The sequence below is a fragment of the Amycolatopsis sp. cmx-4-83 genome (genome assembly GCF_046548815.1).
In the GTDB taxonomy this organism is placed as follows: domain Bacteria; phylum Actinomycetota; class Actinomycetes; order Mycobacteriales; family Pseudonocardiaceae; genus Amycolatopsis; species Amycolatopsis pretoriensis_A.
The window spans coordinates 281590-338848 of the sequence record NZ_JAEBEF010000007.1 but is presented as its reverse complement, the minus strand read 5'-3'; the positions used below and the strand labels follow the sequence as shown (position 1 = coordinate 338848).

Here is a 57259-nt window from a genome sequence, read left to right as displayed (position 1 = left end):
CGGCACGCCCGCGTACCTGGCGCCCGAGCTGGCGCGCGGCGCCGACCCGGTGCCCAGCTCCGACGTCTTCGCCCTCGGCGCGACCCTCTACCAGGCGATCGAGGGCACCACGCCGTACGGCAACACCACCAACCAGCTCGCGCTGCTCTACGCGGCCGCGAACGGTCAGATCAACCCGCCGGTGCAGGCGGGCGCGGCCACCGCGCTGCTGATGAGCCTGCTGCGCAGCGAGCCGGGCGAGCGGCCGAGCATGGCCGAGGCCCGCGAGCGGCTCGCCGCGCTGGCCCGGACCGAGCCCGGCGGCATGAGCGCGTCGCCGCCGCTGCTCTCCGGCAACGCGGGCCGCAAGCCCGCCGCCCCGGCCGAGAGCGGCGACCGCCCGCCGTGGCAGCGCACCGACCAGCCCGCGCCGCAGTCGCCGCCGGTCGGCACGCCGGTGCCCGCGAACAAGGCGGCGTCGAACCCGCCGCGCCCGACCGCGGCGTTCATGCCGATGCGGTCGCCGGCCGCGCCGCCGAACACCCCGCCCAGACCGATGCCCGCGGCCTCGCCGACGGCCAGGGCCCCGCAGTACTCGTCGAACACCGCGAAGCCGGACAACAAGCGCAAGTACGCCCTGTTCGCCGGGGCGGGAGCCGCGGTCGTCGTGGCCGCGGTGGTCCTGTTCCTGGTGCTGAACTCCGGCAGCGACGGCGCCGGCGGCGACCAGACCGCCCAGTCGCCGGGCGCCCGGCCGACCACGGGCCAGACCACGCCGAAGAGCGGGCAGAGCAGCGCGACGAACGCCCCCGCGGGCCTCGGCAAGACGGTCCCGGAAGGCAAGATCACCGACTTCCAGGCGGCCGGCCACGCCATCACGGGCTTCTACGACAACCCCGCCGGCGGCTGGTCGAAGCTGACGCCGGCCGCGCAGCAGGTGTACGGCAGCGAGCAGGCGTTCGCCGAGTACTGGGCGAACAACAAGGTCGCCGACTACGCGAGCGCCCGCGCCGACAGCGGCGGCGCGAACTCCGACGGCTCGATCACGATGAACCTGACGGTCAACGGCACGCGCAACGCCTACCGGATCGTCACGGTCGGCGGCACGATGCTCATCGACGCCGACACGCGGCTCGGCCCGCAAGGGGCGCCCGGCTCCGGGTACTGAGACTTAACGCGCCGCTGGTGGGCTGACGGGCGCCGATGGCTTACCGTGGGGGTATGGCCGAGAACGGAGCTTCGCTGCCGGGCCAGAATCCTCGCTTCCACGAGGACCTGGTCGGCCTGGACCCCTACGACCCGGAGGCGCGCGCGTTCGCCGAGCACCTCGACCGGATGGAACGCTCCGGCCCCAACTTCACCATCGAGGCGGCGCTGGACGGCGTGGCCGACTTCGCCGATTCCAGCAACCGCCTCGGCGGGCTGCGCTACTGGGTGTCGGCCCTGATCGTGGTGCTCATCGTCCTCGGCGTGATCGTGACCGCATGGGACATCGTCGTGCACGCCCTCGCGTGGCTCGCGGCGTAACGTGGATCGGGTGAAAGGTATGAAACCCGTTGTCGGCGCGACCCCGCGCGTCGTGAAGTCCGAGCAGGAATGGCGGCAGCAGCTCAACCCCGACGAGTACGCCGTCCTTCGCCAGGCGGGGACCGAACGGCCGTTCACCGGCGAATACACCGACACCAAGACGACCGGCGTCTACGAGTGCCGCGCGTGCGGTGCGGAGCTGTTCCGCAGCGACACGAAGTTCGAGAGCCACTGCGGCTGGCCGTCCTTCTTCGACCCCGCGGATTCCGATGCGGTGCTGCTGCGCGAAGACCGCGCGATGGGCATGAAGCGGATCGAGGTGCTCTGCGGCTCCTGCCACAGCCACCTCGGGCACGTCTTCGAGGGCGAGGGCTACCCGACCCCGACCGACCAGCGCTACTGCATCAACTCGATCTCCCTGAAGCTGGTCCCCGAGCCCGGAAACCCGCCAGCCTAAATCCTCCTTAAGCCGGCAACCCACCGCCCTTCCTCGAACGTAGTCTCCGCACACGGACGAGGGAGGGCGGACTCATGACCGACACCTGGGGCATTCCCGGACCGGTGTTCGCGGGCCTGTACCTGGCTCTGCTGCTCCTGCCGGCGCTGGCCGCCGCGGTGCGCGGCGGGCTCCTGCTGCGCGGGCACGCGGGCGGCACGCCGAAGCGGCCGGAAGAGCTGGCGCTGCTGACCGGCGGCCGGCGGCGCTTCGGCGAGTACGTCGTGGCCGGCCTGCTCGACCAGCAGGTCATCCGGCTGGCCGGCAACGGGCGGCTCAGCCGCGTCAAGGGCACCACGATCGACAGCGCCGGCCGCGAAGCCCTCAGCCGCATCGGCAAGAACGGCTCCGCCGTCGAGCGCGTGTGCGACGCCGCGGCCGAGCACAAGACCGCGCTCGAACTCGAGACCTCGCTGATCGGCCGGGGACTGCTCGCCGACCCGCGGAAACTGCGTTCGACCTGGGTCACCACCGCGGTGGCCTACTGGGTCGTGGTCGCCGTCGGCCTGGTCCGGCTGATCGCCGGGGCGAGCAGCGGGCACCCGGTCGGGATCCTGCTCGGCCTGCTCGCGGTGGGCGTCGTCGTGGCGATCACCGTCACCGTGAAGGCGCGCAAGCCGCGCGAGGTCAAGGCCACGTTCGCCGGCCGGGCGGCGGCCGAAGCGGCTCGCCGCGCCGGGACGCTCGTGGCCGGCCCGGCGGGCGCCGTCGCGGCGGGCGGGCTGAGCGCGCACCCCGACAAGGACGTCCGGCTGGCCGTCACCCGGGCCGCGCAGCACTCGACCGCACGCGCTCACAGCCGCCGTAGCCGTACCCGCTTCGCCGGGGCCGGGGGCGGCGCGGCCGTCGGCTACTACGGCGGCAGCTCCTGCGGCGGGGGCGGCGGGAGTTCCTGTGGCGGCGGGGGCAGCTCGTGCGGTGGTGGCGGCGGGGGCTGCGGCGGTTGAAACGCCGACGCGAGCGCGTGCGTCTCACAGCTACGGTAATCGCGACTCACTGAGGGGAGACGGGCGATGAACGACCCGTGGGGCATTTCCGGACCGGATTTCGTGGTCCTCTACATCGCGTTGCTCGGCGTGGTCCTGCTGGTCAGGCTCATCGTGTCCGGCGTCATGGCCGGCCGCGCGATGCGCGCGGACGACGGCAGGCCGGTCCCGCCGCCGACCGTCTACCAGCTCGCGTTCCTCGCCGGCGGCCCCGACCGGGCCGTCGACGCGGCGGTCGCGGCGCTGGTGGACCGCGGGCAGCTGCGCGTCAACAGCTACAAGCAGGTCAGCCAGGCCGGAGCCCGGCCGTCGGAGCCGCTGGAGCAGGCGGTCTACGACGTGGCGCAGCTGAAGACGACGGCGACGATCCGGGCGTACGTCCGCCGCTCCGCGGTGATGAAGGCGCTGGAAACCGGCCTCGACCAGCAAGGACTGCTGGTGTCGGCGGCGGCGAAGCGGCAGTCGCGGACGATCGGGCTCGTCCTGCAGCTCGCCGTGCTGGCCTTCGGCCTGGTGCGGCTGGTCAACGGCATCTCGCTCGGCCGCCCGGTCGGGGTCCTGGTGTTCCTGGTGCTGATCGCGGCGGTGCTCGCGATCGTGGCGGCGGTCCGCCGGTCGAAGACGGGCGCCCGGCAGCCGTCGGCGGCGGGGCACCGCGTGCTCGGCCAGGCGCGCTCGGCGGCGTCCGGCCCGGTGCCGGCGGGCATGCTCGCGGGCGGCGTGCTGCTCGGCGGCGCCGCGGCGGCGGTCGCGCTGGGCGGCTGGTCGATGTACCCGGACGAGGAGCTCAGCGCGGCGCTGACCCCGCCGGCGTCGTTCGGCGGCGGTGGCTCGTCGGGCGGTTCGTCGTGCAGCAGCGGCTCGTCGTGCTCGAGCTCGTCGTCGTGCAGCAGCGGCTCGTCCTGCGGTTCTTCGTGCGGCGGAGGGGGCTGCGGTGGGTGAGCTCGGCATCGGCATCGGGTGGCGGCACGAACTGGACCTGTCCATCGCGCGGCTGCCCGGTGTCGACTGGGTGGAGGTGGTCGCGGAGAACCTGCACGCCGACCACCTCCCGGAGACGCTGGTGGCCCTGCGGCGCAAGGGCTTGCCGGTGCTGCCGCACGCCGTCTCGCTGTCACTGGGCGGCGCCGAGCCCCTCGACACCGGCCGCGTCCAGCACCTGGCGGAGATCGCGCGGGCCGTGGACGCGCCCCTGGTCAGCGACCACGTGTGCTTCGTGCGCGCGGGCGGGCTCGACTCGGGGCACCTGATGCCGCTCCCCCGCACCCGCGAGGCGCTGGACGTGCTGGTGGCGAACGTCCGGCTGGCCCAGTCCATCGTGGACGTACCGTTCGCGCTGGAGAACATCGCGGCGGTGCTGGACTGGCCGGACAACGAGCTGACCGAGGAACAGTTCCTCACGGAGCTGACCGACCGGACCGGCTGCCGGCTGATCATCGACGTTGCGAACCTGTACGCGAACGCCCGCAACATCGGCACGGACCCGGTGGCGTTCCTGGACGGCATCCCGTGGGAGCGGCTGGCCTACGTGCACATGGCGGGCGGCATCGAGCGCGACGGCGTCTACCACGACACGCACGCGCACCCGGTGCTGCCGGAGGTGCTTTCGTTGTTGACGGAGCTGCGTCGCCGGACGGACCCGCCGGGGGTGTTGCTGGAGCGCGACGACGACTACCCGAGCGACGACGAGCTGGCCGCGGAGCTGGCGGCGCTGCGCGCGGCGGTGACGGGGTGAGCCGGGAGGAGCTGGCCCGCCGTCAGGCCGAGCTGCTGAAGGCGTTGCTGGCTTCCGGTCCCGCCCCCGCGGGCTTCGACGCTTCGCGGCTTCAGGTGGAGGCTTCGGTGCTGCGGCGGAAGCACGGGCGGGTGCTGGCTCATCAGCGGCCCGAGGTGGCCGAGGCGCTGGGTGAGCGGTACGGGCCGCTGTTCGCGGAGTTCACTTCGGGACGGCCGAAGCTGGCCGCGGAACGCTCGGGGGCGTACGCGGACGAGTTCGTGGCTTGGCTGATCGACGGGGGTCACCTGCCGAAGCCCCGGCGCGGGCTTCGGGACCGGCTTCGGCGCCGCTGAGGGGTTCCTTTCACGGCGTCCAGCGCGGTGAACGAGTCGTTCACCGCGCCGATCCACAACGCACGCGGGCCGACCAGCAGGGCTTACCACGACGGCAAACGAGCCGAGGGCAAGAACCACAACGCCACCCTGAACCAGCTCCTGCCCCCGCCGCGGCTTGACAACCACATAGGCCCCCAGGGACGGGCGGGGCCTCCGTCAGGGGGTCCAGGTCGGTTTGTCGACTCCCGGCAGCCGCGTTCCGAAGTCCCAGTGGGGCTCCGCACCCGGCAGCCCGCCCGCCATGCGGACCCGCGTCAGGCGGCCGTAGCCGCTGTCCGCGTCCTCCATCAGGTCGCTGTAATCGACCTCGACGGCCGCGGGATCCTTGCGGCCCAGCGAATCCAGCCACCGGCCCGTGCCCGCCAGCGAAAGCCGGGCGCGCCACGTGCCGCCGTCCGTGAGCTGGCGGTGCACCGCCGTCATGACCGCTGCCGCCGCGAGCCAGCCCGTCGCGTGGTCCAGCGCCTGGACCGGCAGCGGCGAAGGCTCCTCCGGACCCCAGGCCATCCCGTTCGACATCTGGACCAGGCTGTCGAAGCCGCGCCGGCGGGCCCACGGACCCTCCCAGCCGTACGCGCTCAGGTCCGCGATCACCAGGCCCGGCCGCAGCTCAGCCAGCTCCGACGGGCCGAACCCGATCTTCTCCAGCGCGCCCGGGCGGAACGACTGGACCAGTACGTCCGCCCGGCTGATCAGCTTCTTCAGCCGCGCGCGGCCGCCCTCGGTGTCGAGTGCTACGAACGTCGAACGCTTGCCCTGGCCGGTGTCGCGCACCAAAGCTTCGACGCGCGGCAGGTGCGCCGCCCCGACGTGCAGGACGTCGGCGCCGTGCGCGGCCAGGACCCGGCCGGCCACCGGGCCGGCGAGGACGTGCGTCAGCTCCAGGACCCGGACGCCGCCCAGCGGGCGGTCCGAGTAGAACAACGTCCGTTTCGGCGCCGCGTCCAGCGGCTCCAGCGAAACCAGCGGCAGCGAGGCCACTGCCGAACCCTGCGGGTGCGCCGCCCAGTCCTCCGGCGTGTGCAGCTCGGCGGCCGCTCCCCCGGCGCTGACGACCGCGTGCTCGATCTCGCGCGCGGGACGGCCGGCGACCGCCTTCGCGACCGCGCCGCGGGTGCCGGGCACGCCCAATCCCCAGCACACCGCCGCTTCGTGGCGCGGGTAGTTGCAGTGCAGGCGCACCCAGCCGTCGGCCGCGCGGTAGTTGCCGGACAGCGGTGCCCAGACCGACTCCGCGCCCGTGCCGTCCACCCGCAGCAGCTGCTCGCTGTGGAACGCCGCCGCCGCGTGCCGCGTGTCCGCGGTGACGACGCCGGGCTCGATCCCGCGCAGCTTCAGCAGTTCGCCCGCCGCCAGGGTCGCCGCCGCGATGGACGCCGTCGCCGCGGCCGCCACCCGGTACGGGCCGGGCAGCACGTCTTCGGTGCCGGTGAGTGCGAAGGGTCCCGGCCGCGAACCGGTGAGCGCCTCCCAGACGCCCTCGACTGCCTCGCGCACTACGGCAGGGCCGCGACGAGCTCGGCGGGCGGCACGCGCGTGCCGGTGTAGAACGGGATTTCCTCCCGGACGTGCAGCCGCGCTTCGGTACCGCGCAGGTGGCGCATCAGGTCGACGATGCGGTGCAGCTCGTCGGCCTCGAAGGCGAGAATCCACTCGTAGTCGCCCAGCGCGAACGACGCGACGGTGTTCGCGCGCACGTCCGGGTAGTCGCGGGCTTCCTTGCCGTGGTCGGCCAGCATCTTGCGGCGGTCGGCGTCCGGCAGCAGGTACCACTCGTAGGAGCGGACGAACGGGTACACGCAGATGTACTTGCGCGCCTCTTCCCCGGCGAGGAACGCGGGGATGTGGCTCTTGTTGAACTCGGCGGGCCGGTGCAGCGCGGTCTGGCTCCAGACCGGCGTCGACGCGCGCCCGAGCGGCGTCCGGCGGAACCCGGCGTAGGCGGCCTGGACCTGCTCGATCTCCTCGGCGTGCCACCAGATCATGTAGTCGGCGTCGGCGCGCAGCGCGGACAGGTCGTAGACACCCCGGACGACGACGCCCTTCGCCTCCAGGCCGTCGAGGTACTCGGTGGTCTCCCGGCCGGCGGTCCCGCGGTCCTCGCCCAGCCTGCCGGGCTCGATCCGGAACACCGACCAGGTCGTGTAGCGGATGGTGTCGTTGAGCTCGTTGTAGTTGACCCGCGCCATGCGTCCATCCTGTCACCGCGCGGGGGACGTCGCCGCCACGGGTCAGGTGAGAGCACTCACTCGGCGAGCTGCGCCGCGATCCGCTGCGCGGCCGCCTCCGCCGTCGCCACGCACGCCGGCAGCCCGACTCCGTGCAGCGTCGCCCCGGCGACCGCGAGCCCCGGGACCGCCGCGATCGCCTTTTCGATCCGCTCGACCCGCTCGAGGTGCCCGGTGCCGTACTGCGGCAGCCCGCCGCCCCACCGCGTCACCAGCGTCTCGATCGGCGCGGTCGTCACGCCGGTCAGGCGCGCGAGGTCGGCGCGGACCACGCGGACCAGCTCGACGTCGTCGGCCTGCAGCGCGCCCAGCTCGCCGAAGCGCCCGACCGAGCCGCGGACCAGCACCGGGCCGGTGCCGAAGTGGCCCCACTTGCGCGAAGAGAAGGTGAACGCCTTCGACGCGTACGGCCGGCCCGAAGCGTCGCGCTCGCCGTGGCCGATCAGGATCCCCGACGCCTCCGGCAGCCGCGTGCCGGGCGGCAGCGCCATCGCGACCACGGCCATCGACGCCAGCTCGACCTCGCCGAACGCCGCCGAAGCCGCGGGCACCAGGTCGGCCAGCAGCCGCCGGGCCGAGGGTGCGGGGACGGCGAGGACCACGGCGTCGGCCTCGACGGTGTTGTCCGCGGGCGCGTGCGCGGTCGGCGCGGCGCCGATGCGCAGCCGCCAGCCCGCGCCGTGCCGCTCGATGTCGCAGACCGGCAGCCCGGTCCGCAGCTCCGCGCCGGAAGCTTCGGTGAGCCGGTCGATCACCGTGCCGAGCCCGCCCGGGACGGTGCCGAACACCGGCGCGGTGGACGGGTTCGCCGGCAGCTGCGCGGCCGCCGCCGCGGTCAGCGAGCCCGCGCCCGCCGCCAGCGCCGACGCCAGGCCGGGCATGGTCGCGCGCAGGCCGAGGCCGTCCGCCCCGCCCGCGTAGACGCCGCCGAGCAGCGGGTCGACCAGCCGGTCGACCAGTTCGTCGCCGAAGCGCTCGCGCAGCAGCGGCCCCAGCGGCAGGTCACCGCTGGGCAGCCGCAGTTCCGGCAGGGAGACCTCGGCCTCGACGGCCCGCCGTCCGGCTTCGGAAAGCACGCCGGCCACGGACTCCGCGGACGCCGGGACGCCCATCAGCGTGCCGGCCGGCATGCCCGTCACGCTGCCACCGGCGTGGATCTTCGCGCGCGCCTTCGTCGGGTGGACGACGTCGAGGTCCAGTTCGCGGACCAGAGCCAGCATCTCGGGACGGCGGACGAGGAACGCCTCGGCGCCGACGTCGTAGGGGACGCCGGCGAGCTCGGCCGTGCGCAGCTTCCCGCCCGGCGTCTTCGTCTTCTCGAACACGACGATCTCGGCGTCCGGACCGAGCAGCCGCCGCAGCCGGTACGCCGCGGTCAGCCCGGAAACGCCGCCCCCGACGACCGCGACGCGCTTCACAGCTCGTGCACCAGCCCGACCACGCGCGTCAGCACGTCCGGGTCGACACCGGGCAGCACGCCGTGGCCCAGGTTGAAGATGTGGCCGTCGGCCGCCTTGCCCTCCTCGACGATCCGGCGGACCTCGGCTTCGAGGACCGGCCAGGACGTGTGGAGCAGCGCGGGGTCGAGGTTGCCCTGCACGACGGCGTGCCCGCCGAGGCGCCGCACCGCTTCGTCGAGGGGGATGCGCCAGTCGACGCCGACGACGTCCGCGCCCGCGTCGCGCATGGCGGGCAGCAGTTCGCCGGTGCCGACGCCGAAGTGGATCCGCGGCACGCCGTACGCGGCGACGCCGTCGAGGACCTTCGCCGAGTGCGGCAGGACGAACTCGCGGTAGTCCCGCTCGGACAGCGCGCCCGCCCAGGAGTCGAACAGCTGGACCGCGTCGACGCCCGCGTCGAGCTGGGCGCGCAGGAACGTCAGCGCGACGTCGGCCAGGCGGCCGGCCAGCTCGTGCCACAGGGCCGGCTCCGAGTGCATCAGGGCCTTGGTGTGCTCGTGGTTGCGGCTCGGGCCGCCCTCGATGAGGTAGCTGGCCAGCGTGAACGGCGCGCCGGCGAAGCCGATCAGCGGGGTGCCGCCGAGCCGCTCGACGAGCAGCCGGACGCCGTCGGCGACCTTCGAGACGTGGCCGGGCTCCAGCTCCGGCAGTGCTTTCACCGCCGCGAGGTCGCGCACCGGCGCGGCGGCCACCGGGCCGGTGCCGGGCACGATGTCGATGTCGACGCCGGCGGCCTTCAGCGGCACCACGATGTCGCTGAAGAGGATCGCCGCGTCGACGCCGTGGCGGCGCACCGGCTGCAGCGTGATCTCGGCGAGCATTTCGGGGTCGAAGCAGGCGTCGAGCATCGGCACGCCCTCGCGCAGCGCGCGGTATTCGGGCAGCGAACGACCCGCCTGGCGCATGAACCAGACGGGCGTGCGGGCCGGGCGTTCGCCGCGTGCGGCGGCCAGGAACGGGGCTTCGGGCAGCTCGCGGCGGGCGGCCGGGGCGGCCTGCTGCGGCAAGGGCGTGGTCGGAGACATCGCGGTCAATCGTGCCACGTGCCGGCGACGGTGCTTCTATCGGCGCGCCTGCGCCCGCAACGGGGCGTGCCCGCCCTAAAGTCGAAGCGTGACCGCGATGACGCCAGTGCCCGAACTCTTCCGCGAAGCAGTCGCGGCGCTGCAGTCCGTCCGGCCCCGCCGGGAGGTGCTGCTGGAGCCGATGCGGGCCCCGCAGCGGCTCGCGCCGTGGTCGTACGCGGTCAGCTGTGAGGTCGCCGGGCCCGCGGACGTGCTGGCGTCCGGCCGGCTGGTCCTGCTGCACGACCCCGAGGGCCAGGAAGGCTGGGACGGCGTGCTGCGGCTGGTCATGTACGTGCGCGCGGAGCTGGACCGCGAACTGGCGACCGACCCGTTCCTGCCGGCGGTCGGCTGGTCCTGGCTGACGGACGCACTGGAGGTGTCCGGCGCGAGCTGGACGGCACTGGGCGGCACGGTCACCGAGACGTCCTCGGCCCGCTTCGGCGACATCTCGGGCCCGGCCCGCACGGACGACCTGGAGCTGCGGGCGTCGTGGACCCCGGCCGACGCCGGGCTGCTGCCGCACGGGCAGGCGTTCTGCCAGGTGATGGCGAGCGTCGTGGGCCTGCCGCCGGTCGGCGTGACGCTCTTCGGGCAGCGCCAGAGCTCCTGACCCGCCCCGCGGCGAACTCTCTTCCGGGGTGGGACGCCGGGTCTCGGCGCAGCCGGACTGTCGTGAACGACCCTTTTCCCACGCCGGACGCGGTGAACGACCCGTTCATGACAAGTGCCACGCCGCAGAGCTCCCGAGGGCCCGCGGCGATCGGGCGATCATCGGCAACGAATCGGCAACGGTGCACCGGCGCGAGCCGTCCCCGGCGAGCTGCCTTGTACCGATGTGAGCAAATTTCACATCCACTGAACGCCGTTCACGTCTTTCCGGCCCCCTGAAGCGCCCCTGCACGCCCGGAACAGCGTCGAACGATCACGGACACCACCACCCCCGGCCGACTGCCCTGAGGCCGTTTCACGTCTCCTCGTTAGTGACTCCGCGCGGTCACGCACCGCAACAAGATCAACTCGGCGGCACTGGGCCGATCCGACCTCGGTGATCGACACGGACAGTCACGCCCCACGGCCTCGGCGAGCCCCGCCGACCCCGCTCCGCACCGTTGATCATGCCCCGGCCGGAGGCACATTCCGGAGGCGGCCCGCGCCCATCCGGCCCCTCGTCACTAGGCGCACCGGCAGCTGCACACCCCATCTGCACGGCCATTTGGCCGTCGGCAACTTCTTTGCATCGTGTTCGCTGGGCTATCCGTTAACAACCGGCCGTGTACTAGCCCGATCGTGTTACTACGAACCCACTGAGTGACTGTTCGTTTGAGATAGATACCCATTCGATCCCCCCGCAACGGCCTCAGGGCGGCTACAGTGCCTTCGACGACACCACTTTCGGTCTAAAGCTGGCGCGGCTGAACGGCCGAAGGTCCCGGTGCCGGTCGGGGGGCACGACCGACTCCAGGGAGGTAGTGACGTGGCTACCGTCGGCATTTCTCAGGCCGTCCGATCCACGCCAGCCGGCGCGTTGCCGGCGAGCATGGTTCCGCACCCGCGGGAAGAGCTCTTTTCGGTATTGGTGGTCGACGACCACCCGCTGTTGAGGGAGGCAATCGCAGCAAGACTCGCACAGATGGGTGCGGGGACCGTCCACGAAGCCGCCACGGTGGCCGAGGCGAGGGCGCGAGCACAGGCCACAGGGCCTTGTGACCTGGCGATCCTCGATCTCGGACTGCCGGACGGCAGCGGCATCGAGCTGGTTACGGAACTCCGTAGCCACGGCTGGCCACGCGTGGTGGTACTCGCATCCTCGGACGACCCGTACGCGGTCCGCTCGGCCTTCCAGGCCGGGGCCCAGGCGTACCTGCTGAAGTCCGCGTCACCGGTCGTCGTGACCGATGGCGTGCGGCGTGTGCTCGAGGGCGGCGTCTACGCCGACCCGAGCGTGGCTCCGGTGCTGGCCACCGGGACCCGCGTCGCGGGCACCGACAACACCCCGCGCGAGCTGTCCGCTCGTGAGGTGGAGGTGCTCCAGCTGGTCGCCGACGGACAGTCCAACAAGGAGATCGGCGAGGAGCTTTCGCTCTCCGCTCTCACCGTCAAGTCCCACCTGTCCCGGATCGGGCGCAAGCTCGGCACGGGCGACCGGGCTCAGATGGTGGCGCTGGCCATGCGGGCCGGCGTGATCCGCTGACACAGGCGAACCTCCCTGCGGGGCGGGCGGACCAGGCGCGGTACGCCCGTCCCGTAGGGTCGTCAGTTATGGGAAGTGCAGAGGCCGAGGACACCGGGATGGAGATCGAGTCCACGGGCGGCCCTGTGCTGCTACGAGAACCCGCCGAGGGCACGCCCCCGGTGATCACCGAACCGTCCGCGCTGGCCGAGGCCTGCGCGCGACTCGCCGCGGGCACCGGCGCGGTCGCCGTCGACACCGAACGCGCGTCCGGCTACCGGTACTGGCCCAAGGCCTACCTCGTGCAGTTGCGCCGCGAGGGTTCCGGCACGGTGCTGATCGACCCGATCGCACTGGCCGACGACCTCGCCCCGCTGCGCGAAGTCCTCAACGACCTGGAGTGGGTGCTGCACGCGGCCTCCCAGGACCTCCCCTGCCTCGCCGAGCTGGGCCTGCACCCGGCGGAGCTGTTCGACACCGAGCTGGCCGGCCGGCTGGCGGGCTACGAACGCGTCGCGCTCGGGACGCTCGTCGAGCTGCTGCTCGGCTACACCCTCGAAAAGGGGCACAGCGCGGCGGACTGGTCGAAGCGGCCGCTGCCGGTCGACTGGCTCAACTACGCGGCCCTCGACGTCGAGCTGCTCATCCAGCTGCGCGAAAAGCTGGAGGCGGAGCTGGGCGCCCAGGGCAAGCTGGAGTGGGCGCGGCAGGAGTTCGAGAACGTGCGCCTGGCCCCGCCGCCGGCCCCGCGGGCCGAGCCGTGGCGCCGGACGTCCGGCGTCCACAAGATCCGCAACCCCCGCGGCCTGGCGGCGGTCCGCGAGCTGTGGCAGGCCCGCGACGAGCTCGCCCGCAAGCGCGACCGGGCCCCGAGCCGCATCCTCCCGGACAGCGCGATCGTCAACGCGGTGACGGCCGACCCGAAGACGGTCGAAGATCTGCAGGCGCTGCCGGTCTTCAGCGGCCGCGTCCAGCGCAAGTACACGGCGAGCTGGCTCCGCCACCTGCAGGCGGCCCGCGCGCTCCCGGCGTCCGAACTCCCGTCACCGTCCCAGCCGACGGACGGCCCACCCCCGGTGAACCGCTGGGCGGACAAGGACCCGGACGCGGCGGCCCGCCTGTCGGCGGCGCGCGCGGCGCTGACGGCGATCGCGGAGGACCGCCGGTTGCCGGTGGAGAACCTGCTGCTGCCGGACCTGGTGCGCCGCACGTGCTGGCGCCCACCGGCGGAGACGGACGAAGACTCGGTGGCTTCGGTGCTGCGCGCGGGCGGGGCGCGTCCGTGGCAGGTGGAGCTGACGGCTTCGGCGTTGAGCAAGGCGTTGCAGACGACGGCTTCCTGACGCGGGACAGATCCGGGACAGTTCCGGGTCGCTGCCGGGAGCCGATCACCCGCGCGCCTAGCCTTGGCGGAGTCCGCGTTCGGCGAAAGCGTGCTCGATGACCGACTTCATGTCCGACCAGCCGGCCGTCCGGTGCTTCCTCAGCTTCACGCACGAGGACGACGGTTTCCTGAACTTCGTGACTCCGCTGAAGGCGTCCCTCGAGCAGTTCTGCGCCGCCGCGCACGGCCGCAAGATCGAGGTTTTCGTGGACCGCGAGAGCATCGGCTGGGGCGAAGACTGGCGAGCCAGGATCGAGGACGGGCTCAACGCCGCGATGGTCTTCATCCCGGTCGTCACGATGAACTACTTCTACCGGAGCAGCGCCTGCCGGGAGGAACTCACGGCGTTCTACGCCAAAGCCAAGGAACTCGGGCTCACGCAGCTCATCCTGCCCATGATCGTCCTGGGACGGGAACTGATAACCGAGAGCAGCGATGACGCGAACATCCGGATCATCGAGAAGCTGCAGCACATCGACATCGAAGAAGCTGTCCTCGCCGGAGCGGGGACGGCCGAATGGCGGCGAACCATGGCCGCGGTGTCGAAGAAGCTGATCAAGGCCATCCAGTCGGCTGAAAGCAAGCTGGAACAGTTGCCGCCTCCGGCGGACGAGGACGTACCCGGGTTTCAGAAACACAAAGAACGGCTAAACCAGGTCGGACAACTGCTCGATCAGCAACTCCGCATCATCCACGTGTCCCTCCAAGGCATCACCGCTGAGATGCAGGAGGCGGCCGCTGACCTCGACGGTAAGTCCCCGGAGACCGCAAAGGAACGCAACGCCCGGGTGGCCGACACGATCAAGCCGCTCTCCGTGAACATCCAGAAGGCGGGTACCAATTTCGAAGCGACGGTCGCCGAAACCGACACCATCATGCGCTCCTACGCGGCGTTCGTGGCCTCCCACGGCAGCTCCGAGATGGCAGCTCAGGTTCGCAAGGAGCGCCAGGAGTTCTTAGCAGCGCTTGGCGACTTGGAGACCGATTCGATCGCTGAATTTCTCACCGGGATGCGTCAGTTCGAGAAGATCGACGCACCGCTGCGCGCCGCCGTTCGACCGCTCCGCATCGGAGCTCAGTCGCTCCAGCTGGGAATCCGGTTGCTCCGGGAACTCCGGGACCTCTGAACCGGTCAGTCCGCCAGAGTCGCCAGCAGCGTGTGGGCCGCCGCCCTCAGCTCGTCCGACGGCTCACCCACCCCGACCAGCCGCACCACCCCGTCCGCCCCCTCACGGACGTGGGCCTCGACGTCCAACGACGGGTCGTCCCGGCGCACCACGGCGATACTCTCCACCAGCCCGAACACCAGGTCCGTCCGGATCGCCACCGACTCCGCGGCCACCCCCGAAGCCGCCACCAGGCTGCCGTAAGCCGCCTTCAGGTCCGCTCGCTCCGCGCGGAAGCGGGCCAGGTTCGGGGAGGCCACCTCCGGCAGCAAGTACAACGCGCCCAGGTTGTGCCGCGCCCCACCGAGCAAGCCGATGTCCGCGTACGCCAGCGCCCACAGCCGCACCGCCGCCGGGCCCGAAGCACCCACCAGGCGGGCCGCCAAGTCCAACGACGGCCGGACCGTCTCCGCCAGCAACGCCGCGAGGATGTCTTCCTTCGCCGGGAAGTGGTAGTAGAGCGACGCCTGCCTCAGGCCCGCGCGCTCCGCGATCGCGCGGGTCGTCGTCGCCGCGTAGCCGGCTCCGGTGAACAGCTCTCCCGCTGCGTCGAGCACCGCCTGGCGGGCGTCCGGGCGGCTCGCCGCCGCTCCGCTCGCCCTCGGCCTGCCGACTCCCGCCCCTTTGACCACGGGCGTGATCTTGCCAGGTCCGGCTCCGCGGCACCCGCACCGAGGCCGGTTACGCCCGCATGTCGCTGTTGACGCCCGGAAGGCGCGGCCGTTAACGCACCCCTAACGAGCCGGAGATCGAGAAGTCCCGCCGCGGCCCTAATTTCTGTCAAACGATCGAAACAAGGAGACCGCATGCCACCCGACGATCTCGCCGCCTTCGGTTACCGCCAGGAGCTCCGCCGGTCGCTCGGCGGGTTCTCCGCCTTCGCCGCCGGTTTCTCCTTCGTCTCCATCCTCACGACCGTCTTCCAGCTCTTCGGCTTCGGCTACACCTTCGGCGGCCCCCTCTTCTTCTGGACGTGGCCGGTCGTGCTCGGCGGCCAGCTGCTCGTGGCGCTCACCTTCGCCGAACTCGCCGCGCGCTTCCCGCTCGCCGGATCCGTTTACCAGTGGGCGAAACAGCTCTCGAAGGGGTTCCTCGGCTGGCTCGCCGGCTGGATGATGCTGCTCGGCTGCGTCGTCGCCCTCGCCGCCGCGGCGATCGCGCTGCAAGTGGTGCTGCCCTCGGTCTGGGACGGCTTCCAGCTCGTCGGCGGCGACCCGTCGGTGACGTCGCCGTCGGGCGCGGCCAACGCCGTCCTCCTCGGCACGCTCCTGCTCGTCTTCACCACGCTCGTCAACGCCGGCGGCGTCCGGCTGATGGCCCGGATCAACGACGTCGGCGTCGCGGCCGAGCTGCTCGGCGTCGTCGTCCTGATCACCGGGCTGGGGCTGTTCGCCGTCCGCGGTCCGCAGGTGGTGCTGCACGACGCCCCCGGCACGAGCGCGGGGATCAGTGGCGTGCTCGCTTCGGCGCTCATGGCCGCGTACGTGCTCTACGGCTTCGACACCGCCGCGTCGGTCGCCGAAGAAACGAAGGACGCGCGGAAGACGGCGCCCCGCGCGGTCCTGCGCGCCGTGCTCGCGTCCGGGATCGGCGGGCTCGCCGTGGTCGTCACCGCGCTGATGGCCGCGCCCAGCCTCACCGACGGGCAGCTCGCCGGCCACGGCCTGCCGTACGTGATCACCGCCGTCTTCGGCGACACCCTCGGCCGCGTCTTCCTCGCCGACGTCGCCGTCGCCGTCGTGGTCTGCACCCTCACCATCCAGACCGGCACCGTCCGGCTCCTCTACGCGATGGCCCGCGACGGCGCGCTCCCCGCCGCCGCCCGACTTTCGTCGGTGAATCCGCGCACGGGGACGCCGGTCGCGCCCGCCCTCGTCTCCGGCGCGCTCGCCATCGCGCTGCTGCTCCTCAACGTCGGCAACCCGACGCTCTTCAGCACGATCACCGGGACGTCGGTGGTCGTCGTCTACCTGGCGTACCTGCTGGTCACCGGGCCGCTGCTGGTCGCCAGGCTGCGCGGGCGCTTCCCCGCGGAACCCGGCCGGTTTTCCCTGGGCCGCTGGGGTGTTCCGCTGAACGGCGCAGCCGTGCTCTACGGCGTCGCCATGATCGTGAACATCGCCTGGCCGCGTGCGGAGATCTACGACGTCGCCGGTTCGGGCGCCCCCTGGATGCTCTTGTTCCCGATAGAGTTCGTCGGCGGCGCACTGGTGATCGGCTGGCTCTGCTGGCTGCGGCTGCGCCCCGCTCCCGCCCTCGAACCCGCGATCTGAGAGGACGTCCATGAGCACCACCGCCACCACCTACGGCGCCCGGGACCACGCCCGGGCCCAGGCCGGCACCGTGGTCGAAACGATGCCGTCGATCCCGGCGAGTACCTGGCCGGGCACCGTGCCCGGGGTAGCTCCCGAGGCGCTGACCTGGGCCGAGACCGTCGCCGGCGGCGGGTACACGCACAAGGTGCTGGCCCGGGGCACCCGGCTGCGGCTGACCGACGTCGAGGGCGACGCCTGCGCGCACGTGCTGCTGTTCAACGCCGATCAGCCGTGGGAACGGCTGAACGTCGCCGACACGGTGAAGGTGCAGTGGAACGCCTACCTCGGCGAGAAGGTGGCGCTGCTGTCCGACCAGGCCCGTGTGCTCGCCACGATCGTCGAGGACGGCAGCGGCCGCCACGACGCGCTCTGCGGGACGTCCACTGTGGACGGCAACACCGAGCGCTACGGCGACGGCGCCCCGCAGGGCCCCTCCCCCGCCGGTCTGCCGCTGTTCACCCTGGCCGCGGCGAAGAACGGGCTCGGGCCGCGTGATCTGCCGCCGAGCCTGTCGTTCTTCCAGGGCGTGCGCGTCCGGCCCGAAGGCGCACTGGAGTTCACCGGCTCCGCGGGCGCCGGGAAATCCCTCGACCTGCGGATCGAAATCCCGTCGATCGTGCTGATCGCCAACGTGCCGCACCCGGTGGACCCGCGCCCGGGCTACACCGCGACGAACCTCGAAGTCCTCGCCTGGCGCGACCGCCCCTCCACTCCGGACAGTCCGGAGTGGACGCACTCACCCGAAGCCCGGCGCGCGTTCGAGAACACCGCCGACTACCTGACCGCACGGGGGATCGCATGAGCACCGCCTACCGTTCGCAGCTGGAGCTGACCTTCGACGTGCCCGCGCGAGCGCCGTTCTCCACGGTGCTCAAGCGGGGCCAGGAGCTGACGATCGTCGACCTCGGCGGCAACCAGGCCGTCGACTTCCTCTGCTACGACGCGAACGACACGGCGAAGCGCTACAGCGCGGCCGCGACGATCGCCGCGCAGGGCAGCATCTTCCTCACCACCGGCAGCGTGCTGCGCACCCAGGAAAGCGCGCCGCTGCTCACCGTCGTCGCCGACACCTGCGGCCGCCACGACACGCTCGGCGGCGCGTGCAGCAAGGAGTCCAACAGCCTCCGCTACGGCCAGCACACCCGGTACCAGCACGCCTGCGTCGAGAACTTCCTCAGTGAAGGTGCGAAGTGGGGGCTGGGCAAGCGCGACCTGGTCAGCAACGTCAACTGGTACATGAACGTGCCGGTCGAAGAAGACGGCACGCTCGGCATCGTCGACGGCATTTCCGCGCCGGGAATGGAAGTCCGGCTGCGCGCGGAGACCGACGTGCTCGTCCTGGTCTCGAACTGCCCGCAGATCAACAACCCCTGCAACGGGTTCGACCCGACGCCGGTGCGCATGATCGTCACCTCGGCCGGGGGCGGCGAGTGAGGCTGCTCGTCGCCAACCGCGGCGAGATCGCGGTCCGGATCTTCCGCAGCGCCCGGGAACTGGGGCTCGAAACGGTCGCCGTGTACTCCGACGCCGACCGCCTGTCCCCGCACGTGCGGCTCGCCGACCGGGCCGTGCGGCTCGGTCCGGCCCCCGCGGCGGAGAGCTACCTGCGGGCCGGCGCGATCGTCCAGGCCGCCCTCGACACCAGCTGCGACGCGATCCACCCCGGCTACGGCTTCCTCTCGGAGGACGCGGCGTTCGCGCGAGCCTGCGAAGACGCCGGGATCGCGTTCGCCGGTCCGTCGCCGGAGCACCTGGAAGTGTTCGGCAGCAAGCACACCGCGCGCGAGGCGGCGATCGCGGCGGGCGTGCCGCTGCTGGCCGGCACCGGCCTGCTGTCCGATGTGGACGAGGCACTGGCGCGCGCGGACGACATCGGCTACCCGGTGATGCTCAAGGCGACCGGCGGCGGGGGCGGCATCGGCATGCGTGCCTGCGCCTCCCCCGAAGAACTGCGCGCCGCCTGGGACACCGTCCGCAGCGTCGCGGCCAAGAGCTTCGCGAGTTCCGGCGTCTTCCTGGAACGGCTGGTGACCCGAGCGCGGCACGTCGAGGTCCAGGTGTTCGGCGACGGCTTCGGCGAAGTCATGGCGCTGGGCACGCGGGACTGCTCGCTGCAGCGGCGCAACCAGAAGGTCGTCGAGGAGTGCCCGGCACCGGACCTGCCCGAAACCGTCCGCAAGCAGCTCGTCGAATCGGCCGTCGCGCTGTGCTCGTCGGTCCGGTACCGCTCGGCGGGCACGGTCGAGTACGTCTACGACCCCGGCCGCGGCGAGGCGGCGTTCCTCGAGGTCAACACCCGGCTGCAGGTCGAGCACCCGGTCACCGAGGCGGTGTACGGCGTCGACCTGGTCGCCTGGATGCTGCGGCTCGCCCAGGGCGACCGCGCGATGTTCCGCGCGACGCCGGTCGCGCGCGGCCACGCCGTCGAAGCCCGCGTGTACGCCGAGGACCCGAACGCCGGGCACCGGCCCAGCTCCGGGCTCGTGACGCGGGCGGAGTTCCCGGCCGGCGCCCGGGTGGACACCTGGGTCGAGCCGGGCACCACCGTGACCACGCACTACGACCCGTTGCTGGCCAAGGTGATCTGCACCGGTACCGACCGCGCGGCCGCGCTGGCGAACCTCCGCGACGCGCTCGCCGCGACCCGCGTCGACGGCGTCCGGACCAACCTCGGGCAGCTGCGCGCGGCGGCCGCCGACGCGGCGTTCGGCTCGGCCGCCCACGACACGTCCACTTTGGACGACATCGCGGACGACGAGCCCCAGATCGACGTCGTGCGCGGCGGAACGATGACCACCGTGCAGGACTGGCCGGGCCGCATCGGGTTCTGGCCCGTCGGGGTGCCGCCGAGCGGCCCGATGGACGACCTTTCGCTGCGGCTGGGCAACCTCGCCCTCGGCAACCCCGAGGGCGCGCCCGGCCTGGAGTGCACTGTGGACGGTGTCACGCTGCGGTTCTCGCACGCCACGCAGGTGTGCGTCACCGGCGCGCCGACGACCGTCCTCGTCGACGGCACCGAAGCACCGTTGTGGGCACCGGTCGAAGTACCCGCCGGAGCCACCCTGGACGTCCGCGCGTGCACGGCCGGGTTGCGCAGCTACGTGCTCGTCCGCGGCGGCATCGACGTCCCGGCGTTCCTCGGCAGCGCGGCGACGTTCACCCTCGGGAAGTTCGGCGGCCACGGCGGCCGCGCGCTGGCCGCGGGCGACGTCCTGCGGCCCGGCCCGGCGCCCGCGGATCCCGTGGTGGGCCCGGTCGCCGACCGGCCGGACTTCGCCGGCCACTGGACGATCGGCGCGCTCGAAGGACCGCACGCGGCACCGGAGTTCTTCACCACCGGCGACGTCGACACCTTCTACGCCACCGACTGGCAGGTGCACTTCAACTCGGCTCGCACCGGCGTCCGCCTCGTCGGGCCACGGCCGAAGTGGGCGCGGCCGGACGGCGGTGAGGCGGGCCTGCACCCGTCGAACATCCACGACACGCCGTACGCGATCGGCACCGTCGACTACACCGGCGACCTGCCGATCCTGCTCGGCCCGGACGGGCCCAGCCTGGGCGGGTTCGTCTGCCCGGCGACGGTCGCCACCGGCGAGCGGTGGAAGCTCGGGCAGCTGCGCCCGGGCGACACCGTGCGGTTCGTGCCGATCGGCACCGACCACGCGGCGGCGCTGCGGACCCGGCCCGCGACGGCGGTCGAGCCGAGCCGGCCCGCGCGCGACGACGGCGGCGTCCTCGCGCGACTGTCCGCTTCGGACGGAGAGCCACCGGTCACCTACCGCCGCAGCGGGGACGACAACCTGCTCGTCGAGTACGGCGAAATGAAGCTCGACCTGGCGCTGCGGATGCGGGTGCACGCGCTCGCGGAGCGGCTCGCGGCCGAAGGTGTGCCGGGGATCGTCGACCTGACGCCGGGCATCCGGTCGCTGCAGGTGCACGTCGACCCGGACGCGCTGCCGGTCGGCAAGGCGCTCGGGCTGGTGCGAGAGCTGGAACGGGACCTGCCGCCCACGCACGACCTCGTGGTGCCCAGCCGCCGCGTCCGGCTGCCGCTGTCGTGGGACGACCCGGCCACGCGCGAGGCGATCGAGCGGTACATGACGGGCGTCCGCGACGACGCGCCGTGGTGCCCGTGGAACATCGAGTTCATCCGGCGCGTCAACGGTCTGTCCAGTGTGGACGACGTCTACCGGACGGTGTTCGACGCCGAATACCTGGTGCTGGGCCTCGGCGACGTCTACCTCGGCGCGCCGGTCGCGACGCCGCTCGACCCGCGCCACCGCCTGGTCACGACGAAGTACAACCCGGCGCGGACGTGGACGGCGGAGAACTCCGTCGGCATCGGCGGCGCCTACCTCTGCATCTACGGCATGGAAGGCCCGGGCGGCTACCAGTTCGTCGGGCGGACCACGCAGGTGTGGAACAGCTGGCACGGCGGCGACCAGCCGTGGTGCCTGCGGTTCTTCGACCGGATCTCCTGGTACCCGGTGTCCGCCGAGGAACTCCTGGACCTGCGCGCGCAAAGCGCTTCCGGCCAGCTGGCGCTCGACACGACCGAAGGCACCTTCGCGCTGGCCGACTACGAGGAGTTCCTGGCGGCCAACGCCGACAGCATCTCGGCGTTCCGGGCGACGCAGGCGGCCGCGTTCGAGGCGGAGCGGAAGGCGTGGGCCGCGGCGGGCGAGTTCGACCCGAAACCGGAGCCGGTCACCCGGCCCCCGGCGCGCGTCGAGGCACCGCCGGGCGGGCACGTCGTCGAGGCGCCCTTCGCGGCGACCGTGTGGCGGGTCGACGTCACCGCGGGCGAGCGCGTCGAGGACGCGCAGTCGCTGGTGACACTGGAAGCGATGAAGACGGAGGCGCGGATCCCCGCGCCGGCGAGCGGTGAGGTGGTCGAAGTGCTCGTGTCCCCCGGCGACCAGGTGGCGCCCGGAACGCCGTTGGTGGTGCTCGGATGAGCCTCGTCGAGCGGGTGCGCGCGGCGTACCGCCGGATCGAGCAGGTGGACCGGCCGGAGATCTGGATCGACCTGCGGCCCGAAGCCGAGGTCCTGGCCGAGGCCGCCGCGCCGGAAGCACGCGGGCGGCCGCTGTACGGCAAGCTCGTCGCGGTCAAGGGCAACATCGACGTCGCCGGGCTGCCGACCACGGCGGGCTGCCCGGCGTACGCGTACAAGCCGGAAGCCGACGCCCCGGTCGTCGCGCGGCTGCGGGAGGCCGGCGCGCTGGTGCTCGGCACGACCAACCTGGACCAGTTCGCGACCGGCCTGGTCGGGACGCGCAGCCCGTACGGCGCGGTGCGCAACGCCGTCGACCCGGCGTACGTCTCCGGCGGGTCGAGTTCGGGGTCCGCGGTGGCGGTGGCGCTGGGGATCGTCGACCTGGCACTGGGCACCGACACCGCGGGATCGGGCCGGGTGCCGGCGGCGTTCAACGGGATCGTCGGGCTCAAGCCGACGCCCGGGCTGCTGCCGGCCGAGGGCGTGGTGCCCGCGTGCGCGAGCATCGACTGCGTGTCGCTGTTCGCGCGGACGGTCGAGGAGGCGTCGTTCGCGCTGACCTGCCTGGCCGAGCCCGCGCAGGTCCACACGGGACGGTTCCGGCTGGGTGTGCCCGACCACCTGGGTCCCCTCGCCGACGGCTGGGCGGACGCCTTCGCGGCCTCCGTCGAAGCCTACGCCGCGGCGGGCGCCGAAGTGACCACTGTGGACACATCGGCCTTCCTGGAAGCCGCGCAGTTGTTGTACGGCGGTGCTTTCGTGGCCGAGCGCTACACGGCGGTCGGCGAATTCCTGGACGCGCACCCGGAGTCCGTCGACCCGGTGGTGCACGGCATCATCACCGGCGCCCGCGACATCCCCGCGCACCGGCTGTTCGCGGACCAGGCGAAGCTGGCCGCGTTGCGCGCCGAAGCACTGGCCGCGCTGGCCGGCGTCGACGCGCTGCTGTTCCCGACGACGACCGAGCACCCCACGATCGCCGAGGTGGCCGCGGACCCGGTCGCGGTCAACGCCCGCCTGGGCCGGTTCACCAACTCCACCAACCTGTTCGGCCTGTCCGCACTGGCGATCCCGGCCGGCACCGTGGCCGGGCGGCCGTTCGGCGTGATGCTGGTCGGCGCCCCGCACGACGACCTGAAGCTGGCCGCGCTGGCCGGGCTGCGCGACGAGCGGGTGCCGATCGTCGTGGTCGGCGCACACCTGCGCGGCCAGCCTCTGAACCACGAGCTGACTTCGCGCGGCGGGCGGTTCGTCTCGCCGGTTTCCACGTCGGCGTCGTACCGGTTGTTCGCGCTGGACACCGTGCCACCGAAGCCGGGCCTGGTGCGGGTCGCTGACGGCGGCGTCGCGATCGCGGCGGAGGTGTGGGAGCTGCCGGTGCGGGGCTTCGGCGAGTTCGTTTCCCGGATTCCCGCGCCGCTGGTGATCGGGAAGGTGGAGCTGGCGGACGGCACACGGGTGCCCGGCTTCCTGTGCGAACCGGCGGCGACGGAAGGGGCGGCGGACATTTCGGCGAAGGGCGGCTGGCTGGCACACCTCGGCGTGCGTTCGCCCGGGTGATCCGGTCCGCCCGCCTCAACCGCGGGTTCCGGTGGAGCGTGTCCGCTGCGCAAGAAGCGGTTCGCTCGACCGGAGGGAAGGGAAATGCGCACCATCGCTCGGATCGGCGCGGCACTGGGGATCACGGCGGTGGTCGCCACGGCGACCGCAGGGGTGGCCTCGGCCGCGCCGGCCGGCTACCAGGTGGACGTCGACCACAGCACCGGGGGCTTGGCCACCTCGACCTGGGGAGACCTCAGCTGGTCGACGTCCTTGCGGACAGTCACCTGGACATCGCCGGCTACCAGGGCTCGACCAAGATGACGCCGTCGTTCACCGACAGCGGCTGCGCGGACAGCGGCGTGAACGAAACCTGGACGTACCCCAACCCGCTGTCGCTGTCCACGACCGTGCCCGGCGGGATCGACCACGTGATCGTCCGGCTGACCGACACCGGGCACAAGATCATGCACCACGCCAACTGCTACCAGTCCGCGTCGGTCTGCCAGAAGAACCACTGACGCCCGGCCGGATAACGATCAGCCGCGATCCGGGCGTCCTCGCGGTAACGGGCCTCAAACCCCGCCTCGAAAACGCCGATGAACCGGGTAGCGACCCCCGGAGGCGGCGATGACCACGGCGACCCAGACCCCGCTCGTCCACTCGTACCTGTTCCTGCGGCGCGCCATCGGGCTCATCGGCCTGGCCCTCCCGTTCGTCCTCATCTTCGGCAAGCAGCTCGTCCAGGGCGGCGACCTGATCGGCTCCCTCAGCGGCTACTACTACACCGACGTCCGCGACGTCTTCGTCGGCTCGATGTGCGCGGCCGGGGTGTTCCTGCTCGCCTACTACGGTCACGACTTCGTCGACAACGTCGCCAGCAGCGTCGCCGGTCTCGGGGCGATCGGGCTCGCGTTGTTCCCGACCACCCCGGACCACGACGTGACGGCCTGGGACCGGACGTCGGGTGTGCTGCACCTCGTGTTCGCCGCGGTGTTCTTCCTCGCGCTGGCCTACTTCTGCCTGCGCCTGTTCCCCCACGACGGCGAGCAGCCCCCGGGCACCGGGATCGTCTACCGCGTTTGCGGCGCGGTGATCCTGGCCGCGCTGGCGCTGATCGCGCTGACCAGCTGGCTGCGGCTGCTGCCCGGCTGGCACCCGGCGCTGTGGCTGGAGAGCGCCGCGGTGTGGGCCTTCGGCGTCGCCTGGCTCGTGAAGGGGCGGACGATGACGCCCCGATGATGTCGGGACGAGTGGGCCGATCTCGACAGGGGTGAGACAGCCGGAGGTCACTCGTGGACGTCGCACTCGCGATCAGCGCCTCAAGTCTGTTGATCGCTGCGAGCCGATTCCGCTGGAGTCAGTCCATTTGACCAAGCGCGCACAGCCCAGCGAGGACGGCGAACTGGAACGAACTCCCGGCCGGCAGAATTCCCTCTACAACGGCCGGATGTACCGGCTCCTCAGGGTCCACTGCGAAGCAAGGCGTCTCGACCTCTGTTTCACGACGGGACGCTACTTCGACCATCTGGACACCTCGCTGGTCCCGACCTCGGCGGCGGCTTCGACTTCGACCGGTGGAAGAACATCATGCGGGAGTGCGGAGAGGAGTTCTCGGACGTCGAAGAAGCTCGTGGTCGCGGCGGACGACCGATCGGCTACTCGCGGGACGAGCCGTTCCTCCTCGACGGGAAACCGAGCCTGTACACCGTGTGCGTGCTCGATTCACCGACGTTCGACGAGATCTTCGCGGGGATGGTCTCGAGTGGACCGGAGGGGACCATCCTCGTGGGCCCGGATCGGCGGGGCTCGGCGTCATCGTGACGCGCTCGGAGTCGCCCCACCTCCCTGAAACGCGGCAGCTCGGCCTCGAAGGACGCCCAAGAGTGTGCCGTAGCCCACTCGACCGGGCCACTCCACTGGTTACCGACGGGTAACAAGGGCTATCGTGCGGTCAAAGACCTCTACTTCATGGAGCACCAGTGGCCGCACCAGCAACGCCGCTCGCGCCGAACGCGCGGGGCGTGCGAAACGTCGCCTTCGTCGAGGGGGTACGGACCCCCTTCGGCAAGGCCGGCGACAAGGGCATCTACGCCGGGACGCGGGCGGACGACCTCGTCGTCAACGCCATCCGCGAGCTGCTGCGGCGGCACCCCGAACTGCCGCCCGAGCGCGTCGACGAGGTGGCCATCGCCGCCACCACGCAGATCGGCGACCAGGGCCTGACCATCGGCCGCACCGCCGCGCTCCTCGCCGGCCTGCCGAAGTCCGTCCCCGGCTTCGCCATCGACCGCATGTGCGCCGGCGCGATGACCGCCGTCACCACCGCCGCGTCCGGCATCGGCTTCGGTGCCTACGACATCGCCATCGCCGGCGGTGTCGAGCACATGGGCCGCCACCCGATGGGTGAAGGCGTCGACCCGAACCCGCGGATCATCGCCGACAAGCTCGTCGACCCGACCGCGCTCGTCATGGGCCAGACCGCCGAGAACCTGCACGACCGGTTCCCCGCGATCACCAAGCAGCGCACCGACGCCTACGCCGCGCGCAGCCAGGAGCGCTACGCCGAAGCCGTCAAGACCGGCAAGATCGGCCCCGAGCTGGTCCCGGTCGCGACCCGCTCGAAGGAGCTGGGCTGGGGCCTGGCCACCGAGGACGAGCCGCCGCGGCCCGGCACCACGCTGGAAACCCTCGCCGGGCTGAAGACGCCGTTCCGCCCGCACGGCCGGATCACCGCGGGCAACGCGGCCGGCCTCAACGACGGTGCCACCGCCTCGCTCCTCGCCGACGAGGACACCGCCCGCGAGCTGGGCCTGCCGGTCGCCATGCGGCTGGTCGGCTACTCCTTCGCCGGTGTCGAGCCGGAGGTCATGGGCATCGGCCCGGTGCCGGCCACCGAGAAGCTGTTCAAGCGCACCGGTCTCTCCATCGACGACATCGGCCTGTTCGAGATCAACGAGGCCTTCGCCGTGCAGGTGCTGGCCTTCCTCGACCACTTCGGCATCGACGACGAAGACCCGCGCGTGAACCAGTGGGGCGGGGCCATCGCGTGCGGCCACCCGCTGGCTTCCTCCGGCGTCCGGCTCATGACGCAGCTGGCGCGCCAGTTCGCGGAGCGGCCCGACGTGCAGTACGGCATGACCACGATGTGCATCGGCATCGGCATGGGCGGCACCGTGATCTGGGAGAACCCGGCCTTCGAGGGGGCGAAGTAATGACTTTCACCGCTGAAGAAGCGAAGGCCGCGTTCCCGGACGAGGTCGTCACGAACGCCGTCACGCGGCTGGTCAAGGTGCCCGGGCTCGCCAAGCCCGTCGCGCTGATCACCCTCGACAACGGCCACGACCACACCCGGCCGAACACGTTCGGCCCGCAGGGGCTCGTGTCGCTGAACTCCGCGCTGGACAAGGCGTTCGAGGCCGAGCCGGCCGCGATCGCCGTCACCGGCAAGCCGTTCATCTTCGCCGTCGGCGCCGACCTCTCGGGCGTCGAGTCCGTCAGCGACCCGAAGCTGGCGCGCGAGATCGCCCAGACCGGGCACGACGTGTTCCGCCGCCTCACCGAAACGAAGATCCCGACGTTCGGGTTCATCAACGGCGCGGTCATGGGCGGCGGCCTCGAGCTGGCGCTGTCCTGCCACTACCGGACACTGTCGGAGAACACCGCCGCGATCGCGTTCCCCGAGGTCTTCCTCGGCCTGTTCCCGGGCTGGGGCGGCACGCAGCTGCTGCCGAACCTCATCGGCGCGGACGCCGCCGTCACGGTGATCATCGAGAACGCCCTGGCGCAGAACAAGATGCTGAACGTCAAGCAGACGGCCGAGCTCGGCATCGTCGACGCGGTCTTCGGCTCGGCCGACTACCTCGAGCAGTCGCTGCTGTGGCTGGCCAAGGTCGTCAACGGCGAGATCACCCCGGCCCGCCGGGAGATCGACCGCGGTTCCGGCTGGGACGCCGCGATCGCCCGCGCCAAGTCCATTGTGGACGGCCGGACGCACGGTGCCTCGCCGGGCGCGGCCAAGGCCGTCGAGCTGCTGGAGCTGGCCCGCGAGAACGATCTCGACCGCGGGTACGCGGCCGAGACCGACGGCCTCGCCGAGCTGCTCATGTCCGACGTCCTGCGCGCCGGGCTGTACTCGTTCAACCTGGTCAACAAGCGCGCCAAGCGCCCGGCCGGCGCGCCGGACAAGAACCTGGCCCGCAAGGTGAACAAGGTCGGCATCGTCGGCGCCGGCCTGATGGCCAGCCAGCTCGCGCTGCTGTTCGTGCGCCGCCTGAAGGTGCCGGTCGTGCTGACCGACGTCGACCAGGAGCGCGTCGACAAGGGTGTCGGCTACGTCCACGCCGAGATCGACAAGCTCCTGGGCAAGAAGCGCGTGTCCCCGGACGGCGCGAACCGGCTCAAGGCGCTGGTCTCCGGCTCGCTCGACAAGGCCGCCTTCGCCGACGCCGACTTCGTCATCGAAGCCGTCTTCGAGGAGCTGGGCGTCAAGCAGCAGGTGTTCGCCGAGCTGGAGCAGCACGTCAAGCCCGAGGCGATCCTGGCGACGAACACCTCGTCGCTGTCGATCACCGCGATGGCGTCGAAGCTGCAGCACCCCGAGCGCGTGGTCGGCTTCCACTTCTTCAACCCGGTGGCCGTGCTGCCGCTGCTGGAGATCGTCCGCGGCGAGCAGACCGACGACGCGTCGCTGGCGACCGCGTTCTCGGTCGGCAAGCAGCTCAAGAAGTCCAGCGTGCTGGTGAAGGACGCGTCGGCGTTCGTCGTCAACCGGCTCCTGCTGCGCTTCCTCGGCGAGGTGCTGGTCACCGTCGACGAGGGCACGCCGTTCGAGGTCGCCGACTCCGCGCTCGAGCCGCTGGGCCTGCCGATGACGCCGCTGACGCTGATGCAGCTCGTCGGCCCGGCCATCGCGCTGCACGTCGGCGAGACGCTGCACGAGGCGTTCCCGGACCGGTTCACCGTGTCCGACAACCTCGCGAAGTTCGTCAAGGCGGGCAAGAAGGGCGTGTGGGTCTGGGATTCCCAGGGCAACCAGTCCGCCGACCCCGAGGTCGTCGAGCTGTGGACGCAGGGCGACAAGCCGTCCACTTCGGAGCAGGTGCGTGACCGGGCGCTGTCCGCGATCGCCGAGGAGATCCGGATCATGCTCGACGAGGGCGTGGTCGCCGAGGCGCAGGACATCGACCTGTGCCTGATCCTCGGCGCGGGCTGGCCGTTCTGGAACGGCGGCATCACGCCGTACCTGGACCGCTCCGGCGTGTCCGAGCGCGTGAACGGCAAGCCGTTCCTCGCCCCGGGCGTGGCCTCGGTTCCGGCCGGCTAGTACTCGCCCTCCCGAGGGCACTTCGGCGGCGGCGCGGTGAGTTTCAGCTGCGCCGCCGTCGCGTCGGAGTCGATGACCGTCACCCGCTCGGCCTTCCGGAAGCGGGCGTGCAGCTCCTGCGCCCACGCCTTCAGGTCGGTTCCCGGGACGGCGAGCAGCGACACCGACGGCGGGTCGACGAACACCCGCCGCGCCTTCGGGTCGTCGCGCACGGCCGGCATCGCCGCCCGCAGCTCGGCGTCGGCGGGGAAGACCACCACCACCGCCGCGCACAGCGTGTGGCCGGCCAGCGGCGCCGGGTTCGTGTCCACCGGCAGGTCCGGCGGGCGCTTCAGGGCCGCGACGCCGAAGGCCAGCCCCACCCCGACGGCGGCGGCCAGCGCGATCACCGGGACCAGCACCCGGACCAGCGGCTTCTCCTCCACGTCCAAGATCACAGCACACGTTGGCCGCCGGGACACCGCCCGTTCACCCCGGCGGCTTAGCGTCCGCGCGTGACCACCGACAGACGCCGGTTCCTCAAGGGTGCCGGGCTCGCGGCCGCCGCCGCGAGCATCCCCCTCCCCGATCTCGACGTCGACCTGAGCCGGCTGTGCGGCCGCTACCAGTGGCTGGTGGGCGACCACCACACGCACAGCCAGTACTCCTACGACGCGATGTACCGGATCGACCAGATCGCGCGCGGCGGGCGCGCGCACGGCGCCGACTGGATCGTCTTCACCGACCACGGCCACGCCGAGCACGAGAAGGTGTCGGTCGAGCCGACCGAGGCGGACTTCCTCGCCGCCCGGCGGAAGTACCCGGACCTGCTGCTGTGGCACGGCATGGAGTGGAACGTCCCGGGCGCCGAGCACGCGACGGTGTTCTTCCAGGCCGGCGACCGGCAAGCCGCGAAACTGCGCGAGTTCGAGCGGACCTTCGACTGGCGGCTGACGAACTCCGAGGCGTCGGGCCCGGCGAACGAGGCACTCGCATTGCGCGCGTTGCGCTGGCTCGCCGACGAAGAGCGCGCAAAACGGATCCACGCGCCGGTCGTGCTGATCAACCACCCGCTGCGCAACGGGCGCGTCGCCCCGCACGAGCTGCGGGCCTACCGCGACGCCGCTCCGCACATCGTGATCGGCATGGAGGGCGCACCCGGCGCGCAGGCCGACGGCTTCCCGAAGCCGCTCGGCAACGGCGGCGCGCGCGGCGGCTACGCCAACGGCGCGGGCGCGAACTCGTGGCCGGGCTTCCCGCCGGAGGCGTACCGGACGTACGGCGGCTGGGACTGGTCGACGGCGAAGGTCGGCGGGCTCTGGGACTCGCTGCTCGCCGAGGGCAAGCCGTGGTGGATCACCACCAACTCCGACTCGCACTACAACCGCGGCGACACGCTGGTCCGCCCGCCGGTGGCGGACGACTGGTACGACACGCACGGCAAGTACCCCGACCCGGTCGACAGCGGCGTCCCGCAGCTGGTCCCGCCGTACGCGGACTTCCACCCGGGCGAGTTCAGCCGCACGCACGTCGGCGTCACGCGGCGCAGCCTCGAAGGCGTGCTGGAGGGCCTGCGCGCGGGCCGGATCTGGCTCTCGCACGGCGGCCTGGTCCAGTCCCTCGAGGTCGGCGCGTACGGCGGCGGCTCCGCGGCGACGCTGGGCGGCCGCCTGCGGGTCCGGCGCGGTTCGGACGTGACGGTCGTGGTCTCCGCGCGGCTCGCGTCCCGCCCGAACGGCGGTGGCTCGATCCCGCGCCTGGCCCGGTTGGACGTCGTCGCGGGCCCGGTCACCGGCCCGGTGCGCGACCCGGACACGATGACGGCGCCGGGCACGCGGGTGGTGGAGTCGTTCGAGCCGCGCTGGGCGCCCGGCCGGCAGGTCGTCTTCCGCCACACCTTCCGCAACGTGCGGGCGCCGTTCTACGCGCGGGTCCGCGGCTCGAACGGCGACGCCGAGCCCACGCCGGACGTCCTCGGGCAGGCGAACCCGTTCGACGACCTGTGGCTGTACGCGAACCCGATCTTCGTGGACGTGCGTTAGCGCACCGGCAGGTGGACGGTCACCCCGAGGCCGCCGCCCACGATGGGTTCCGCCGTCACGCTTCCGCCGTGGGCCTGGACCGCCGCCCGCACGATGGACAGGCCCAGGCCGGCGCCGTTGCGGGCGGTGCGGGCGACGCCCGCGCGGCGGAACGGCTCGAACAGCTCCGCCACCGTCGCCGGGTCCACCAGGCCGCCCGAGGAACGGACCCGCAGCATCGACCACTGCGGGCCCGGCTGGGTCACGACCTCCAGCCAGCCGCCTTCGACGTTGTGGCGGACCGCGTTCTCCAGCAGGTTGCCCGCGATCCGCTCCAGCAGCGCCGGGTCGCCGAACGCCGGGGCCGACGGGGTGGTGAACGCGGCCTGGATGCCGCGGTGCTCGGCCTCCCGGTGCACCGCGCGCCAGGCCCGGTCGACCACGACGGCCAGGTCGACCGGTTCCCGCACCCCGAGCCCGGCGCCGTCCGTGCGGGCCAGCAGCAGCAACGAGTTCACGAGCTGCCCGGCGCGCTCGGTCGCGTCGCGGACCACCCCGCCCATCCGGCGCAGCTCGGCCACGTCGGCGTCGTCGTCGGCGAGGGTGACGTCGAGTTCCGTGCGGATCACCGACAACGGCGTCCGCAGCTCGTGGCTCGCGTTCGCGACGAAGTGGCGTTGCGCGTCGAACGCGGCCTGGAGCCGGTCGAGCATGTCGTCGAACGTCTCGGCCAGCACGGCCAGCTCGTCGCGCGGGCGCACCCCGCCGATCCGCTCCCCCAGCGACTCGACCGACAGCCGCCGCGCGGTGCCGGTGATCTCGCGCAGCGGGAGCAGGACGCGGGAGGTGAACGTCCAGGCGAGGATCGCCGCGGCCGCGACCACGAGCAGGAACGCGATCGAGCCGAACAGCAGCATCCGGTTGCGGGCGTGCACCCGCAGGTGGTCGGCGAGCGTCGAGGCGTCGACCGTGACGCCGTCGACGACCACTGTGCTGCCCGGCGGCATCTGCGGCACGGTGTCGAGCGAATCCCGGACGAGCGTCCAGGCCAGCCAGAGCAGCAGCAGGCTGACGGCGGCGACGAGCACGGTCGCCAGCAGGGTGATCCGGACGCGGAGGCTGCGGGTGCCCGGCAGGTTCACGCGCGTTGCGGCGTGCCGGGTTCCGGCACCCGGTACCCGGAACCGACGACGGTCTCGATGATCCCCGGCTCGCCGAGCTTCTTGCGCAGCGTCATGACGGTGACCCGGACGGTCGTGGTGAACGGGTCGGCGTTCTCGTCCCACACGCGTTCGAGCAGCTCTTCGCTGCTGACCACCGACCCGGCGGCCGACAGCAGGACCTCGAGGACGCCGAACTCCTTGCGCGTCAGCTCGACCGGCCCACTGGCCCGGCGGACGGTCCGCTTGGCCGGGTCCAGCTCGACGTCCCCGGCGGTGAGCAGCGGCGGCGCGGCCGGGGTGGCCCGGCGCCCGAGCGCCCGGACGCGGGCGACCAGCTCGGGGAAGGCGAACGGCTTCGCGAGGTAGTCGTCGGCGCCGAGGGAAAGCCCTTCGACGCGGTCGGACACCGAACTGCTCGCGGTGAGCATCAGCACCCGGGTCAGCTCCCCCGACGCGACGATCTCCCGGCACAGCTCGTCCCCGGACATCCCGGGCAGGTCCCGGTCCAGCAACACGACGTCGTACCGCGTGACGGCGGCCTTCTCGTGCCCGTCGTCACCCGTGAGCGCGACGTCCACCGCCATGCCCTCGCGGCGCAGGCCACGGGCGATCGCGTCGGCCAGGGGTTCTTCGTCCTCGACTACCAAAACTCGCACGAACCCACAATCCCATATCTTCCTGAGAGTGCCCTTTAAGGACTGTGTGTGACCGGTGAGAGCCACCGCAGCGCGAACCACAGCCGCATCCGGACCTCGGGGTCCGCCAAATCCACGTCCAGCGCCCGCTCCACCTGCGCGATCCGGTGCCGGACGCTGTTGCGGTGCACGCCCAGCTCGGCCGCCGTCGGCTCCCAGCCGCCGTGGTGGGCGAGCCACGTCCGCAGCGTCGGCACCAGCGACCGGTCCCCCGCCCGGTCGAGGGCCACCAGCGGTTCCAGCGCCCGCTCGGCGAAGCCCCGGGAAGCGCCCGGGTCCACCAGCGCGTCGAGGTCGAGCGGCGAGTCCCCCGCCACGACCGGGCGCCCCAGCGCCCGGGCCCGCGCGAGCAGCGAGTCGACCTCACTCTCGGACAGCCGGCCCGCCGGTGCCGGGGCGCCCGCCGCCGCCAGCCAGCCGTGGGCGCGCAAGTCTTCGAGCACCGCGAGCGGCGGCGCGGACCCCACGATCGCCACGAACCGGCCGGGGCGCACCGAAACGAGCGGGGTGTCGAGCCGGGCGCGCAGCCAGTCCGGCCGCTGGGCCACCTCGCCGGGCCCCCGCCGGTACGCGGCCCCGGCGACCAGCCGGACGACGTCCGAGCCGAGCAGCGCACGGGCCACCCCGCCGGGCGACGTGCGGCCGAGCAGCAGGCCGGTCGCCGCCGCGCCCAGTTCGGCCGCGTCCGAGCCGGCGCGCCCGACCAGGCCGAGCAGGGCCGCGCCGACCGCGAGGATCGCCCGCTCGGCGCCGTCGAAGCGCGCGGGCCTGCCGACCACCACCAGGTGCGACGCCGTCGCCTGCGGGTACACCGGCTGGACCACCACGAACCCGCCGCCGGCCTCGGTGGTCGCGCTGCGGATCCCGCTGCCCGCCCGCACGGTCGCCACCAGCTCCCGCACCTGCAGCGGCAACGGCGTGGGCGCGTCGTGCGCCGAGGCCAGGACGTCGCCGGCGCCGACCAGCGCGACCCACGACCGCAGCTGTTCGGCCAGCGACGACGTCAGCTCGCCCAGCCCGCCGCCCGCCGCGCGGGTCAGCGTCTCCCGGGCCGCCGTGATCCGCCGCTGTTCGCGTTGCCCGGCCTCGGTGAGCGCGACCGACACCGCCCGGTTGATCGCCAGGAACGGCGTCCGGGCAGGCACCACCAGCAGCGGCAGCCCGTACCGCGCGCAGGCCCGGCGCAGCGGCTCCGGCAGCGTCTCGAAGACCGTCGGGGTGAGCCCGAACCCCAGGGCCGTCACGCCGGCGTCGCGCAGGCCGCGCACGTACCGGTCGACCCGGTCCGGCAGGTTCACCCCGGCGGTGAGGATCAGCTCGCCGCCGACCAGGTAGGGCGCGGGGTCCTGCAGCTCGCTGACGTGGGCCCAGCGCACCGGCGCGTCCAGCGCACCCGGCCGCAGGGTCTCGGGGACGACGTGGAGCGCGAGCTCCCGGTTGCCGACCACGTCCCGTAACGGGACATTCACTTCGGTGGGCACCGAATCCGTGATCGAGGTCATTTCGTCCCCAAGGAGGTCGACTTGGAGATGAATCATCCCATGCCGGAGGGGTGGCGGGCGAACCTACGGTGACCCGAACACCACCGCCACGAAGGTAAGGAGGCCACCGTGACCGGCGACTACACGGTGATCGCGTTGTACATCGCGGGCATGCTGGGGGTCGGCTGGTACGGCCTCAAGCTCGCGAAGACGAAGTCCGACTACCTGGTCGCCGGGCGGCGGCTGGGCTGGTTCATGTACTCCGGCACGATGTCGGCCGTCGTGCTCGGCGGCGCGTCCACCGTCGGCGGCGTGAAGCTCGGCTACACCTACGGCATCTCCGGCATGTGGCTGGTCGTCAGCATCGGCGTCGGCATCCTCGTGCTGCACACGCTGTTCGCGCGCCGGCTGGTGAAGCTCAAGGTCTACACCGTCGGCGAGATGCTCGACCTGCGCTACGGCGGCCGCACCAGCGCGGTGTCCGGCGTCGTGATGTGGGGCTACACGCTGATGCTGACGGTCACCTCGACACTGGCCTTCGCGACCATCTTCAAGGTGCTCTTCGACCTGCCGAACTGGGCGGGCATCGCGGTCGGCGGCTCGATCGTCGTCCTCTACTCGGTGCTCGGCGGCATGTGGTCGATCACGCTCACCGACATCGCCCAGTTCGTCATCAAGACCATCGGCATCCTGGCGATCCTGCTGCCGGTCGCGATCAGCTCGGCCGGCGGCTTCAGCGGGATGAGCGAGAAGCTCGACGCGAGCTTCTTCAGCTTCAGCTCGATCGGCACCGACACGATCATCACCTACTTCGTCATCTACACCTTCGGCCTGCTCATCGGCCAGGACATCTGGCAGCGCGTGTTCACCGCCCGCACGCCGGGGATCGCGACGTCCGGCGGCATCACCTCCGGCGTCTACTGCCTGGTCTACGGCCTGGCCGGCGCCCTGATCGGCACCGCGGCGCACGCGCTGTACCCGGACCTCGCCAGCGCGCAGGACGCCTTCGCGACGATCGTCGAGCGCCTGCTCCCGACCGGCGTCCGCGGCCTGGTGCTGGCCGCCGCGCTCTCGGCGATGATGTCGACGGCGAGCGGCGCGCTGATCGCCTGCTCCACCACCACGACGTCGGACCTGCTGACCAAGTTCGGGCTGAAGAAGGGCGGCGAGGTCAGCCGCAACCGGCTCGCCACGCTCGTGCTCGGCCTGCTCGCGATCGGCATCGCGATGGTCGTCGACGACGTCGTCAACGCGCTCACCATCGCCTACGACATCCTGGTCGGCGGCCTGCTGGTGGCGATCGTCGGCGCGCTGTTCTGGAAGCGCGGCACCCGCCAGGGCGCGTACGCGTCGATGGTGGCCGGCACGATCTCGGTCGTCGCGTTCATGATCATCGACGGCGTCGACGCCAACACCCCGATCTACTGGGGCCTCGGCGCGAGCCTGGTGGTGTACCTCGCCGTCAGCTTCGCCACGCCCCGCACGGCCGACTCGATCCTTTCCGTCTGGACCCGCCGACTCAACGGCGAAGAAACGCCCACCCCGACCCGGGAACAGGAGCCCAGCAGTGCCTAACATCGGACCCCTCGACTCGTCGCGCGTCCCCCGGTTCGCCGGCTTCGCGACCTTCGCGCGGCTGCCGCGCATCGACCAGGTCGACCACGCCGACGTCGCCGTCATCGGGGTGCCCTTCGACTCCGGCGTGTCCTACCGGCCCGGCGCCCGGTTCGGCCCGGCCGCCGTCCGCGAGGCGAGCCGGCTGCTGCGGCCCTACCACCCGGAGCTGGACGTCTCGCCGTTCGAAGCGAAGCAGGTCGTCGACGCCGGGGACATCGCGGTCAACCCGTTCAACATCGGCGAGGCGATCGAGACGCTGCAGCAGGAAGCCGAAGCGCTGCAGGCGAACGGGACGCGCCTGGTCACGGTCGGCGGCGACCACACGATCGCCCTGCCGCTGCTGCGGGCCGCGGCGAAGCGGCACGGACCCGTGGCGCTGCTGCACTTCGACGCGCACCTCGACACCTGGGACACCTACTTCGGCGAGCCGTACACCCACGGCACCCCGTTCCGGCGGGCGTCGGAGGAAGGCATCCTCGACACGAGCGCGCTGTCGCACGTCGGCACCCGCGGCCCGCTGTACGGCAAGCGCGACCTCGAAGAGGACCGCCGCCTCGGCTTCGGCATCGTGACTTCGGGCGACGTCCTCCGGCGTGGTGTCGCCGAGACCGTCGACGCCCTGCGCCAGCGCATCGGCGACCGGCCGCTGTACATCTCGGTCGACATCGACGTCCTCGACCCGGCCCACGCGCCCGGCACCGGCACCCCCGAGGCGGGCGGCATGACCAGCCGCGAGCTCCTGGAGATCCTGCGCGGCCTGCGCGACCTCAACCTGATCGGCGCGGACGTCGTCGAGCTGGCCCCGGCCTACGACCACGCCGAGATCACCGCCATCGCGGCTTCCCACGTCGCCTACGACCTGGTGAGCCTGCTGAGCCTGGGGAAGGGCGAATGACGCGCATCGGCGGGGACGTCGTCGTCGAAACCCTGCGGGCCCTGGGCGCCGACACGGTGTTCGGCCTGCCCGGCCAGCACGCACTGGGCCTGTTCGAGGCCCTGCGGCGCGCGGACGACCTGCGGGTGATCAGCGGGCGCGTCGAGAACAACCTCGCGTTCGCCGCCGACGGCCACGCCCGCGCCCGCCTGGCCGCCGACCCCGACGGCCCGGTCCCGGTGACACCCCTGATCGTCTCGACCGGCCCGGGCGCGCTGCTGACGTTGGCGTCCCTGCAGGAATCCCGCGCGGCTTCGGTACCGGTGCTGGGAATCTCCAGCCAGATCCCGGCCGCCGGCCTCGGCGGCGGCCGCCACGGCTACCTGCACGAACTGCCCGACCAGCAGGCGAGCTTCTCGGGCGTCGTGAAGTCGGTGCACGTCGTGCGCCACGCGAGCCAGATCCCGTCGGCGCTGCGGGAGGCGTGGACGTCGGCGGCGACCGCGCCGTACGGCCCGGTGTGGGTCGAGATCCCCCAGGACGTCCTGCTCGGCCCGGCGGGGATCCCGCCGATCACGTCGGTGTCGGCGACTCCCCCTCCCCTGGAACCCTTGCCGGAGCTGGTCACGGCGGCGGCCGAGCTGCTGGCGGCGGCGTCGAACCCGGTGATCCTCGCCGGTGGGGGTGCCCTGCGATCCGGCGCGCACGCGGAGCTGACGGCGCTGGCGGAAGCGTTGCGCGCACCGGTGATCTCGACGTTCGGCGGCAAGGGCGTCTTCGCCTGGGACCACGAGCTGTCCGGCCGCTCCTGGCTGGAGGACTGGCACACCACGGAGTTCCTGGCCGACGCCGACGTGCTGCTGGTGCTCGGCTCCGGCCTGGGCGAGCTGTCCAGCAACTACCGCGAGTTCGCCCCCCGCGGCCGCGTGATCCAGGTCGAGGCCGACCTGGGGAAACTGGAGTCCAACTACCCCGCCCTGGGCATCCACGCCGACGTGCGACCGGCGGTGCAGGCGCTCCTGGAGTGGGTGCCGGTGCGGCGCTCGGACGGCCGGGCCGAGGCCGCGGTTTCGGGCTTGCTCTCGCGGGTCGAGTCCCGGTTGGCCGGTCAGGACCTGGGGGTCGAACGCAAGCTGATCGACGACATCCGCGCGGCGGTCCCCGAGGGCACCCAGACGTTCTGGGACATGACGATCGCCGCGTACTGGGCCTGGTCGGCGTGGAACCCCGAAGGCGCCCCGATCCACACGGCACAGGGCGCGGGCGGCCTGGGCTACGGCCTCCCGGGCGCGCTCGGCGGCGCGGCGGCCGGGCGCCCGGCACTCGCGGTCTCCGGCGACGGCGGCGCGATGTACGGCATCGCGGAGCTGGCCACCGCGGTCCAGCACGGCCTGGACGTCACCTGGCTGGTGATCGACGACGGCGGCTACGGCATCCTGCGCGAATACCTCACGGACACCTTCGGCCGCACCACGGCGACCGAGCTGTCCCGCCCCGACTTCGTGGCGCTGGCCGCCTCCTTCGGCGTACCCGCGACGCTGTCCTCTTTGGACAAGGTGGGCACCGACCTCGCCGAGGCGCTGCGCACGCCGGGGCCGTCCGTCGTCGTCCTCCCCGCGCTGCTGAAGATGTTCGCGCCGACCCACCTGGAGCAGGCATGACCCGCACGCTGGACCTGACCGACCCGGCGACCGGCGAGGTGTTCGGCACCAGCCCGGTGGCCTCGCAGTCCGATGTGGACGCGGCGCTCGAATCGGCGGCGCAAGCGTTTGCGATCTGGCGCCGCAGCACCCCGGCCCAGCGGCAGCTGGCACTGCTGAAGATCGCCGACGCCCTGGAAGCCCGAGCCGGGGAGTTCGCCGACCTGGAGGTCCGCGAGACGGGCAAGATCCGCTCCGTGGTGCTCGACGAGGAGATCCCGGAGTGCGTGAGCGCCCTGCGCTTCTTCGCCGGCGCCGCCCGCCACCTCGAGGGCACCGCGGCCGGCGAGTACACGCCGGGCCACACCTCGGTGATCCGCCGCGAGCCGATCGGCGTCTGCGCCCAGATCGCCCCGTGGAACTACCCCCTGATGATGGCGGTCTGGAAGATCGCCCCGGCACTGGCCGCGGGCAACACGGTGGTGCTCAAGCCGGCCGAGACGACGCCGTCGACGGCCGTGCTGCTGGCCGGCGTCGCGGCGGAGTTCCTGCCTGCCGGGGCTTTCACCGTGCTGACCGGCGACCGCGACACGGGCCGGGCTTTGGTCCGCCATCCGATCACCGCCCTGGTCTCGATCACCGGCTCGACCCGAGCGGGCATCGACGTGGCCACCGTGGCGGCGGCCGACCTCAAGCGCACGCACCTGGAACTGGGCGGCAACGCGCCCCTGCTGGTCTTCCCGGACGTCGACCTCGCCGCGACGGCCGAGGGCATCGTGGGCGCGGCGTTCTACAACGCGGGCCAGGACTGCACGGCGGGCAGCCGGGTCCTCGTCCACGAGTCGATCCACGACGACTTCGTCGCCGCGCTGGCCAAGGTCGCCGCGTCGCAGACTCCGGGCGTCGACTACGGGCCGCTCAACAGCGCGGCGCAGTTCTCGCGCGTCGAGGGCCTCATCTCGCGCCTGCCTTCCCACGCCCGCATCGAGACCGGCGGCACACGATCCGGCGCGACAGGCTTCTACTTCTCCCCCACGGTGGTCTCCGGCCTGCACCAGGACGACGAGATCGTCCAGGAGGAGATCTTCGGCCCGGTCATCACGGTCCAGTCCTTTTCGGACGAAGCCGACGGTGTCGCGCTGGCCAACGGCGTCCCGTACGGCCTGGCGTCGTCGGTCTGGACGAAGGACCTCGGCGTCGCGGCGCGGGTCTCGGCGGAGCTGGACTTCGGCTGCGTCTGGGTCAACACCCACGGCCCCCTGGTGGCCGAGATGCCCCACGGCGGCTTCGGCCACTCGGGCCACGGCAAGGACCTCTCGGGGTACGCCTTCACCGAGTACACCCGCGTCAAGCACGTGATGACGAGGTTCGCATGAGCGACAAGATCACGGAGGTCGAGCAGCACGGCATCGCCCCGATCCCGCCGGAAGAGCAGACGTCCCGCCCCCGCGACCTGTTCCGCATGGCCTTCGGCGGCGCGAACACCTTCGCCACGATCATCCTGGGCACGTTGCCGATCGCGTACGGCCTGAGCTTCCGCGACGCGGCCCTGGCGACAGCGCTGGGCGTGGTCGTCGGCGGCCTGGTCCTGGCCCCCATGGCGCTGTTCGGCCCGCGGACACGCACGAACAACGCGGTCTCGTCGGGCGCGCACTTCGGGGTGGTCGGCCGCTGCGTCGGCTCGTTCTTGTCGCTGCTGACGGCGATAACGTTCTTCGCGATCTCGGTCTGGGTGAGCGGCGACGCGGTGGCCGGCGCGGCACAAAGACTGTTCGGCTTCGACGGCGGCGCGGCACTGCGCGGCATCGCGTACGGCGTGATCGCGATCGCCACGCTGGTGGTGTGCATCTACGGCTACCGCTTCATGCTCCTGGTCAACCGAATCGCGGTGGTACTGGGCACCCTGATCATGCTCCTGGGCGTAGTGGCGTACGGCGGCTCGTTCGACCCGGGCTACGGCGGAACGGGAACGTACGCACTGGGCACGTTCTGGCCGACGTTCACCCTCGCGGCCCTGACCGCACTGGCGAACCCGATCAGTTTCGGCGCGTTCCTGGGCGACTGGGCCCGCTACATCCCGGCCAGGTACAGCAAGCGCTCTCTCTTGACCGCACCATTCCTGGCCCAGGTGGCAACGCTGCTCCCGTTCGGCTTCGGCATCGCAACGGCAACACTGGTGGCGAACCCGGCCGACTACATCACCGGCCTGACCGCGATTTCCCCGCTCTGGTACGCAATCCCGCTGATCGTGGTGGCGCTGATCGGCGGCCTGTCCACGGGAACGACGTCCCTCTACGGAACGGGCCTGGACTTCAGCTCGATCTTCCCCAGACTCTCCCGAGTCCAGGCAACGCTGCTGATCGGCACCCTGAGCGTGGCATTCATCTTCATCGGCAACTTCGCCCTGGACATGGTGTCGAGCATCAACGCGTTCGCGACGCTGATCGTCCTGTGCACCTCTCCCTGGATGGTGATCATGATGATCGGCTTCGTCCAACGCCGGGGCTTCTACGACGTGGAAGACCTCCAGGTGTTCAACGAAGGCCGCCGAGGCGGCCGCTACTGGTTCGCGAGCGGGGTGAACTGGCGCGCAATGGCAGCCTGGATCCCGGCAACAACCTTGGGCCTGCTGTGCGCGAACACCCCGATGATCACGGGCCCCCTGAAGGACATCGCAGGAGGAGTGGACATCAGCCTGCCGGCAACACTGCTGACAGCGGCGATAACGTACCCAGTACTGGTAAAGCTGTTCCCGGAGCCCGCAGAAGTCTTCGCGACGTCCCGCACCCCGCCCCCAGCCCCGCTCAAGCTGGGCGGTCATCCCGTCGCCTGAGGCCGCCTCAATCCAGGCGACGGGATGACCACCCAGCGAACCGAGGGGTCATCCCAGAGCCTGCCCGTCCGGCGAGGACAGCTTTTCAGCTACGGTTGGCATCCTTACGCGCCGGTTCCTCCGTACTCAGACGAGAAGCCCACTCGGTAACCCGCCGAGCAACATCCTGAGCAGTCAGCCCGATACGAGCCAGCACCTCATCCCGGCTCCCCAGATCATGGAACGACTGCGGCACAGCAAGATCCCGCAACGGCACGTCACACTCCGCGTCCCGGAACATCGCAGCCAGCGCCGAGCCAAAGCCCCCATGCCGCCCACTGTCCTCGACAGTCACAACAAGCTTGTGCTGCGAAGCAAGAGCAACGAGCTCAGCCGGAACGGGCAACACCCACCGCGGATCCACCACAGTCACCCCGATGCCCTGATCCGCCAGCCGATCCGCAGCCGCCAGACCAAGCGTCGCGAACGCACCCACCGTCACCAGCAGAACGTCCGCACCTTCCGTCGGCCGCCGCAGCACATCAACCGTGCCGATCCGCTCGACAGCAGCGACGTCAGTCCCGACCTTGCCCTTCGAGAACCGCAAAGCCGTCGGCCCATCAGCCACATCGACAGCTTCGTTCAGCTCTTCCCGCAGCGTCGCCGGGTCACGAGGAGCAGCAACCCGCATCCCGGGAACCATCCCGAGCAGAGACAGGTCCCACATCCCGTGGTGACTGGGCCCGTCCGGCCCGGTGATCCCGGCCCGGTCGAGCACCAACGTCACCGGCAGCCGATGCAGCGCCACATCCATCAGCACCTGGTCGAAAGCCCGGTTGAGGAACGTCGAGTAGATCGCGACGACCGGGTGCATCCCACCCATGGCGAGCCCAGCAGCAGAAGTAACCGCGTGCTGCTCGGCGATCCCGACGTCGTACCACCGATCCGGGAACGACTCGGCGAACTTGTCCAGCCCGGTCGACCGCAACATGGCCGCGGTGATCGCGACGACGTCCTCGCGCTCGGCCCCGATCTTCGCGAGCTCCTCACCGAACACCCCGGTCCAGCTGGGCCCCTTGACCGGCGGCAGCCCGGTCTCCGGATCGATCGGATCGGTCTGGTGCATCTGGTCGTGCTCGTTGTTGACCGCGGGCGCGTACCCATGTCCCTTTTCGGTCACCACGTGCACGATCACGGCGCCACCGAACGCCTTGGCGCTCAGGAACGCCTTCTCCAGCGCCACCTGATCGTGCCCGTCAACGGGCCCGAGGTACTTCAACCCCAGATCGGAGAACATCGCCTGCGGGCTGAGCGCATCCTTCAACCCGGCCTTCGCAGCGTGCAGAGCGGCGTAAATCGGCTTGCCGACGACCGGAGTGTGCTTGAGGATCTCCCGCCCACCGTCGAGGAGCCGCTCGTAACCGGGCTGCAAGCGCAACGCGGCGAGGTGATCGGCCAGCCCGCCGATGGTCGGCGAGTACGACCGCCCGTTGTCGTTGATGACGATGACGACCGGCCGGTCCCGGTGGGCAGCGATGTTGTTGAGCGCTTCCCAGCACATCCCCCCGGTCAGCGCGCCGTCCCCGACGACGGCGATCGCGTGCCGCCCCCCGCCGTCCAGCTCGAACGCCTTCGCCAGCCCGTCCACATAGGACAGCCCGGACGACGCGTGACTGCTCTCGACCCAGTCGTGGTCACTCTCCGCGCGCGACGGGTAACCGGTGACACCGCCGGTCTGCCGCAGCAGGTCGAACCCGCCGGCCCGGCCGGTGACGATCTTGTGCACGTAGGCCTGGTGACCGACGTCCCACACGATCGCGTCACGCGGCGAGTCGAACACGCGGTGCAACGCCAGCGTGAGCTCGACGACGCCGAGGTTCGGGCCCAGGTGCCCGCCCGCGCGGCGGACCTTGTCGACGAGGAAGTCCCGGATCTCGGCAGCCAGTTCGCCGAGGTCCTCGACACTCATGCGCTTGAGGTCCGCCGGTCCGCTGAGGGACTCCAGCATCGTCACTCGTCTCCACCTCGCTCGTCTTCGGGCACCCCACGTTCCGGCCAGTCTACGGAGACCCGCCAGGGTGGTTCCGCCCGCCGCGTCCGGCATCACAGGCGGAGAGCGATCGCGTGTCAGCACGCGGGGTGAACCTCGTCTCCCGGCCGTGCTGTGGCGGTCACGCGGCGTGGCCACGAGAATGGTGTCCATGGCGGACTTCTTCATCGGCGGCGACTGGGTGGACGCGGTGGGCGGCGGCCGCCGGGAGATCCGCTGCCCGGCGGACGGTTCCCTGGTCGCGTCGGTCGCGGAGGGCACCGCCAAGGACACCGAGGCGGCCATCACGGCGGCGCGGCGGGCGTTCGACGCCGGCCCGTGGCCCGGCACACCCGCGCACCTGCGCGGTGACCTGCTGCTGCGCACCGCCGACCTGCTGGATCGCGACGCGGAGGCGTTCGCCCGCGCGGAGTCGCTCGACACCGGCAAGCGCCTGGTCGAGAGCCGCTACGACATGGCGGACATCGCGGCCTGCCTGCGCTACTTCGGCAAGCTCGCGGCGCAGGACGCCGGGCGCGTCGTCGACACCGGCAACCCGGACGCGATCAGCCGGATCGTGCACGAGCCGGTCGGCGTGTGCGGGCTGATCACGCCGTGGAACTACCCGCTGTTGCAGACGGTGTGGAAGATCGCACCGGCGCTGGCGGCGGGCAACACGTTCGTGCTCAAGCCCAGCGAGCTGACGCCGCACACGGCGATCCTGTTCCTGAAGCTGCTCACCGAGGCGGGCCTGCCGCCGGGCGTGGGCAACCTGGTGCTCGGTGCCGGGGCCGAGGTGGGCGCGCCGCTGGCGGCCCACCCGGACGTCGACCTGGTGTCGTTCACCGGCGGCCTGGCCACCGGCAAGGTGATCGCCGCGTCGGCCGCGGCCACGGTCAAGAAAGTGGCCCTCGAGCTGGGCGGCAAGAACCCGAACGTGGTCTTCGCCGACGCCGATTTCGAGACGGCGGTCGACTACGCGCTGACGGCGGTGTTCCTGCACTCGGGCCAGGTCTGCTCGGCGGGCACGCGGCTGATCGTGCAGCGCGAGTGGCACGACGACTTCGTGGCCGAGCTGGTCCGCCGCGCCGAGCGCATCCGCCTGGGCGGCCCGTTCGACTCCCACGCGGAGACGGGCCCGCTGATCTCGGCGGCGCACCGGTCCAAGGTGGAGGCGTACGTGGCGGCGGCGCTGGCGGAGGGCGCGGTGCTGCGCACGGGCGGCCGCCGTCCCGACGACCCGGCGCTGGCCGAGGGCTTCTACTACCTGCCGACCATCCTGGACGAGGTGCGCCAGGGCTCGTCGGCGGTCGTGGAGGAGTCGTTCGGGCCGGTGCTGACGGTCGAGACGTTCACCGACGAGGACGACGCCGTCCGCATCGCCAACGACACGCACTACGGTCTGGCGGGCGCGGTGTTCACGCAGGACGCATCGCGCGCGCAGCGGGTGGCCGGCCGGCTGCGCCACGGGACGGTGTGGATCAACGACTTCCACCCCTACCTCCCCCAGGCCGAGTGGGGCGGCTACAAGCAGTCCGGCTTCGGCCGCGAGCTGGGCCCGACGGGGCTGGCGGAGTACACCGAGGTCAAGCACGTCTACCAGAACCTGCGCCCGGGCCCGCAGCACTGGTTCGCGGGCTGAGTCGCCCGATCGGGATCATTCGAACGGCCCAGCGTTTTATGCTGCGGGTGTGACGCAGTGGCGCGTGCCGCGAGCGGTGCTGGTGGCGATCGCCGGCCTGGGGGTGATCGCGGGCTTGACCCTGCGCACGGCGGCGGTCCCGGCGGCGCTGCCACCGGGCACCCCGGACCCGGAACTGGCGGTCGGCCTGCGGCTGGTGTGCGCGGCGGCGGTCCTGCTGGCGGGGACGCTCACGTATTTGACCTTCGCCCGGCGCGAGGACGAGCCGCTGGCGATGGCGTGCCTGCCGGGCCTGGTGGTGACGGGCGTGATCCTGCGGCACCTGGTGGTGACCCTGCCGGGGGTGACGCGCTTCCAGCCGGCGGCACGGGTGGCACCGGGAGCCGGGGCGTGGGTACTGCTGGCGTCGGGGGTGGCGATGACGGCCGCGGGCCTGGCGGCGGCGTTCGCGGTGCGACGGGCCAGCTGACCTGCGGCCGGACCGCGCTCAGGACAGCAGCGCCACGCACTCCACGTGGTGCGTCATCGGGAACGCGTCGAACGCCCGCAGATCCGTCAGCGAGTACCCGTGCGAGGCGAACGTGGCCAGATCGCGGGCCAGCGCCGCCGGGTCGCAGGCCACGTACACGATCCGGTCCGGCGCGCCCGCCACGATCGACTCCACGACCGCCTTGCCCGCGCCCTTGCGCGGCGGGTCCAGCACCACGACGTCGACCGGCTTGGCCGCCGACTCCAGCACGTGCTCCACGCGCCCCGCCTGCCACGAGACCTGCGGGAGGTCCGCCAGGTTCCGCTCGCCGTCGGTGACCGCACGGCGGCCCGACTCGATCGCCAGCACCCGCCCCGACGTGCCGACCTGCGAAGCCAGCACCGACGCGAACAGGCCGACCCCGGCGTAGAGGTCCCAAGCCGAGCCGCCCGCCGGTGCCTCCGCCCACTCCGCGACGACCGCCGCGAGCGTGGGGGCCGCCGCCGGGTGGACCTGCCAGAAGCCGTGGGCGTCGAGCTGCCAGTCGCGGCCCGCCGCGTGCTGGACCGCCACGCCGCCGGACAGCTGGCGGGCGCGGACCTTGCCGCGGACCGTCGACAGCTCGCGCACGTGCCGGGTGCCGTCGCCGTCGCTGGTCACCTCCAGCTCGGCGCCCGGGCGCCAGCGGCGGGCGAGGACGTCGTCCAGCGCGCCCGGCACCGCGATCGGGCACTTCTCCAGCGGCACCACGCGGTGGCTGTGGTGGGCACGCAGGCCCGCGCGCCCGTCCCGGCCGGCGACCAGCCGGACGCGGCTGCGCCAGTCCAGCGACCCGCCCTCCAGCGCCTCCACGACGACCTCGCGCTCGATGCCCGCCAGCCGCTGCAGCTGCTCGGCCACCACGGCGGCCTTCAGCTCGAGCTGGTACGACGGCGCCGCGTGCTGCCAGTCGCACCCGCCGCAACCGCCGGGCACCGCGAGCGGGCAGGGCGGCTCGACCCGCGCCTCGGCCGCCGTCAGCACCTCCACCGCGTCGCCGCGGCAGAACGAACCGCCGTTGTCCTCGGTGACCTCGACGCGGACCCGCTCCCCCGGCAGCGCGTGCCGGACGAACACGACGCGGCCCTCGGCACGCGCCACGCAGTGGCCGCCGTGCGCGACCGGCCCGACCTCGACCTCGAGGACGCGACCCAGCCAGCTCGTCATTCGGCCGGCTCCTTCGGCTTCGGTGCGGCGGCCCGCTTGCCGTTGGGCGAGAACCCGCGCCGGACGTCACCGGCCGCGGGCCGTTCGTTCCGGACGCGCGCGGCCGCCTTGGCCGAGGACTCCAGCTGCCACGGCACGCTCGCCACGATCACGCCGGACTGGAACAGCAGCCGGCCCTTGAGCCGCAGCGCGCTCTGGTTGTGCAGCACCTGCTCCCACCAGTGCCCGACCACGTACTCCGGGATGAACACGGTGACCACGTTGCGCGGGTTGTCGCCGCGCACGCGCTTCACGTAGTCGAGCACCGGCTTCGTGATCTCGCGGTAGGGCGATTCGACGACCTTCAGCGGCACCTTGAAGTTGTGCGCGTCCCACTCGGCGGTGAGCCGGCGCGTGTCGGCATCGTCCACGTTGACCGTCACGGCTTCGAGGACGTCCGGGCGCATCGCCTTGGCGTAGGCCAGCGCGCGCAGCGTCGGGCGGTGCAGTTTGGACACCAGGACGATCGCGTGGTTGCGCGACGGCAGCACGGTCGGGGTGTCGCCGAGGTCCTTCAGCTCGTCGGCGACGCGGTCGTAGTGCTTCCGGATCGCCGTCATCAGCACGAAGATCGCCACCATCGCCGCGATCGCGATCCACGCGCCGAGCAGGAACTTCGTGATCAGGACGATCACCAGCACGACGCCGGTGCAGGTGAGGCCGACCGCGTTGACCGTCTGCGAGCGCCGCATCCGCCGCCGCTTCGCGGGGTCGGTTTCCTTGGCCAGCAACCGGTTCCAGTGCCGGATCATGCCGGCCTGGCTCACCGTGAAGGACACGAACACGCCCACGATGTAGAGCTGGATGAGCCGGGTGACCTCGGCGTCGAACGCGATGATCAGCACGAGCGCGAACGCCGCGAGGAACAGGATGCCGTTGGAGAACGCCAGCCGGTCGCCGCGGGTGTGCAGCTGCCGCGGGAGGTAGCGGTCCTGCGCCAGGATCGAGCCCAGCACCGGGAAGCCGTTGAACGCGGTGTTCGCGGCCAGCAGCAGGATGATGCCGGTGGAGAAGGAGATGTAGTAGAACGCCGGCGGGAAGTCGGCGAACACCGCGTGCGCGATCTGCGCGACGATCGTCTTCTGCTCGTAGCCCGCGGGTGCGCCGGCGAGCTGCTCGGCCGGGTCCTCGGCGAACTTGACGTCGGTGATCGTAGCGAGCGTGATGATGCCGACCAGCATGGTGACCGCGAGCAGGCCCATCATCAGCAGCGTGGTGGCCGCGTTCTTCGACTTGGGCTTCTGGAACGCCGGGACGCCGTTGCTGATCGCCTCGACCCCGGTCAGCGCCGCCGCGCCGGAGGAAAACGCCCGCAGCACCAGGAAGGCGTAAGCGACGCCGGCGAAAGTGCCTTCGGCGTTGAGCGTGAACCCGGCGCTCTCGGCCTTCATCTCGGTGCCGGTGGCCGCCTGCACCAGGCCCCACACGACCATGACCAGGATGCCCAGGATGAAACCGTATGTCGGGATCGCGAAGGCCTTCCCCGACTCCCGGATGCCGCGCAGGTTCAGCGACGTCAGCACGACGACGATGACGATCGACGCGAGGACCTTGTGCTGGGCCACCCACGGGACCGCCGAGCCGATGTTGGCCACACCGGACGAAGTGGACACCGCGACCGTCAGCACGTAGTCGACGAGCAGCGCGCTGGCCACGGTGAGGCCGAACTTGCCGCCGAGGTTGGTGTTGGCGACCTCGTAATCGCCGCCGCCGCTCGGGTAGGCGTGCACGTTCTGCCGGTAGGACGCGACGACGACCAGCATGACCAGGGCGACCATGATGCCGATCCACGGCGCCAGCGCGTACGCGGAGAGGCCCGCGACGCTCAGCGTCAGGAAGATCTCTTCCGGCGCGTACGCCACGCTCGAGAGCGCGTCGGACGCGAAGATCGGCAGCGCGATGCGCTTCGGGAGGAGCGTGTGAGCGAGCCTGTCACTGCGGAACGGACGTCCGAGGACCAGGCGTTTCAGCACGGTCGGGAACTTCGACACCACCGGACAGTACAGCGGAGCGAAGCTCCTCGGTTGAGGGCGGTGGCGGGGAGGACGGTGGAAGTAGCCGCAGGGGTGCACGGTAGGTTCGGCGCTGGTATGTCGGGGTAGGTACGGACGGGTGAACCCGCCGAAGAGGAGGCAGGGCGTGCACGTGGTGATCATGGGATGCGGCCGGGTAGGCGCGTCCCTGGCCGCTGCGCTGGAGCGGCTCGGCCACGAGGTGGCCGTCATCGACAAGAACCAGCAGGCGTTCCGCAGGCTCGGCAGTGACTTCCACGGCCAGCAGGTCGTCGGCGTCGGCTTCGACCGCAGGGTGCTGGTCGAAGCGGGCATCGAGCGGGCCGGCGCGTTCGCCGCGGTGTCCAGCGGCGACAACTCGAACATCATTTCGGCGCGGGTCGCGCGCGAGAACTTCGGCATCGAGCACGTCGTCGCGCGGATCTACGACCACAAGCGCGCGGCCGTCTACGAGCGGCTGGGGATCCCGACGGTCGCGACCGTGCCCTGGACCACCGACCGGTTCCTGCGGTCGCTGCTGCCGGACGGCGTGGCGTCGGCGTGGCGGGACCCGTCGGGCAACGTGGCGCTGCTGCAGCTGCCGCTGCACGAGGGCTGGGTCGGGCACTCCGTCCGGGCCCTGCAGGAGGCGACGGACGCGCGCGTGGCGTTCATCATGCGGTTCGGCACCGCCGTGCTGCCGGACCACAAGACCGTCGTGCAGGCGGACGACGTCGTGTGGGTGGCCGCGCGCTCCGGCACCGTCAGCGACGTGACCAGTGTGGCCCAGCGCGAACCGGAGGACGAGGCATGAGGGTCGCGATTGCGGGCGCGGGCGCGGTCGGCCGCTCCATCGCCGCCGAGCTGATCGACGGCAGGCACCAGGTGATGCTCATCGAGCGCGAGGCCGACCAGTTCGAGCCGCACGCGGTCGAGCAGGCCGACTGGGTGCTCGGCGACGCGTGCGAGGTGTCGATCCTGGAGGAGTCCGGGATCGAGCAGTGCGACGTGGTCATCGCCGCGACCGGCGACGACAAGGCCAACCTGGTGGTCTCGCTGCTGGCGAAGACGGAGTTCGCCGTCCGGCGCGTGGTGGCCCGGGTGAACAACCCGGCCAACGAGTGGCTGTTCACCGACGCCTGGGGCGTCGACGTGGCGGTCTCGACCCCGCGGATGCTCGCGGCGATGGTCGAGGAAGCGGTCAGCGTCGGCGACCTGGTGCGGCTGATGACGTTCCGCCAGAGCAACGCGAACCTCGTCGAGCTGACCCTGCCGGCCGAGACACCGCTGGCCGGGAAGCCGGTGAGCGAGCTGGCGCTGCCCCGGGACGCGGCGCTGGTGACGATCCTGCGCGGCGACCGGGTGATCGTGCCGCAGCCGGAGGACCCGCTGGAGCCGGGCGACGAGCTGCTGTTCGTCGCGACGGCCGACGTCGAGCCGGAGATCCGGACGGCACTGGGCTACTGAAGACGCGAAGAAGGCCCCCGGCGAGCACGCCGGGGGCCTTCTTCGTGGCTCGATCAGGCTTCGGGGGCCGCGTACTTCTCGCGCAGCCGGGCTTCGACCTCGGCGTCGGTCTCCGGCGCCGGCTCGGTCTCCGCCATCGCCTTCAGGCGCTTGTCCGACCGGCGCACCGCCCACACGACGACCAGCAGGCCCAGCGCGTACAGCGGGTACCCCATCGCGATCTTCGCGAAGGCCAGCCAGCCGGTGTAGTCCTCCTGGTACAGCCAGCGCTGCACCACGAACCGCGCCGCGAAGATCGCGGCCATCGCCAGCGTCGCGACGTCGTAGCCGTAGCGGGACGGCTTGTCCTTGCGCCACGCCTGGCCGGTGCCGTTCAGCATGTTCCAGACGACGCCCGCGATCGGCCAGCGGACCAGCACCGACACCACGAAGACGCCGCAGTAGATCAGGCTCGCGTAGATCCCGAACAGGAAGAAGCCCTTCGCGGACCCCGTGCGGTAGGCGATGAACGCCGCGATCGCCACGCCGAAGAACCCCGAGATCGCCGGCTGCAGCGGTTCCTTGCGGACCAGCCGCAGCACGGTGATGGCCACCGCGCTGCCGATCGAGGTCCAGATGGCCGCGGTCAAGCCGAAGAACGAGTTCGCCAGCACGAAGACGATCACCGGCAGCGACGAGTAGACCAGGCCGGACACGCCGCCCATCTGCTCGAGCAGGGTGGGCTGCGGCTCGTCGCCGTCGTCGGTCTTCTTCTCGCTCGGGGCGGGTTCAGTCACGATGGGTGATCAACTCACTGGGCTCTGGAGCTCGTAATAGGGGTTGTACAGCACCTTCTGGCCGTCACGCTCGGCCATCCGGCCGCGCACCTTGATCGTCCGGCCAGGCTCGATGCCCGGGATCCGGCGGCGGCCGAGCCAGATTAGCGTCACGCCCTGTGTCCCGTCGAACAGCTCGGCCTCCAGGGTGGCGGCCTCGTTCGTCGGGCAGAGCTCCACGCTGCGGAGTCTCCCCATCACGGTGACCTCTTCACCGGACCGGCAGTCACAGGCCCGCTGCGCCCCTTCGGCGCCCGACCTCATCGACATCTCGTCTGCGTCGAGATCCTCGACGTCGCTGGTCAGCTTGCGTACCAGCCGGCTGAAGTAGCCGCCGTCTTTGGCGGACATAGGTGCTCCTGTGCTCCGGGGCCCCCGACAACATTGCTTGCGGCCCGTGCGATTCCAGCGTACTGCGGTCCCCGCCAGGGAAACGCCTTTGCGCAAAGATCGCAACGTGACGTCCGCGATCAGAGTTCCCGCCGCGGTGCTGCTGCCCGGCACCGGCTCGGACGAGGTGTTCGTCCGAGCCGTCTTCGGAGGGCCCCTGCGCGCCCTCGGTGTCCCGCTCGTCGCGCCACCGCCACCGCGGGGTGCGGCGCTGGCCGACGGCTACCTGGCGGCCCTCGACGCGCTCGCGGACGAACACGGCGAACTGCTCGTAGGCGGCATTTCGTTCGGCGCGCACCTGGCCGCGGAGTGGGCCGTGCGCAACCCGGGCCGTTGCGGGGGCCTGCTGGCCGCCCTCCCGGCCTGGAACGGCGTCCCGGGCCCAGCACCCGCGTCACTGGCCGCGACGCTGTCGGCGGACCTGGTGGCCGGTTCCGGCGTCGACGTCGCCCTCGCGCAGACCGCGGGCAGCCCGGAGTGGCTGCGGGCCGAACTGGACCGGGCGTGGCGCCGCCACGGCGACGGGCTCGCGGCCGGCCTGCGCGTGGCGGCCGGCCGTCCTTCGCCGACCCTGGCCGAGCTCTCGCGGCTGGCCGTCCCGGCCGGGGTCGGCACGTGCACCGACGACCCGATCCACCCGACGAAAGTCGCGTCGGAGTGGGCGAGCGCACTCCCCCGCGCGGCGCTCGGCGAGACGACGCTCACGGCACTGGGCGCCGACCGCGAGTCCCTGGGCCGGGCGACCGTCCTGGCCTTCCTGCGGGCCCTCCGAACGCCGTGAAGGCCACCGTGGGGAAGCACGAGTTCCTCACGGTGGCCTTCACGAACGTCCAGGTCAGCCGCGGTCTGCCAGGCGGGCCCGGACCGCTGCCGCTCGCAGTTCGGCGACGCCCCGCGCAAGGGGTCGGCCGCGGTCTGCCGGACGGCTCGGACCGCCGCGGCCCGGGTTCCGTGGGCCGGAAGCCGTGCAGGCCACCGTGGGGAACCACGGTGGCCTTCACGAACGTCCAGGTCAGCCCTGTTGCTGCTGGGCCGCGATGTGCTCGGCGACCGCCTCGGGCAGCGTGATGGTCAGCGGGGTGCGGACCGGCATCGGGGCGTCGCCGCGGTCGACGATCGTGCGCCGGACGATCTCGCGCAGCACCTCCACGGCCCCCGCGGCCTCCGACTGCGGGCCGGCGATCACGCCGCGCAGCATCCAGCGGGGCCGGTCGACGCCGACGAACCGCAGCGCGACGTCGCCGACGATGGCCGAGATCTCCAGGCCCCACTTGCCGCGGCCGATGTTGACCTTCGCGCCGTCGGCCCGCAGCTGCTCGGCGAGCTCGGTGCTCACCTCGCGCCACAGCCCGCCCGAGCGCGGCGCGGCGTACGCGCTGACCGTGATCTGGCCCTGCTCGGTGACGACGTGCACGGCGCGCACGCCCCCGGTCTCCGGGTCCATCTCGACCTGGACCTGGGAGCCGTCCGGCACCGGCACCTTCACCGATCCGAGGTCGATCCGCGGGACGCCGTCGTCGTCGAAGTCCGCGACGTCGAACGGGCCGTCGGAAACGTCCGAAAGCTCCGAGTCCTCGTCGTCGTAGGCTTCGTCCCCGATCGTGTCGTCGGCATCGGGCGCGGCGTGCCTGCCCGCGGACCCGCCCTCGGTCCGCCGCTTGCGTCCGAAAATCCCCACTACTTCTCCGTTCCTTCCCCCGCGCCGGTGCTCGTCGCGAGCGCCGGTGCTCCCAGTGTGGCGTGTCCGCCGGTGGATCCGTAGCCGCCGGCACCCCGTTCGGTGGTGTCGAGCTCGGCGACCTCGACGAACTCGGCGTGCTCGACCCGCTGCACGACCAGCTGGGCGATGCGGTCGCCGCGCGTGAGCTTCACCGGGTGCACCGGGTCGTGGTTGATCAGGCAGACCTTGATCTCCCCGCGGTAGCCCGCGTCGATCGTGCCGGGGGTGTTCACCACCGAGAGGCCGACCCGGGCGGCCAGGCCCGACCGCGGGTGGACGAACCCCGCGTACCCGGGCGGGAGCGCGATCGCGACACCGGTGCCGACCACCCCGCGTTCGCCGGGTTCGAGCACGATATCCGAGGTGGTGACGAGATCGGCGCCCGCGTCGCCCGGTCGGGCGTAGGCGGGCAGCGGGACATCCGGGTCGAGCCGGGAGAGGAGTACCTGAACGCTGGACACGGGCGGCGAGATTACTCTCTACCCGTGGGTGAATCAGCGAAGACGGCCGCTAGCGCCGCGGTCCGGCACTCCGAGCGGCTCTACGTCCCGTGGTGGGGCTGGCCGCTGCCGGTGCTCGGCGCGATCCTGCTGGCGGCCGAGATCGACATGGGTTACCCGGGGATCCGGGCGTGGCTGCCGTACGTGATCGCGCTGCCGGTCGTCGTGGCGCTGCTGGTGTCACTGGGCCGGTCGAAGGTCCGGATCACCGGCGGTGACGAGCCGGAGCTGTGGGTCGGCGACGCCCACCTGCCGCTGCGCTACGCCGGCGAGGTGGAGATCTTCGACAAGGAAGCCAAGCGCAAGGCGCTCGGGCGCGACGGCGACCCCGCGGCTTACGTGGTGCACCGCGGTTGGGTCGGCCCGGTCGTGCGGGTCCGCTTGACCGACCCCGAAGACCCGACGCCGTACTGGCTGTTCAGCACCCGGCACCCCGAGCGCGTCGCCGAGCTGCTGAAGAGCGCCTGACCTCCGCTCGACCCTCCTCAGGACATGGGAAGGGGGCCGGCCTGCCGGCCGGCCCCCTTGTCCCCAGCGCGCTTCGAGCCTCCCCCTTGGTGCCCTCGAGGCTCTCAGTCGCGTCTGTTCGTCCCCTGAACCCTGTCCGAGATCCCGCGTTCGTCAGGCGCAGTCGCGGCAGATCAGGCGTCCACCGCTTTCCTCGGCCAGCCGGCTGCGGTGGTGCACCAGGAAGCACACGGAGCAGGTGAACTCGTCCGCCTGCTTCGGCACCACCTTCACGGTCATGTCCTCACCGGAAAGCCCGGAAAGGTCGGCACCCGGCAGCTCGAAGTTCTCGGCGGTCGCGTCCTCGTCGACGTCGACGACGCCGGACTGGTTCTCGTTGCGCCGGGCCTTGAGCTCCTCCAACGAGTCTTCGGCCAGCTCGTCGGCTTCGCTGCGGCGCGGAGCGTCGTAGTCGGTAGCCATGTGTCCCTCACCCCTGCGATCAGCTTGTGTAGTCGTTATCCGGACCCCCGGGTCGCCCCGCGAGTCCGCCGTGCCGCTGGTCAACGTTCCAGGGCCCTCGTTTGTGCCCGACGGCCGAAGTGACCGAGGTCTCTTCTTTTCGCGCCTCTTCCTGCGGCCGGAGCCCGGGAAGGGTAGCTCACGCCCGCGACGGTTCTGCAACGAGTCAGACATTGCCGGGGATTCGTCACCCGACAGGGGGAACCCGCAGGTAAGACGCGTTGTCGTCCGTTCGGGTTGCGCGCAGGTGGAGAACCCCACACGCGGCCCGTGTCCGCTTGCCCCGCCCGTCCCGGCCGTGGTGCGATCGCCGCACGGGGATCGGGTGTTCCACCGGGGTGACCCGGGACGGTGCACGCCGGTCGCAGCGCCTAGGCTGATCGGCCACGACGGTGCCGCGTTCGCACGGTCGGGTTCGGTGTTCGGGAAGGGACGGGCAGGTGGCGTCGGGGAACGGCATCGGGGACCGTGGGGCGCGGCCGTATCGCAAGCACAAGCCGCTGCCGGCGCTGATCGTCATCGCCGTGCTCGCCCTCGGCGCGATCATCGTCTGGATCAACGCGGCGGTCGGCAAGGGCGACGTCGACGAGGCCGTGAAGTGCGACCCGCCCGCGAGCCCGCCGCCGGGTGTCACGTTCAGCACCCTGCCCCACGCTTCGCTCGACGACCGCGCGCCGGTCCCGCCGGACAAGGTCGCGGTCAAGGTCCTCAACGCGTCCAGCACGCGCGGCCAGGGCGGCATCGCCACGACGGCGCTGAAGGAGCTGGGCTTCACCGGCACCGGCGAACCGGGCAACGACCCCGCGTACGAGGGCCGCGTGGCCAAGTGCCGCGGCCAGATCCGCTTCGGCGAGAACGGCGTCACCGCGGCGCGGACGCTGAGCCTGGTGGTGCCCTGCGCCGAGCTGGTCCAGGACAACCGCAAGGACGCGAGCGTCGACCTGGTGACGGGCACGCTGTTCGGCGACATCCGGCCGCGCGCGGAGGCCCGGCAGATCCTCACGCAGCTGGCCGACTGGTCCAAGACCCACCAGGGCGGCGGCGGCAACGAGCAGTCGGCGGGCGCCAAGGCCCCGGTGATCGACCAGACGCTGCTGGCTTCCGCCCGCGACGTCGCCTGCTGAGTTCGCTCCCCCGGCGCTCTCCGGGCGGCCTGCGACATCACCTGCCGACCCGGCGGCCGCGGGGGCGCCCCCGTTTTCCACGCTACCGCCGGCCACCGACAGTTCCGGCAGCCCGGCGTCGCGAATGACTCATTCGCGACCTCCCGCTCAGACCTCCGCGGCGCCGCAGCCGGCCAGGAGCTCCCGCAGCGGGTCCGCGATCGACGGCGCCGCCGCGTAGGTCGCGTCCGCGCCCAGCTCCGGCACCGACCCCGGGAGCGACACCGCGGCGCCCGCCTCCGCCGCGATCAGCGCGCCCGCCGCCCAGTCCCACCGGTGCAGGCCGTGCTCCACGTACGCGTCCAGCCAGCCCGCCGCGACCGCGCACAGGTCCAGCGACGCCGCCCCGTTGCGCCGGATGTCCCGCACCCGCCCCAGCAGCTCCGCCGCGAAGCGCGACTGGCGCGTCCGGCGCTCCGCCGCGTACGCGAAACCGGTCCCGACCAACGTCAGCTCCAGCCGCGACGGCGACGACACCGCCAGCCGGCGGCCGTCCAGGTACGCGCCCTGGCCGCGGGCCGCCGTCCAGACGCGGCCGCTCACCGGCTCCACGACCGCGCCCGCGACCGATTCGCCGCCGACCTGCGCCGCCACCGACACCGCGAACCACGGGAGCCCGTAGAGGAAGTTGACCGTGCCGTCGATCGGGTCGACCACCCAGGTCACGCCGTCGCCGGCGACGCCGCCGCCCTCCTCGCCCAGCACCTCGTCGTCCGGGCGCAGCGAAGCCAGCCGGGCGCGCACCAGGCGTTCGGACTCGTGGTCGACCGCGGTCACCACATCCGTGTCCGCGGACTTGGTGCCCACGGCCACCGAACGACCGTTCGCCATCCCGTCCCAGGCTTCCCGGACCAGCTCGGCGGCTTCCGTCGCGACCTGCTCCGCGACGCTTTTCAGCAACGACTCGTCAACTCCCACGTCCGCCATGTCACCACATCCGGTTAAAGTCTCCGAGGCAGGCTTCTGAATCGTGCGAGAAGGGACCACGTCCGTGGTGGAGGCGACCCGCCGAGGTTTCGGCATCGACATCGGCGGCAGCGGGATCAAGGGCGCCTTGGTGGACCTGGACAAGGGCCGGCTCATCGGCGACCGGATCCGGATCGAGACACCGAAGCCGTCCACGCCGTCGGCGGTGGCGGACGTCGTGCACGACATCGTCACGCAGGCGGGCTGGGACGGCCCGGTCGGCGTGACGCTCCCGGCCGTCGTCAAGAAGGGCGTCGCGCACACCGCGGCCAACATCGACAAGCAGTGGATCGGCACCGACGCCGACGCGCTGTTCGCCAAGCGGCTCGGCCGCGGCGTCGACCAGGTCGCGATGCTCAACGACGCCGACGCGGCGGGCATGGCGGAGATCCGCTTCGGCGACCCGGTCGCGTGCAAGGGCGTCACGGCGCTGCTCACCTTCGGCACCGGCATCGGCAGCGCGGTGTTCCAGGACGGCAAGCTCGTCCCGAACACCGAGTTCGGCCACCTCGAGATCGACGGGCACGACGCGGAGAAGCGCGCGGCGGCATCGGTCAAGGACAACGAGGGGCTCTCCTACCCCGAATGGGCCAAGCGGGTGCACCGTTATCTGACCGTGCTCGAGAACCTGATCTGGCCGGACCTGTTCATCGTCGGCGGCGGGGTCAGCAAGAAGTCCGAGAAATGGGTGCCGCTGCTGGACATCCGCACTCCGGTGCTGGTGGCGACGCTGCAGAACAACGCCGGGATCGTCGGCGCCGCGGCCGCCGCGGCCGAGGGCATCCAGCACTGATCCGGCTCTGATCAGGTGCTCGCGACGGGGCTGAGGGTGATCGCTTCGCACCGCATGCGCGTAC

General features: G+C 72.0%; 53 protein-coding genes (1 of these 53 cut by a window edge). 35 read left to right on the top strand and 18 right to left on the bottom strand.

Annotated elements, in window-relative coordinates; genetic code table 11:
- From ACLJQM_RS23150 to ACLJQM_RS23120, 7 genes are all read left to right on the top strand, one after another.
- Positions 1–1147: the 3' portion of a protein kinase domain-containing protein gene (locus tag ACLJQM_RS23150; protein WP_410632732.1), read on the top strand. The gene continues 461 nt to the left of window position 1, outside the view; only the last 1147 of its 1608 coding nucleotides appear in the window; its start codon lies beyond the left edge, outside the window; its stop codon occupies positions 1145–1147.
- Positions 1148–1200: 53 nt separating this feature from the next.
- Positions 1201–1506 (top strand): hypothetical protein, encoded by a 306-nt coding sequence (locus ACLJQM_RS23145; protein WP_192782430.1) that lies wholly within the window; start codon positions 1201–1203, stop codon positions 1504–1506.
- A gap of 19 nt (positions 1507–1525) precedes the next feature.
- Complete coding sequence (gene msrB, locus ACLJQM_RS23140) at positions 1526–1963, top strand: peptide-methionine (R)-S-oxide reductase MsrB (RefSeq protein ID WP_360767232.1); 438 nt, start codon at positions 1526–1528, stop codon at positions 1961–1963.
- Positions 1964–2037: 74 nt separating this feature from the next.
- Positions 2038–2949 carry a TIGR04222 domain-containing membrane protein gene (locus ACLJQM_RS23135; protein WP_360767229.1) on the top strand — a complete coding sequence of 304 codons (912 nt, stop codon included), beginning with the start codon at positions 2038–2040 and terminating at the stop codon, positions 2947–2949.
- Positions 2950–3015: 66 nt separating this feature from the next.
- A complete protein-coding gene (locus ACLJQM_RS23130) occupies positions 3016–3930 on the top strand; it encodes a TIGR04222 domain-containing membrane protein (protein ID WP_410632731.1) in 915 nt (304 codons plus the stop codon).
- A complete protein-coding gene (locus tag ACLJQM_RS23125) occupies positions 3923–4723 on the top strand; it encodes a DUF692 domain-containing protein (RefSeq protein WP_360767223.1) in 801 nt (266 codons plus the stop codon). The genes ACLJQM_RS23130 and ACLJQM_RS23125 overlap by 8 nt, the downstream gene beginning before the upstream one ends.
- Positions 4720–5058 (top strand): hypothetical protein, encoded by a 339-nt coding sequence (locus ACLJQM_RS23120; RefSeq protein WP_360767220.1) that lies wholly within the window; start codon positions 4720–4722, stop codon positions 5056–5058. The genes ACLJQM_RS23125 and ACLJQM_RS23120 overlap by 4 nt, the downstream gene beginning before the upstream one ends.
- Before the next feature lie 198 nt (positions 5059–5256).
- Here the strand turns inward: ACLJQM_RS23120 and ACLJQM_RS23115 are convergent, their stop codons facing one another.
- From ACLJQM_RS23115 to hemE, 4 genes are read right to left on the bottom strand one after another with little or no spacing between them, the layout of a single operon-like run.
- Positions 5257–6597 carry a CoA transferase gene (locus tag ACLJQM_RS23115; protein WP_410632730.1) on the bottom strand — a complete coding sequence of 447 codons (1341 nt, stop codon included), beginning with the start codon at positions 6595–6597 and terminating at the stop codon, positions 5257–5259.
- Positions 6597–7289, bottom strand: coding sequence for a hydrogen peroxide-dependent heme synthase (gene hemQ, locus ACLJQM_RS23110; RefSeq protein ID WP_410632729.1), 693 nt, complete (start codon positions 7287–7289; stop codon positions 6597–6599). The genes ACLJQM_RS23115 and hemQ overlap by 1 nt, the downstream gene beginning before the upstream one ends.
- 56 nt (positions 7290–7345) lie before the next feature.
- Positions 7346–8746: a protoporphyrinogen oxidase gene (gene hemG / locus ACLJQM_RS23105; RefSeq protein ID WP_247011768.1), complete on the bottom strand. Its 1401-nt coding sequence runs from the start codon at positions 8744–8746 to the stop codon at positions 7346–7348.
- Positions 8743–9813, bottom strand: a complete 1071-nt coding sequence (gene hemE, locus ACLJQM_RS23100; protein ID WP_247011770.1) for a uroporphyrinogen decarboxylase — start codon at positions 9811–9813, stop codon at positions 8743–8745. The genes hemG and hemE overlap by 4 nt, the downstream gene beginning before the upstream one ends.
- An 88-nt stretch (positions 9814–9901) precedes the next feature.
- Here hemE and ACLJQM_RS23095 point away from each other — a divergent pair, with 88 nt between their 5' ends.
- The 4 genes from ACLJQM_RS23095 (at position 9902) to ACLJQM_RS23080 (ending at position 14536) form a co-directional block, all read left to right on the top strand.
- Positions 9902–10465, top strand: a complete 564-nt coding sequence (locus ACLJQM_RS23095; RefSeq protein ID WP_247011772.1) for a DUF3000 domain-containing protein — start codon at positions 9902–9904, stop codon at positions 10463–10465.
- An 864-nt stretch (positions 10466–11329) separates the two neighbouring features.
- Entirely contained in the window at positions 11330–12046 is a 717-nt protein-coding gene (locus ACLJQM_RS23090; RefSeq protein WP_033261886.1) for a response regulator, read from the top strand.
- 98 nt (positions 12047–12144) lie between these two features.
- Complete coding sequence (locus tag ACLJQM_RS23085; RefSeq protein ID WP_410632889.1) at positions 12145–13368, top strand: HRDC domain-containing protein; 1224 nt, start codon at positions 12145–12147, stop codon at positions 13366–13368.
- Positions 13369–13465: 97 nt separating this feature from the next.
- On the top strand, positions 13466–14536 hold the full coding sequence (locus tag ACLJQM_RS23080) for a toll/interleukin-1 receptor domain-containing protein (protein ID WP_410632728.1): 1071 nt from the start codon (positions 13466–13468) through the stop codon (positions 14534–14536).
- A 5-nt stretch (positions 14537–14541) separates the two neighbouring features.
- On the opposite strand, the gene ACLJQM_RS23075 is transcribed toward ACLJQM_RS23080, so the two are convergent.
- A complete protein-coding gene (locus tag ACLJQM_RS23075) occupies positions 14542–15207 on the bottom strand; it encodes a TetR/AcrR family transcriptional regulator (protein ID WP_410632727.1) in 666 nt (221 codons plus the stop codon).
- A gap of 174 nt (positions 15208–15381) precedes the next feature.
- Here ACLJQM_RS23075 and ACLJQM_RS23070 point away from each other — a divergent pair, with 174 nt between their 5' ends.
- From ACLJQM_RS23070 to ACLJQM_RS23025, 10 genes are all read left to right on the top strand, one after another.
- On the top strand, positions 15382–16848 hold the full coding sequence (locus tag ACLJQM_RS23070; protein WP_410632726.1) for an amino acid permease: 1467 nt from the start codon (positions 15382–15384) through the stop codon (positions 16846–16848).
- 10 nt (positions 16849–16858) lie between these two features.
- Entirely contained in the window at positions 16859–17692 is an 834-nt protein-coding gene (locus ACLJQM_RS23065; RefSeq protein ID WP_410632725.1) for an urea amidolyase associated protein UAAP1, read from the top strand.
- Entirely contained in the window at positions 17689–18324 is a 636-nt protein-coding gene (locus ACLJQM_RS23060) for an urea amidolyase associated protein UAAP2 (protein ID WP_247011782.1), read from the top strand. Before ACLJQM_RS23065 ends, ACLJQM_RS23060 begins: the two co-directional genes overlap by 4 nt.
- Positions 18321–21848, top strand: coding sequence for an urea carboxylase (gene uca, locus ACLJQM_RS23055; protein WP_410632724.1), 3528 nt, complete (start codon positions 18321–18323; stop codon positions 21846–21848). Before ACLJQM_RS23060 ends, uca begins: the two co-directional genes overlap by 4 nt.
- On the top strand, positions 21845–23449 hold the full coding sequence (locus tag ACLJQM_RS23050) for an allophanate hydrolase (RefSeq protein WP_410632723.1): 1605 nt from the start codon (positions 21845–21847) through the stop codon (positions 23447–23449). The genes uca and ACLJQM_RS23050 overlap by 4 nt, the downstream gene beginning before the upstream one ends.
- A 299-nt stretch (positions 23450–23748) precedes the next feature.
- Positions 23749–23949, top strand: coding sequence for a hypothetical protein (locus ACLJQM_RS23045; RefSeq protein WP_410632722.1), 201 nt, complete (start codon positions 23749–23751; stop codon positions 23947–23949).
- Positions 23950–24058: 109 nt separating this feature from the next.
- Entirely contained in the window at positions 24059–24670 is a 612-nt protein-coding gene (locus ACLJQM_RS23040) for a DUF998 domain-containing protein (protein ID WP_410632721.1), read from the top strand.
- 348 nt (positions 24671–25018) lie between these two features.
- A complete protein-coding gene (locus ACLJQM_RS23035; protein WP_410632720.1) occupies positions 25019–25252 on the top strand; it encodes a hypothetical protein in 234 nt (77 codons plus the stop codon).
- 200 nt (positions 25253–25452) lie between these two features.
- Positions 25453–26643, top strand: coding sequence for a thiolase family protein (locus tag ACLJQM_RS23030; RefSeq protein WP_247025215.1), 1191 nt, complete (start codon positions 25453–25455; stop codon positions 26641–26643).
- Positions 26643–28754 (top strand): 3-hydroxyacyl-CoA dehydrogenase NAD-binding domain-containing protein, encoded by a 2112-nt coding sequence (locus tag ACLJQM_RS23025; RefSeq protein ID WP_410632719.1) that lies wholly within the window; start codon positions 26643–26645, stop codon positions 28752–28754. The genes ACLJQM_RS23030 and ACLJQM_RS23025 overlap by 1 nt, the downstream gene beginning before the upstream one ends.
- Here ACLJQM_RS23025 and ACLJQM_RS23020 read toward each other — a convergent pair.
- The gene (locus tag ACLJQM_RS23020; protein ID WP_247011791.1) at positions 28751–29191 is read right to left on the bottom strand and encodes a hypothetical protein; all 441 of its coding nucleotides are present in this window, start codon (positions 29189–29191) and stop codon (positions 28751–28753) included. The two genes, ACLJQM_RS23025 and ACLJQM_RS23020, sit on opposite strands and share 4 nt — an antisense overlap.
- Before the next feature lie 57 nt (positions 29192–29248).
- On the opposite strand from ACLJQM_RS23020, the gene ACLJQM_RS23015 reads away from it, so the two are divergent.
- Positions 29249–30775 (top strand): twin-arginine translocation signal domain-containing protein, encoded by a 1527-nt coding sequence (locus ACLJQM_RS23015; RefSeq protein ID WP_410632718.1) that lies wholly within the window; start codon positions 29249–29251, stop codon positions 30773–30775.
- On the opposite strand, the gene ACLJQM_RS23010 is transcribed toward ACLJQM_RS23015, so the two are convergent.
- The 3 genes from ACLJQM_RS23010 to ACLJQM_RS23000 are packed head-to-tail and all read right to left on the bottom strand — an operon-like array spanning position 30772 to position 34114.
- Positions 30772–31896, bottom strand: a complete 1125-nt coding sequence (locus ACLJQM_RS23010; RefSeq protein ID WP_410632717.1) for a sensor histidine kinase — start codon at positions 31894–31896, stop codon at positions 30772–30774. The genes ACLJQM_RS23015 and ACLJQM_RS23010 overlap by 4 nt on opposite strands.
- Complete coding sequence (locus tag ACLJQM_RS23005; RefSeq protein ID WP_247011794.1) at positions 31893–32573, bottom strand: response regulator transcription factor; 681 nt, start codon at positions 32571–32573, stop codon at positions 31893–31895. The genes ACLJQM_RS23010 and ACLJQM_RS23005 overlap by 4 nt, the downstream gene beginning before the upstream one ends.
- Before the next feature lie 35 nt (positions 32574–32608).
- Complete coding sequence (locus tag ACLJQM_RS23000) at positions 32609–34114, bottom strand: PucR family transcriptional regulator (protein ID WP_360767171.1); 1506 nt, start codon at positions 34112–34114, stop codon at positions 32609–32611.
- 108 nt (positions 34115–34222) lie between these two features.
- Here ACLJQM_RS23000 and ACLJQM_RS22995 point away from each other — a divergent pair, with 108 nt between their 5' ends.
- From ACLJQM_RS22995 to ACLJQM_RS22975, 5 genes are read left to right on the top strand one after another with little or no spacing between them, the layout of a single operon-like run.
- Positions 34223–35668, top strand: coding sequence for a sodium:solute symporter (locus ACLJQM_RS22995; RefSeq protein ID WP_410632716.1), 1446 nt, complete (start codon positions 34223–34225; stop codon positions 35666–35668).
- Complete coding sequence (gene speB / locus ACLJQM_RS22990; protein WP_360767166.1) at positions 35661–36605, top strand: agmatinase; 945 nt, start codon at positions 35661–35663, stop codon at positions 36603–36605. The genes ACLJQM_RS22995 and speB overlap by 8 nt, the downstream gene beginning before the upstream one ends.
- The gene (locus ACLJQM_RS22985) at positions 36602–38245 is read left to right on the top strand and encodes a thiamine pyrophosphate-binding protein (RefSeq protein WP_360767163.1); all 1644 of its coding nucleotides are present in this window, start codon (positions 36602–36604) and stop codon (positions 38243–38245) included. The genes speB and ACLJQM_RS22985 overlap by 4 nt, the downstream gene beginning before the upstream one ends.
- A complete protein-coding gene (locus ACLJQM_RS22980; RefSeq protein ID WP_410632715.1) occupies positions 38242–39600 on the top strand; it encodes an aminobutyraldehyde dehydrogenase in 1359 nt (452 codons plus the stop codon). The genes ACLJQM_RS22985 and ACLJQM_RS22980 overlap by 4 nt, the downstream gene beginning before the upstream one ends.
- Positions 39597–41057 (top strand): purine-cytosine permease family protein, encoded by a 1461-nt coding sequence (locus ACLJQM_RS22975; protein WP_410632714.1) that lies wholly within the window; start codon positions 39597–39599, stop codon positions 41055–41057. The genes ACLJQM_RS22980 and ACLJQM_RS22975 overlap by 4 nt, the downstream gene beginning before the upstream one ends.
- An 85-nt stretch (positions 41058–41142) precedes the next feature.
- Here ACLJQM_RS22975 and dxs read toward each other — a convergent pair whose 3' ends face one another.
- A complete protein-coding gene (gene dxs, locus ACLJQM_RS22970; RefSeq protein ID WP_247011805.1) occupies positions 41143–43050 on the bottom strand; it encodes a 1-deoxy-D-xylulose-5-phosphate synthase in 1908 nt (635 codons plus the stop codon).
- Positions 43051–43237: 187 nt separating this feature from the next.
- Between dxs and ACLJQM_RS22965 the strand changes: the two genes are divergently transcribed.
- Positions 43238–44707: an aldehyde dehydrogenase family protein gene (locus ACLJQM_RS22965; protein WP_410632713.1), complete on the top strand. Its 1470-nt coding sequence runs from the start codon at positions 43238–43240 to the stop codon at positions 44705–44707.
- A gap of 49 nt (positions 44708–44756) precedes the next feature.
- The gene (locus ACLJQM_RS22960) at positions 44757–45176 is read left to right on the top strand and encodes a hypothetical protein (protein ID WP_247011807.1); all 420 of its coding nucleotides are present in this window, start codon (positions 44757–44759) and stop codon (positions 45174–45176) included.
- An 18-nt stretch (positions 45177–45194) separates the two neighbouring features.
- Here the strand turns inward: ACLJQM_RS22960 and ACLJQM_RS22955 are convergent, their stop codons facing one another.
- On the bottom strand, positions 45195–46382 hold the full coding sequence (locus ACLJQM_RS22955; RefSeq protein ID WP_360767147.1) for a class I SAM-dependent RNA methyltransferase: 1188 nt from the start codon (positions 46380–46382) through the stop codon (positions 45195–45197).
- A complete protein-coding gene (locus tag ACLJQM_RS22950) occupies positions 46379–48412 on the bottom strand; it encodes an APC family permease (RefSeq protein ID WP_247011809.1) in 2034 nt (677 codons plus the stop codon). The genes ACLJQM_RS22955 and ACLJQM_RS22950 overlap by 4 nt, the downstream gene beginning before the upstream one ends.
- A gap of 148 nt (positions 48413–48560) precedes the next feature.
- On the opposite strand from ACLJQM_RS22950, the gene ACLJQM_RS22945 reads away from it, so the two are divergent.
- A complete protein-coding gene (locus ACLJQM_RS22945; RefSeq protein WP_247011810.1) occupies positions 48561–49226 on the top strand; it encodes a potassium channel family protein in 666 nt (221 codons plus the stop codon).
- Entirely contained in the window at positions 49223–49879 is a 657-nt protein-coding gene (locus ACLJQM_RS22940) for a potassium channel family protein (protein WP_247011811.1), read from the top strand. Before ACLJQM_RS22945 ends, ACLJQM_RS22940 begins: the two co-directional genes overlap by 4 nt.
- A gap of 53 nt (positions 49880–49932) precedes the next feature.
- Here ACLJQM_RS22940 and ACLJQM_RS22935 read toward each other — a convergent pair whose 3' ends face one another.
- Positions 49933–50655, bottom strand: coding sequence for a DUF3159 domain-containing protein (locus tag ACLJQM_RS22935; RefSeq protein ID WP_247011813.1), 723 nt, complete (start codon positions 50653–50655; stop codon positions 49933–49935).
- 9 nt (positions 50656–50664) lie between these two features.
- A complete protein-coding gene (locus ACLJQM_RS22930) occupies positions 50665–51045 on the bottom strand; it encodes an OB-fold nucleic acid binding domain-containing protein (RefSeq protein WP_003074944.1) in 381 nt (126 codons plus the stop codon).
- A 136-nt stretch (positions 51046–51181) separates the two neighbouring features.
- Here ACLJQM_RS22930 and ACLJQM_RS22925 point away from each other — a divergent pair, with 136 nt between their 5' ends.
- Complete coding sequence (locus ACLJQM_RS22925; RefSeq protein ID WP_410632888.1) at positions 51182–51865, top strand: alpha/beta fold hydrolase; 684 nt, start codon at positions 51182–51184, stop codon at positions 51863–51865.
- A 231-nt stretch (positions 51866–52096) separates the two neighbouring features.
- On the opposite strand, the gene ACLJQM_RS22920 is transcribed toward ACLJQM_RS22925, so the two are convergent.
- Positions 52097–52762 carry a DUF3710 domain-containing protein gene (locus ACLJQM_RS22920; protein ID WP_247011814.1) on the bottom strand — a complete coding sequence of 222 codons (666 nt, stop codon included), beginning with the start codon at positions 52760–52762 and terminating at the stop codon, positions 52097–52099.
- Positions 52762–53265, bottom strand: coding sequence for a dUTP diphosphatase (gene dut, locus ACLJQM_RS22915; protein ID WP_247011815.1), 504 nt, complete (start codon positions 53263–53265; stop codon positions 52762–52764). The genes ACLJQM_RS22920 and dut overlap by 1 nt, the downstream gene beginning before the upstream one ends.
- A 24-nt stretch (positions 53266–53289) precedes the next feature.
- On the opposite strand from dut, the gene ACLJQM_RS22910 reads away from it, so the two are divergent.
- A complete protein-coding gene (locus ACLJQM_RS22910; RefSeq protein WP_247011816.1) occupies positions 53290–53772 on the top strand; it encodes a DUF3093 domain-containing protein in 483 nt (160 codons plus the stop codon).
- 153 nt (positions 53773–53925) lie between these two features.
- On the opposite strand, the gene ACLJQM_RS22905 is transcribed toward ACLJQM_RS22910, so the two are convergent.
- Positions 53926–54234 carry a DUF4193 domain-containing protein gene (locus ACLJQM_RS22905; protein WP_086676737.1) on the bottom strand — a complete coding sequence of 103 codons (309 nt, stop codon included), beginning with the start codon at positions 54232–54234 and terminating at the stop codon, positions 53926–53928.
- Positions 54235–54713: 479 nt separating this feature from the next.
- Here ACLJQM_RS22905 and cei point away from each other — a divergent pair, with 479 nt between their 5' ends.
- Positions 54714–55397: an envelope integrity protein Cei gene (cei, locus tag ACLJQM_RS22900; protein WP_410632712.1), complete on the top strand. Its 684-nt coding sequence runs from the start codon at positions 54714–54716 to the stop codon at positions 55395–55397.
- 147 nt (positions 55398–55544) lie between these two features.
- On the opposite strand, the gene ACLJQM_RS22895 is transcribed toward cei, so the two are convergent.
- A complete protein-coding gene (locus ACLJQM_RS22895) occupies positions 55545–56363 on the bottom strand; it encodes an inositol monophosphatase family protein (protein ID WP_410632711.1) in 819 nt (272 codons plus the stop codon).
- A 64-nt stretch (positions 56364–56427) separates the two neighbouring features.
- Between ACLJQM_RS22895 and ppgK the strand changes: the two genes are divergently transcribed.
- Positions 56428–57195, top strand: a complete 768-nt coding sequence (gene ppgK / locus ACLJQM_RS22890) for a polyphosphate--glucose phosphotransferase (RefSeq protein ID WP_410632887.1) — start codon at positions 56428–56430, stop codon at positions 57193–57195.
- Positions 57196–57259: the final 64 nt, after the last annotated feature.

Bases quoted from the DNA above. Each gene is read 5' to 3' on its own strand.
- ACLJQM_RS23145 (WP_192782430.1), top strand. From the start codon at position 1,201: ATGGCCGAGAACGGAGCTTCGCTGCCGGGCCAGAATCCTCGCTTCCAC.
- msrB (WP_360767232.1), top strand. From the start codon at position 1,526: ATGAAACCCGTTGTCGGCGCGACCCCGCGCGTCGTGAAGTCCGAGCAG.
- ACLJQM_RS23135 (WP_360767229.1), top strand. From the start codon at position 2,038: ATGACCGACACCTGGGGCATTCCCGGACCGGTGTTCGCGGGCCTGTAC.
- ACLJQM_RS23130 (WP_410632731.1), top strand. From the start codon at position 3,016: ATGAACGACCCGTGGGGCATTTCCGGACCGGATTTCGTGGTCCTCTAC.
- hemQ (WP_410632729.1), bottom strand. From the start codon at position 7,289: ATGGCGCGGGTCAACTACAACGAGCTCAACGACACCATCCGCTACACG.
- hemE (WP_247011770.1), bottom strand. From the start codon at position 9,813: ATGTCTCCGACCACGCCCTTGCCGCAGCAGGCCGCCCCGGCCGCCCGC.
- ACLJQM_RS23085 (WP_410632889.1), top strand. From the start codon at position 12,145: ATGGAGATCGAGTCCACGGGCGGCCCTGTGCTGCTACGAGAACCCGCC.
- ACLJQM_RS23080 (WP_410632728.1), top strand. From the start codon at position 13,466: ATGACCGACTTCATGTCCGACCAGCCGGCCGTCCGGTGCTTCCTCAGC.
- ACLJQM_RS23070 (WP_410632726.1), top strand. From the start codon at position 15,382: ATGCCACCCGACGATCTCGCCGCCTTCGGTTACCGCCAGGAGCTCCGC.
- ACLJQM_RS23065 (WP_410632725.1), top strand. From the start codon at position 16,859: ATGAGCACCACCGCCACCACCTACGGCGCCCGGGACCACGCCCGGGCC.
- ACLJQM_RS23060 (WP_247011782.1), top strand. From the start codon at position 17,689: ATGAGCACCGCCTACCGTTCGCAGCTGGAGCTGACCTTCGACGTGCCC.
- ACLJQM_RS23050 (WP_410632723.1), top strand. From the start codon at position 21,845: ATGAGCCTCGTCGAGCGGGTGCGCGCGGCGTACCGCCGGATCGAGCAG.
- ACLJQM_RS23045 (WP_410632722.1), top strand. From the start codon at position 23,749: ATGACGCCGTCGTTCACCGACAGCGGCTGCGCGGACAGCGGCGTGAAC.
- ACLJQM_RS23040 (WP_410632721.1), top strand. From the start codon at position 24,059: ATGACCACGGCGACCCAGACCCCGCTCGTCCACTCGTACCTGTTCCTG.
- ACLJQM_RS23035 (WP_410632720.1), top strand. From the start codon at position 25,019: ATGCGGGAGTGCGGAGAGGAGTTCTCGGACGTCGAAGAAGCTCGTGGT.
- ACLJQM_RS23025 (WP_410632719.1), top strand. From the start codon at position 26,643: ATGACTTTCACCGCTGAAGAAGCGAAGGCCGCGTTCCCGGACGAGGTC.
- ACLJQM_RS23000 (WP_360767171.1), bottom strand. From the start codon at position 34,114: ATGACCTCGATCACGGATTCGGTGCCCACCGAAGTGAATGTCCCGTTA.
- ACLJQM_RS22985 (WP_360767163.1), top strand. From the start codon at position 36,602: ATGACGCGCATCGGCGGGGACGTCGTCGTCGAAACCCTGCGGGCCCTG.
- ACLJQM_RS22980 (WP_410632715.1), top strand. From the start codon at position 38,242: ATGACCCGCACGCTGGACCTGACCGACCCGGCGACCGGCGAGGTGTTC.
- ACLJQM_RS22975 (WP_410632714.1), top strand. From the start codon at position 39,597: ATGAGCGACAAGATCACGGAGGTCGAGCAGCACGGCATCGCCCCGATC.
- ACLJQM_RS22965 (WP_410632713.1), top strand. From the start codon at position 43,238: ATGGCGGACTTCTTCATCGGCGGCGACTGGGTGGACGCGGTGGGCGGC.
- ACLJQM_RS22955 (WP_360767147.1), bottom strand. From the start codon at position 46,382: ATGACGAGCTGGCTGGGTCGCGTCCTCGAGGTCGAGGTCGGGCCGGTC.
- ACLJQM_RS22940 (WP_247011811.1), top strand. From the start codon at position 49,223: ATGAGGGTCGCGATTGCGGGCGCGGGCGCGGTCGGCCGCTCCATCGCC.
- ACLJQM_RS22930 (WP_003074944.1), bottom strand. From the start codon at position 51,045: ATGTCCGCCAAAGACGGCGGCTACTTCAGCCGGCTGGTACGCAAGCTG.
- ACLJQM_RS22905 (WP_086676737.1), bottom strand. From the start codon at position 54,234: ATGGCTACCGACTACGACGCTCCGCGCCGCAGCGAAGCCGACGAGCTG.
- ACLJQM_RS22895 (WP_410632711.1), bottom strand. From the start codon at position 56,363: ATGGCGGACGTGGGAGTTGACGAGTCGTTGCTGAAAAGCGTCGCGGAG.